Here is a 57420-nt window from a genome sequence, read left to right on the forward strand (position 1 = left end):
AAAAGCCAGAATCCACTGCCAAAACAAAACCATCAACCCCAACCCACCCCAAAAGGCAAGCCAGAACCGACAGGACAAACTAATTCATCGACTATAACACACTGTTGAGTTCTCAAGAATCACACACGCACCGCGCTCGGACACCATGGACCTCGCTGCGGGGCAACCTTCGTAAACTTACCGGCTCTCCGCTTCCCAGTCAACTCGGCGTGATCGCCGAGCCTGGTGCTGCTTCGACCCGTCGCCTCCGCGCATGCGGAAGCGCTGGCTCCTGGCCTCTCGGCCCGATCCGGCGCCCCGACTCGCGGCGACACGGAGAACATTACACACGCGTGACAGGCACACCAAATCGAGATGCACCTCGTCCTCCGGGCCCCGACGACGCTGCGGCGAAGAGGCGGCGAAGAGGCGGCGAAGAGGCGGCGAAGAGGCGGCCGACCTGGACGAGGCCTTGGAGTTCGTCCAGGTCAGCGGCGTAGTCGAGCCGCTGGACGGTAGCGCGAGACGGTCGGATCCTCCGGGATCCAGTAGCGCCATCGCCGTTCCGCCGCGGCGCGGAGCCCGACCCGGGCTCCGGTGAGGTAGGTCTCTTCGTGATCGTCCAGCTCCAGCCGGCCGTCTCCGCGTGCCAGGTCGAGCCCGTTGTCCGCCAACGAGAGCTCCAGCGCGCGACACAGTCGCGCCGGTCCCTGGGCGAGTTGATGGTCGGCTGCACCGGGGCGCCGAGCGCGCGCGGACTCGATGCCGTCCACCACCTCGCCGGCCCTGAGCAGGACCGCGGACGCCTCCCCCGCCGGGCCGGCGACGACGTTGGCGCAGTGGTGCATCCCGTAGGTGAAGTACACATAGAGCCGACCTGCCGGGCCGAACATCACCTGGTTGCGGGGTGTGCGACCACGGTAGGCGTGGGAGCCCGGGTCGTCGGCCCCGCCGTACGCCTCGACCTCGGTGAGCCGAAGGGTCACTCCCCCGTGCCGCAGCAGCGCGCCGAGCAGACGCGGCGCGACCCGATCGACCGGACCCGCGAGGACGTCCTCGAGGCTCGTCACCCGAGCTGGTCCCGGTAGGTCCGCACCCGATCGCCGAGCTCGCCGAGCTGCTCGCGCACCCGCTCCGGGGCCGTCCCACCCCTGCCGTCGCGCGAGGCCACCGATCCTTCGGCACTCAGCACTCCTCGCACCTCGGAGGTGAGGGCCGGCGAGATCGCGGCGAACTCCTCGTCGGTGAGGTCGGCCAGCTCGACCCCGCGCGCCTCGGCGGTACGCACGCAGGCACCGGCCAGCTCGTGCGCGATCCGGAACGGCGTACCTTCCCGCACCAGCCACTCGGCGATGTCGGTGGCCAGGGAGAACCCCTGTGGGGCCAGCTCCGCCATCCGCTCGGTGTGGTAGACCAACGTCGTGACCTGACCGGTGAACGCCGGCAGCAGGACCTCCAGGGTGTCCACCGAGTCGAAGACCGGCTCCTTGTCCTCCTGCAGGTCGCGGTTGTACGCGAGCGGAAGAGCCTTCAGCGTGGTCAGCAGTCCGGTCAGGTTGCCGATCAGCCGACCGGTCTTGCCACGAGCCAGCTCGGCGATGTCCGGATTCTTCTTCTGCGGCATGATCGAGGACCCGGTGGACCAGGAGTCGTGCAGCGTGACGAAGTCGAACTCCTTGGTGGCCCACACGATCACCTCTTCCGCGATCCGGCTGACGTCGACCCCGACCTGCGCGCAGACGAAGGCGAACTCGGCGACGAAGTCGCGCGAGGCGGTGCCGTCGATCGAGTTCGCCGTCGACCCGGTGAAGCCGAGCTCGTGGGCGACCAGCTCCGGATCCAGCCCGAGGCTCTGTCCCGCCAGCGCGCCACTGCCGTACGGCGAGTCGCTCACCACCCGGTCCCGCCAGTCCGCGAACCTGTCGACATCGCGGAGCAGCGCCCAGGCATGGGCGAGCAGGTGGTGGGAGAGCAGGACGGGCTGGGCGTGCTGCAGGTGGGTGCGGCCGGGCATGATCGCGCCGAGGTTCGCCTCGGCCTGACCGGCCAGGGCATCGACCAGGTCCAGCAGCAGCCCGCTGACGACGCGCTCGTGATCGAGCAGGTAGCAGCGGAACAGCGTGGCGATCTGATCGTTCCGCGACCGGCCGGCGCGCAGCTTGCCGCCGATCTCCGGCCCGACCTCCTCGATCAGCAGCCGCTCGAGCGCGCCGTGCACGTCCTCGTCGGACGCCGCCGGGCGCAGTGCGCCGCTGGTGAAGCGCTCGGCGAGCACCGCCAGTCCGCGCTGCAGCTCGAGCTCCTCGGCCGCGGTGAGCAGGCCGACCGCCCGGAGCGCCTTGGCGTGGGCGCGGGACCCGGCGAGGTCGTAGCGAGCCAGTCGCCAGTCGAAGTGGGTCGAACGCGAGAGCGCCTCGAGCTCGGCCGACGGTCCCCCGGCGAACCTGCCGCCCCAGAGCTTCCCCTCCCCGGTGGTGCCGGCCGGGGCGCTCTGGTCCCCGTCCGAGCCGTCAGCGGCGGGAGGCAGCTGCTCAGTCAACGCCGGACTCCATCGCCGCGTGATCGAGGGCCACCTCGACCTCGCCCTCGACCGCGGGATTGTCCGCGATCCGGTCCGCACCGCCGGCGGGCAACTCGCCGAACAGGGTGCCGTGCTCCACCAGCACCTGCCCCTGGTCCAGCGGCTGGTCGGCGTAGAGCTCCAGCTTGGCGCGGGAGTCGGCGATGTCCAGGTTGCGCATGGTGAGCTGGCCGATCCGGTCGGTCGGGCCGAAGGCGGCGTTCTCGGTGCGCTCCATCGAGAGCTTGTCGGGGTGATAGGAGAAGTCCGGCCCGCTCGTGGCCAGCACCGTGTAGTCCTCGCCGCGGCGCAGCCGGAGCCTCACCTCGCCGGTCACCAGGGAGGCGATCCAGCGCTGGATCGACTCGCGCAGCATCAGCGACTGCGGGTCCAGCCACCGGCCCTCGTAGAGCAGCCGGCCGAGCTTGCGCCCCTCACCGTGGTAGTTGGCCAGGGTGTCCTCGTTGTGGATCGCGTTGAGCAGCCGCTCGTACGCCGTCCAGAGCAGCGCCATGCCGGGCGCCTCGTAGATCCCGCGGGACTTGGCCTCGATGATCCGGTTCTCGATCTGGTCGGACATGCCCAGGCCGTGCCGGCCGCCGATCGCGTTGGCCTCGCGCACGAGTGCCACCGCATCCGGGTAGTCGGTGCCGTTGATCGCCACCGGGCGGCCGCGCTCGAAGCGGAGCACGACGTCCTCGGTCTCGATGGCGACGCCCGGGTCCCAGAACTTCACGCCCATGATCGGCTCGACGGTCTCCAGCGACACGTCGAGATGCTCGAGCGTCTTGGCCTCGTGGGTGGCACCCCAGATGTTGGCGTCGGTGGAGTAGGCCTTCTCCTCCGCGTCGCGGTAGGGCAGACCGTGCGCCAGCAGCCACTGACTCATCTCGGCCCGGCCACCGAGCTCGGTGACGAAGTCGGCGTCCAGCCACGGCTTGTAGATCCGCAACGAGGGGTTGGCGAGCAGCCCGTAGCGATAGAACCGCTCGATGTCGTTGCCCTTGAACGTCGAGCCGTCACCCCAGATGTCGACGCCGTCCTCGTGCATCGCCCGCACCAGCATGGTGCCGGTCACGGCGCGACCGAGCGGGGTGGTGTTGAAGTAGGTGCGACCCGCGGACCGGATGTGGAAGGCGCCGCAGGCAAGCGCCGCCAGGCCCTCCTCCACCAGCTGCGGCTTGCAGTCCACCGCCCGAGCGAGCTCGGCGCCGTAGGCGAGCGCGCGGCCGGGGACCCCGGAGATGTCCGGCTCGTCGTACTGGCCGATGTCGGCGGTGTAGGTGCACGGGACGGCGCCCTTGGCGCGCATCCAGGCGACGGCCACGGAGGTGTCGAGCCCACCGGAGAAGGCGATGCCGACCCGCTCTCCGGCCGGCAGTGCGGTCAAGACCTTGCTCACAGTTCTGCTTTCTCCTCATCAAGGGTCGGTTCGCGCGTTGCGTGGTGGTCGGCCAGCGCCAGCAGCCGCCGGACGAGCTCGTCACCGCCGGCCGGGTCACGGCCGATGACCAGCACCGTGTCGTCGCCGGCGATGGTGCCGAGGATGTCAGGGAGCTCGGCCTTGTCGAACGCCGAGGCCAGGAACTGGGCGGCCCCGGGCGGCGTGCGCAGCACCACCAGGTTCGCGCTGGCGTCCGCACTGACCAACAGCTCGCCGCACAGCCGGGCGAGCCGGGTCCGGGCCGCCGACGACTGTTGCGGCGCCACGGCGCGCCGATCGCCGCCCTCACCGGGGATGGCGTACACGAGGGCGCCGCTGTCGGCTCGGACCTTGACCGCGTCCAGCTCCACCAGGTCCCGCGACAGGGTGGCCTGGGTCACGCTCACGCCGCGTTCGCCGAGCAGGTCGGCGAGCTCGGTCTGGGAACGCACCTCGTGGCCGGCCACCAGATCGATGATGAGCCGGTGGCGGGCGCCCTTCGTCGACGGCCGCTGGGCCTGCTCGGTCACGATCGTCGCTCCCAGAGGTAGGCGAGGATCGCCTTCTGCGCGTGTCGCCGGTTCTCCGCCTCGTCCCAGACCAGGCTGCGCGGCCCGTCCAGGACCTCGGCGGCGATCTCCTTGCCACGGTAGGCGGGCAGGCAGTGCAGCACCACCGCCTCCGGCGCGGCGGTGGCGACCAGCGCGCTGGTCAGCGAGTACGGCGTGAAGGTGGCGATCCGGGCCGCCGCCTCGTCCTCCTTGCCCATCGACACCCAGGTGTCGGTGATCAGGACGTCGGCACCGGTGGCGGCGGCCACCGGGTCGGTGAGGACCTGCACGCTGCCCCCGGTCGCGACGCCGATCTCGGCCGCGCGCGCCAGGACACCGGCGTCGGGCGCACAGCCCTCGGGCGCGCCGAACCGCACGTGCAGTCCGGCGCCGACGCCCGCCAGTGCCCAGGAGTTGCCCATGTTGCACGCCGCGTCGCCGAGGAAGGTGGCCACCCGGCCGGCCAGGTCGCCGAGGTGCTCACGCAGGGTCAGCAGGTCCGCGAGCAGCTGACAGGGGTGGAACTCGTCGGTGAGGGCGTTGACCACCGGCACGCCGGCGTAGGCCGCCATCTGTTCCAGATCGCTCTGCGCGAAGGTGCGCCACACGATCGCGCCCGCCTGCCGGCCGAGCACCCGGGCGACGTCGGCGACCGACTCGCGCCGGCCGATCCCGGCGAGGCCGCCGTCGACGAGCATCGGGAAGCCGCCCAGCTCGGCGATCCCGGCGGCGAAGGAGCTCTGCGTGCGCAGGGTCGGCTTGTCATAGATGGTCGCCACCGTGACCGGCCCGGAGAGTGGCTTGGCGGCGACGGGGTCGGCCTTGAGCCGCACGGCCAGGTCGAGCACCTCGGCCTGTTCGGCCGGACTCAGGTCGTCGTCCCGGAGGAAGCTGCGGGTCATGACGCGCCCTCCTCGGCACGGTGCTGGGCCTGTTCGGCCGCGTCCAGGATCCGCGGCCAGGCGCCGAGCAGGGCCGCGACGTCGTCCTCGCCCACCACCAGCGGAGGCACCAGTCGAATCCGGTCGGCGGTGGCGTTGTTGAGGATGAAGCCGGCCGCCAGCGCCGCGGTGGCCACCGCGGCGGTGTCGAGACCCGGCAGCACCACCCCGACGAGGAGACCCTCTCCGGTCACCTCCGCCACCCGGGGATCGGCGGCCAGGCCGTCGCGCAGCTTCTGGCCGAGGACCGTGACGTGCTCGAGCAGATCGCCGTCCTCGATGGCCGCGATCACCGCCAACGCCGCCGCACAGGCCGGCGGGTTGCCACCGAAGGTGGTGCCATGGTTGCCCGGCTCGAACAGGGTCGCGGCCCGGCCGATGCCGAGGCAGGCGCCGATCGGGAAACCGCCACCGAGGCCCTTGGCCAGCGTGACGATGTCCGGCACGACTCCGCTCGACTCGTGTGCGAACCACCGACCGGTCCGTCCCATCCCGGACTGGACCTCGTCGAACCAGAGCAGCGCGCCGTGCTCGTCGGCGAGCCGGCGGGCGTGCGCCAGGAAGCCCTCCGGCGGTACGACGACCCCAGCCTCGCCCTGGATCGGCTCGACCACGATCGCCGCGGTCCGGTCGGTCACCGCGGCGGCCAGGGCCGCCGGATCGCCGTACTCGACGAAGGTGACCTCGCCCGGCAGCGGCTCGAACGGTGCCCGGTAGGCCTGCTTGGAGGTCAGCGCGAGCGCCCCCAGGGTCCGGCCGTGGAAGGAGCCGGTCATCGCGACCAGGTGGCTGCGGCCGGTGCGTCGGGTCAGCTTGAGGGCCGCCTCGTTCGCCTCGGTGCCGGAGTTGGCGAAGAAGGCTCGCACCGGCTCGACCGACTCGGGGTGCGCGGCCGCGAACAGGCCGATGAGCTTCTCGGCCAGCTCGATCTGCGGTCGGCTGGTGAAGAAGTTGGAGATGTGACCGAGGGTGGCGAACTGCTCACTCACCGCGGCGACGAGTGCGGGGTGGGCGTGGCCCAGCGAGTTGACCGCTATCCCACCGAGGAAGTCGACGTACTCCGTGCCGTCCTCGTCCCACACGTGGGCGCCCTCGCCGCGCGCCAGGGTGAGCTTCGGCGGTCCGAAGGTGTTCATCAGGCTCGCGGCGTACCGCTGGCTGGAATCGGATGTCATGACAGCTCCCTGGCCTTTCGGGTCTTGGTCTCGACGCCGGGCAGCACCTGGGTGCCGACGCCCTCGTCGGTGAACAGCTCGAGCAGTACCGCGTGCGGCTCACGGCCGTCGACCACCGTCGCACGCGGCACGCCCCCCGTGACCGCCGCCAGGCACGCACCCATCTTCGGGATCATGCCCGAGGCCAGATCGGGCAGGATCGCCGCCAGCGCCTCGGGGCTGATCTCGCCGATCACCTCCTCGGGATCCGGCCAGTCCAGGTAGAGGCCCTCCACGTCGGTGAGCACCAGCAGCTTCTCCGCGTGCAGTGCCACCGCCAGTGCCGCGGCCGCGCTGTCGGCGTTGACGTTGTAGACCGCGCCGTCGGTGTCCGGCGCGACGCTGGAGACGACCGGGATCCGGCCCGCCTCGATCAGGTCGAGCACCGCCTCGGGTCGCACGTCGACCACCTCGCCGACCAGACCCAGGTCGACCTCCTCGCCGTCCACCACGGTCGTGGCCGGCTCGGCGGTGAACAGACCGGCGTCCTCGCCGGAGAGGCCCACCGCGAGCGGGCCGTGCGAGTTGATCAGTCCGACCAGCTCGCGCTGCACCTGTCCGACCAGCACCATCCGGACCACGTCCATCGCCGCCGGCGTGGTGACCCGCAGGCCGCCGCGGAACTCCGAGGCGATGTCGAGCCGGTCGAGCATCTGGGAGATCTGCGGTCCTCCCCCGTGCACCACCACCGGCTTGAAGCCGGCGAAGCGGAGGAAGGCGATGTCCTCGGCGAAGGCGCGCTTGAGCGTCTCGTCGGTCATCGCGTTGCCGCCGTACTTCACCACCACGATCTTGCCGTGGTACTTCTTCAACCACGGCAGGGCGCCGGCGAGCACCCGGGCCTTGGCCGGATCGGGCTTGCCGGGGTCGTGCCGGGTGGTCGGCAGATCGAGACCGTTCCCCGAGGGGCCGTCGGTGCCGCTGACCGCGCTCATGAGGAGTACGCGCTGTTCTCGTGGACGTAGGCGTGGGTCAGATCGTTGGTCCACACTGTCGCGGTCGACTCGCCGGCCTTGAGGTCGATCGTGACCGAGACCTCGCGTCGTCCCAGATCGATCAGGCTCGGGTCCGCCGCCGGCGTCGAGGACCGGCACACCCAGACGTCGTTCAGGGCGACGTCGAGGTCGGCCGGGTCGAACGCGGCCGACGTGGTGCCGACACCTGCCAGGATGCGTCCCCAGTTCGGGTCCTTGCCGTAGATCGCGGTCTTGAACAGGTTGTTCCGGGCGACGCTGCGACCGACCTCGACCGCGTCCGCCTCGCTGGCCGCACCGCGGACCGTGATCGCGATGCTGTGCTCCGCCCCCTCGGCGTCGTCGAGGAGCTGGAGCGCCAGGTCCGCGCAGGCCTGGGTCAGCGTCTCGGTGAAGTCATCCAGATCGGGCGTGAGGCCGCTCGCGCCGGAGGCGAGCAGCGTGACCGTGTCGTTGGTGGACATGCACCCGTCGGAGTCGAGCCGGTCGAAGGTGACCCGGGTGGCCGTGCGCAGCGCCACCTCGAGGTCCGCCGCCGGCAGGTCGGCGTCGGTGGTGAGGACGACGAGCATGGTCGCCATCGCGGGAGCGAGCATCCCGGCGCCCTTGGCCATTCCACCGATGCTCCAGCCGTCGGCCTCGACCAGCACCTGCTTGGCCCGGGTGTCGGTGGTCATGATCGCGTGCGCGGCCGCGTCACCGCCGTCCTCGGCCAGTGCGGCGTACGCGGCGTCGACACCGGCCAGCAGGTCCTCGCTCTTGTTCAGCAGCCCGATCAGGCCGGTGGAGCAGACCACCACGTCTCCGGCGCCGATGCCGAGATGGGCCGCCGCCCGCTCGGCGGTGGCATGGGTGAGCTGGAACCCGGCCGGGCCGGTGTAGCAGTTCGCGCCGCCGGAGTTGAGCACGACCGCCCGGACCACACCGTCCTTGACCACCTCCTGGCTCCACAGCACCGGGTTCGCCTTGCAGCGGTTGGCGGTGAACACGCTGGCGCTCGCGTACGACGGTCCCTGATTGACCACCAGCGCGACGTCCTTCGCGCCGGTGCTCTTCAGCCCCGCCGGCACACCGGCGGCCAGGAATCCGCGGGGGGTGGTGACCGACATCAGGGAGCCACCCCCACCGTGCCGAGCCCGGTGGTCTCCGGCAGGCCGAGGGCGAGGTTCATGGACTGGACGGCGCCGCCGGCGGTGCCCTTGGTGAGGTTGTCGATCGCGCCGATCACCACGAGGCGGCCGGCGTCCTCGTCGACCGCCACCTGCAGGTGCACGGCGTTCGAGGCCAGCACCGCCTGGGTCTGGGGCAGGAGCCCCTCCGGCAGCAGTCGCACGAACGGCTCCTCCTCGTACGTCTTCGCGTAGGCGGTGCGCACCTGCTCCGCCCCGACGCCCTCGGCGAGTGGGGCGGAGCAGGTCGCCAGGATGCCGCGCGACATCGGCACCAGCACCGGGGTGAAGCTCACCGAGACCTTCGAGCCGGCCAGCATCGTGAGGTTCTGGGCGATCTCCGGGCCGTGCCGGTGCGCGCCGCCGACGCCGTACGCGCTGGCGTTGCCCATCACCTCGGCACCGATCAGGTGCGGCTTGGCGGACTTCCCGGCGCCGCTGGTACCGGTGGCCGCGACGATGACGACGTCCGGGTGGACCAGTCCGCCCGCGACCGCGGGCGCCAACGCCAGCGTGGACACCGTCGGGAAACAGCCGGGTACGGCGATCCTGGTGGCCCGCCGCAGGCGCTCACGCTGGCCGGGCAGCTCCGGTAACCCGTAGGGCCAGGTGCCGGCGTGCGGGGTGCCGTAGAACCGCTGCCATACGGCGGGGTCGGCGAGCCGGAAGTCGGCACCACAGTCGATCACCGTCGTCTCCGGCGGCAACTGAGCGGCCAGCGCCGCGGACTCGCCGTGCGGAAGCGCGAGGAAGACCACGTCGTGGCCGCTCAGCGTCTCCGGGGTGGTCTCCACCACCACCCGGTCGGCGAGCGGCACCAGGTGTGGCTGAAGGGCGCCGAGCTCCCGGCCCGCGCTGCTCGCGGCGGTGAGCGCACCGATCTCCACGTCCGGGTGGCCGAGCAGGATGCGCAGCAGCTCGCCCCCGGCGTATCCGCTGGCGCCGGCGACCGCGACCGCCCACTTCTTCTCGCTCGAACCGCTCATGTGAATAACTATACACAAGAGTGCATGTTTTCCGACACCGGTCCGAGTTCAGCCAGTGGCCCCAGGCTCCGCCGCCGGCCGCTAGCTCTGGTGGTAGCCGCGCTCGCGCAGCAACGGGATGATCCTCTCGCCCATCTGCCGCACACCGTGGTGCGGATCGAGGAACGACAGCGCCACCTGTCCGACACCGGCCCCGTAGAGGTCGATCAGCTGGTCGGCGATCGTCTCGGGCGAGCCGAAGAGCTGGTAGGCCCCCATGCCCATGCCGAGGTCCTCGTACTCCTCCTTGCCGATGCCGAGATAGGGGTCCTGGGCGGCGCCGCTGGTCGACCGGCCTTCACCGAACGCCCCCTCGTCGAAGGTCTGCTGCTCGCTGTTCATGATGTGGCCGCTGCGGGTCAGCCACACCTCGAGCGCATCCCGGTCGATCTCCCGGCGCATCTCCTCGACCACCTCGGCGGCCTTGGCGTCGCTCTCCTCGACCACGACGTAGCACATCGCCGCGACCCTGGCCTCGCGGCCGTGGTCCGCGGCCATCCTGGGCGCCGTAGAACTGGAAGTACTCACCCTCGAAGTCCACCGGCTCGTCCGAGGACCACAGGTGCTTGAGCGCGGTCACCATCTCGTCGGCGATGGCATAGCGGATCTCCTGCGACGGCGGTCCGACCAGGCCGAACTGGGCATAGTCGACCGAGTTCTGACCGGCCACGATGTTGAGCCCGAGCCGACCGCCGGAGACGTGATCGATCGAGGCCAGGATCTTCGCGAAGATCAACGGCGGCACCTGGTAGCCGACGTGCATCGTGGAGATGATGCCGATCCGCTCGGTCACCGCGGCCGAGGTCGCCGCCGCGGTGGCGAAGTCGTAGTGCGCCTCGTTCCAGCCGGTGGCACCGCCGTACCCGCTCCACATGCCGTACTGCAGCTGGCTGTCGAATCCGGCCGCCTCGGTGGCCTGCAGCAGCTTCTTGGCGGAGCTCCACGTCCAGAAGTCCTGGTAGCGGTCGGGATCCTTGAGCACGATCTTGCTCGCCGACAGTCCGTTGCGGACGTTCCAGGCGAAGAGCGAGAGATGCAGGTGATCGGGGCGGTTCAGCTGCGGCTGGCCGGCCGGGTCGTAGGGGCCGCGGAGCACCTTGGCGGGCACGCCCTTGCGCCGGCCCGGTGGCGGGTTGTGCATGGTCATCCTTCCATCGGGGGTAGTACGTCTCACGTGCGAGATGGTCGCGAGGTGGTGAGGAACCGTTCGACGGCCGCGACGGTCTCCTCGAAGGCGGCCCAGAAGACCGAGTGCAGTCCGGGCACCTCGACCACGTCGTCGAGATGGGGCCGATACGCGGTCACCTGCTCGGCGGTCACCAGGCCGAAGGCCGGTGCATAGATCAGCTGGGTCGGCCGGGTGAGGGTCGAGGGAGGCGGGGGCTCGGCGGCGAACTCGCTGAAGATCGACACGATCGCGGCCTGGCTCGTCCGTCGCCGGATCCGTCCGTCCGGCAGCGTGTCGAAGTCGGCGAGCGCCTCCTCCACCGCGCCCTCCGGCATGTCGCCGTCCCGCTCGGCGTGCGCGGCCAGGAACTCCTCCGCCGAGGGCCACAGGTCCCCGGTGAGCTCCTCCTGCGCGCGCCGGTGGGCCAGCTCGGGGCTGATCCGGATCACGGGCTCCAGCAGGATCGAGCTCCCGATCCGCTCCGGATGGCTGACCGCCATGTCGATCAGCAGTCGTCCGCCGAAGGAGTAGCCCAGCCAGTCCGGACGCGCCAGGCCCAGCGCGTCGACCGACTCGATCAGGTCGGCGACGTACGTCGCGTGCGTCCACGGCGGATCCCAGCCGGACCTGTCGTGTCCACGCAGGTCGAAGGCGACCACGCGGAACCGCTCCGCCCACCGCTCGGCCGCCCGGGCGAAGGACCGCCCGTTGGACCCGACCCCATGGATCAGCACCAACGGCGGCGCCTCCGGGTCGCCCCACTCATAGCGCTCCAGGATCATGCGAGCGAGATCTCCTCCCAGCGGAACTGGTTGAAGCCCATGCCGCCGGCGTCCTGGACCAGGCCGGTGAACTTGGTGCTCATCGCGTCGATCACGTTGCGACGTCCCCACACCATCCACGGGCCGTCCTCGTAGACCAGCTTGCCGACGTCCTGCATGGCGGTCTGGTACTCCGCCTCCGGCTTGGCCAGCGCCGCCTTGAACATCGAGTTCAGCTTCGGGTTGTTGTAGCTGGTGTTGTTGGACCAGCTGTCCTTCTGCCAGCAGTAGAGCATGTTGAGGAAGAGCGACTCGGTGAACAGGTAGTCGTTCTTCATCTGCGAGGTGTAGTAGCTCTTGCTGCTGTAGAACTGCGAGAGGTCCGCCACCTTGTCGATGTTGATGGTGATGCCGGCCTTCTTGGCCTCCTGTGCCAGCTCCTGGGCCGCGGCCAGCTGACCGGGCACCACCTCGCCGATGCGCAGGTTGATCGTCATCCCGTCCGTGCCGGCGGCCTTGAGGAGCGACTTGGCGCGGTCGATGTCCTGCTCGCGAGCGGCCACCTCGGCCATCCCCGGGTCCCACTGCGACCAGACGCCCACGTCGTTGCCGGCGGCGCCGAGGCCGCTGTAGGCGGTGGAGATCATCGCCGGGCGGTTGGCGATCAGCTTCATCGCCGTCCGGGTGCGGACATCCTCGAACTGATCGCCCTTGCCGCAGCGCATCGCGATCGGCTCGAACGCGCCGGTGTTGGAGATGACGGTGAGCAGGTCGCTGTGCGAGCGCAGCTGGGAGAGCAGCACCGGATCGACGTTGTTGATGCCATCGATCTGGCCGGTGGCGAGCGCGTTGAAGCGGGCGGTGCCGGCGTCGGCGAAGGTGACCAGCTCGAGCTGGTCGAGATAGACCTCACCGGCGAAGTAGTTCTCGTTGCGGACCCCGACGAAGCGCTGGCCCGGCGTGTTCGACTTGAACTTGAACGGACCGGTGCCGACCGGCTTGGCCGGGTTGAAGTCCGTCGGCACGATCGCCGTGGGAACCTGCCAGAAGATCTGCTTGAGCTGCGAGTTCGGGTAGTTGAGCTTGAACTTCACCGTGCGCTTGTCGACGGCCGTGAGGCCGTGCTTGGCGTCGATGCTGCCCATCAGGCCCGAGGTGAAGCCGGGGCTCGACGGGTCGAGGATGCGGCGGATCGAGTAGATCACGTCCTGCGCGCTCACCGTCTTGCCGTTGTGGAACTCCACGCCCTGCTTGAGCCGCAGCGTCCAGCTGCCCTGGTCCTTCGACTCCGGCTCGAAGACCTCGGCCAGCGAGAGGTGCGGCGACATCTGGTGGTCCAGGATCATCAGGCCGTTGAACATCGCCGAGGCCAGCGCCCAGCTCACCCCGGTCGCGGACTGCGGGTCCATCGTGTCGCCGGAGCTGGCGTCCTGCGGGGCGAAGCGGAAGGTGCCGCCGCGCTTGCGCGTGCCGGTGGGCAGTGCCGTCGGTCCCTGGGCGGCGGTGGATCCGGTGCCGGTGGCACCGCCGCCGGTTCCGCTGCCGCCACACGCCGACAGCGCGGCCAGGCCGGCCAATCCGAGGGTGCCGCCGAACAGGGTGCGACGAGACACACTCGATGTGAACACGTCAGTCATTGCTTCGCTCCTCCGCAGGGAGTGTCGGGGACGCAACCGGCGGCGCCGGCTGCGGTCGGGGTGAGTCCTCGAGCGACTCGAGGGTGGGAAAGCTCGGAGTGTCGCGCAGGAGCTCCCGGGTGTAGGGGTCCTGCGGCGAGTCGAGGACCTGGTCGACCTCGCCCCGCTCGACGATGACGCCGTTCCGAAGCACGGCGACCTCGTCGGCGATCGCCCTGATGACGCCGAGGTTGTGCGTCACGAAGAGCAACGTCAGATCGTTCTCGCGGCGCAGCCGCTGGATCAGTCGCAGGACCGAGGCCTGCACCGAGACGTCCAGCGAGGAGGTGATCTCGTCACAGATCAGCACACTCGGGGTGGTCGCCAGCGCCCGGGCCACCGTGACCCGTTGGCGCTCGCCGCCGCTGAGCTGGGCGGGGTAGCTGTTCGCCATGTCCGGATCGAGGGAGACGTCCGCCAACAACTCCGCCACCCGGTCGCGCCGGGCGGCGGCCGAGGTGACCAGTCCGAAGGCGCGCATCGGCTCGGCGATCGACTCCCCCACGGTGCGGCGCGGGTTGAGCGCCGAGGAGGCGCTCTGGAAGATGTACTGGACCTTGAGCCGCTCCTCGCGGCTGCGCCGGCGGGAGCCGAACGGCAACTGCTCCCCGCCCACGCTGACCTCGCCGGTGGCCTCGGCGTGTAGGCCGCCGAGGCAGCGGGCCAGGGTGCTCTTGCCGCTCCCGGACTCGCCCACGATGCCCATCACGATGCCCTGGGGTACCGACAGGTCGAGCCCCCGCAGGATCGTGTTCCCGCTGTACGACGCGGTCAGCCCGCGCACCTCGACGAAGCCGGACCCGGCCGACCCGGTCGACCCGGCAGGCGCCGGCCGGTGCTCCGGCTCGACGACCTCGACCCGTGCCGTGGCCTCGACCATCCCTACCTCGAGACACGCCACCGCATGCCCCTCGTCGAGCCGGGTCATCGGGATCTCGCCGGCGTGGCACGCGTCCGTGACGAGCTCGCACCGGTTGGAGAACACGCAGCCGGCGGGGCGGGCGTTGAGCGCGGCGACCCGGGAGGGGATCACTCGCAGCTCGTGCCGCGCGCGCGGATCGGGAATGGCGCGGCTCAGGGCACGGGTGTAGGGATGCCCCGCCTTCAGGGTCACCTCGGCGGTGGAGCCCGACTCCACGATGTGGCCGGAGTACATGACCACGATCCGGTCGGCCAGCTCACTGACCGCCGCCAGATCATGGCTGACGAAGACGCCCGCGGTGCCGTGGTGACGGCACATCTCGCGGACCGCCTCGAGCACCCGCGCCTGCGTGGTGACATCGAGCCCCGTGGTGGGCTCGTCGAGAACGGCCACCAGCGGCTCGCAGACGAATGCCATCGCGATCGCGACCCGCTGCTGCTGCCCGCCGGAGAGCTGGTGCGGGTGGCGGCGCAAGAAGGCCCGGTCGGAGGGCAGCTTGACCTCTTCCAGCACCGCCCGGATCCGGTCGAGCTGGGCCGCCTTGTCGCTGACACCGTGCGCCGCCAGCGTCTCCCGCAGCTGGGTCTCCAACCGCAGAGCCGGGTTGAGCGCAGCCGAGGGGTCCTGCGGGACGTAGGCGATCTCGCCACCGCGGTAGTGCCGCAACTCCCTCTCGCTGAGCGCGAGCAGGTCGACACCGCCGACCTCGACCGATCCCGAGGTGATCTCGGCGCCGGCGCGCACGGAGCCGAGCAGGCTGGTCAGCACCGTCGTCTTGCCACAGCCGGACTCGCCGATGACGCCGATGATCTCACCGCGGGCCACCTCGAAGGAGACATCGCGGACGATGTAGATGTCGGTGCCGGCCAGGTCCACGCGCAGGTCCCTGACGGCCAGCGCGGGGCCGGTGAGCGGCTCGGCGGCCGAGTCCGTGGCGACCGTGATGGCGCTCATGCGCGTCCTCGCTTCGTTCCGGGCGGGCACGGGACACGCCCGCTCCGCAGGGAGGGCTCCGTGCGCCGACGCTCACCCATCAGGCGTCCTTCCCCAGGTCGATCCCGGCGGCCCGTCCGAAGGCGTCGGAGAGGAAGTTGACCCCGATGCTGACCAACGCCAGCGCGAGGATCGGCGCCACCACGGGCAGCGGCGCGGAGATGAGGTTGATCTGGTTCTCCTGGATCATGGTCCCCCAGTCGGCGGCCGGCGGCTGGGCACCGAAGCCGAGGTAGGCCAGTGCCCCGATGAATCCGATGGAGTAGGCCGTCCGAATGCCCATCTGCACCATCACCGGAGCGGTGATGTTGACCAGCAGGTCGCGGCTCATGATGCGGCGGCGTGAGACGCCGATCATCTCGGCGTACTCCACGAAGCCGCGCGAGACGAGCGCGAGCACCGCGCTCTCCACCACCCTGGCCACCGGCGGCACGTGGGTGGCGGCGACGCAGATCAGCAGGATCCACCACTTGGGGCCGACCACGCTCATGAACAGCAGCGCGAGCAGCAGCGGGGGGAAGGACAAGACGATGTCGAGGACCCGCATGATGACCTGCCCCACCCAGCCACGCAGGTAGCCGGCGATCAGGCCGAACGCGGTGCCGAGCACGACCCCGGCGAGGGTGGCGCAGAACGAGAGCAGCAGGATCGTGCGTCCGCCCACCAGGAAGCGGCTCAGCGTGTCGCGACCGAGGTTGTCGGTGCCGAGGAGATGGGAGCCGGACGGTCCGGCGAACGGCGTGCCGACGATGGCGGTCGGGTCATCGGGCCGGACCAACGGTCCGAGGAACGCGATGGCCACGATGAGGACCACCAGGATGAGGCCGATCAGGCCTGTCCGCGAGCTCACCGTGCTGCGCAGCAGGCGGCTCATCTGGCCGGCCGGTGTGCGGGTGCGGGCGCGGCGCCTGACAACGGCGATACCGGAGCTCATCGGGCCCTCTTCCTCAGCGTCGGGGTCATCGCCACCGTGCCGATGTCGGCCAGGATGTTGACCAGGATGTAGAAGGCGGCCAGCAGGCACGCGAGCGCCTGGATGACCGGGATGTCACGAGCGGAGACCGCCTGATCGAGCGCCTGGCCCACGCCGGGGTACTGGAACACGGTCTCGATCACCACGATGCTGCCGGCCAGGTAGGCCAGCGACTGGGCGACGACCTGGAAGGTCGGGCCGGCGATGTTGGGCAGGGCGTGACGCAGGATGATCCGGCGCTCGGTCAGGCCCTTGAGCCGCGCCATCCGGACGTGCTCGCTGGCGAGCTCCTCGATCATGCAGGCCCGGACGGTGCGGGCCACGTAGGGCACCACCATCAGCACCAGCGTGAGCACCGGCAGGACCAGCAGCCTCCACTGGCCGAGGATCGAGTCGTTCGGGTCCAGCGCGGAGACCGCGGGCAGGATCTGGAAGACGTTGGTGGCGAGCAGCACCACGACCGCCACCGCCATCACGAACTCGGGCAGCGCGTTGATGACCAGGACGACGAAGGACATCAGGTGGTCGCCGAGACGATCGCGCCGCGAGGCGGTGTAGACGCCGATCCAGACCGCCAGTGGTATCGAGATCACCGCCGAGACGGCCATCAGCACGAGACTGTCGACCACCCGGCTGCTGATCACGGCGCTGACCGAGCTCGACATCGAGAACGAGACGCCGAGGTTCCCGGACAGGACGTGCCTGAGCCAGTCCCAGTACTGCGTGATCAGCGGCGCATCGAGGTCGAAGCGCGCCCGGAAGCTGGCGAGGCCCGCCGGCGTCGCGTTGCGACCCAGCGCCGTGACGGCGGCGTCGCCGGGCAGGGCCTGGGTGGCCAGGAAGACCAGCACGGAGACGGCCCAGAGAGCCAGGACCCCATAGGCCAGGCGGATCAGGATCATGCGCGACACGGTCACTCCTCAGACGTACAAACCGGTCGGTTTGCCGGAGTCTAGGTAGCGCCACAGAACGGTGTCAACAGGTTCCGGTGGCGATTTAACAGAGGCGAAACGCCTCGTGATGGGGCCGTGCGGCCCGTGGCGGCGTCGGGCGGGGATCAGGTCTCGCCGAGGGCGGCCCGGACCTTCGGCAGCACCGCGTCGGCCAACAGCCGCATGGTCCGCTCGACGTACTCGTCCTGCTCGTTGAGCGACGGCGAGAGCAGGAAGTGCCGAACGCCTCGCTTGCTGGCCAGGCGGATCATCCGCTCGGCCACCGAGTCCGGCGAGCCGACCATCAGGTGATCCCGCTCGAGCAACAGGTCGTACGGCTTGGTGGCCGCGATCCGGGGGTCCTCGGGGTCCTCGCCCTCGTCGAGCCACACCTTGATGCCGCGCACCCGGCGGATGAACTCGAAGGACTGCTCGACCTCGGGCTCGACCAGGCGACGAGCCTCCTCGTCGGTGGGGGCCACCAGGGCGCCGCGCAGGATCGCGCAGGTGTCCTGGAGCTCGACGCCGTGGGTGGCCTGAGCGCGCGCGGCCCGGAACGCCTCGTTGAGGCCGTCGAGGATGCCGTGCGTGGGATACCAGGTGATGACGTCGAGTCCCTGTCGAGCCGCGGCCTCGAAGCCGCCGACGGTGTCGGTGACGCTGTAGAGCGGCGGACCGCCCGGCTGCGCGGGGCGCGGCAGCACCGCGAGCCCGGTGGCGTGGCCGTCCTCATCGGTGTACGGCGTGGCCGGCGCGGGCCACGTCGTGTCCGGGTGCGGGATCTGGAAGCGCTCGCTGCTCCAGCTGACCGGGTCGTCGCGCCAGCAGGCCCGCAGCACCTCGAGCCGCTCGGCGAAGATCGCCTTGCTGCGGGCATCGTCCTTGCGGTCGGCCTCGGCGTTGACGTTGATGATCTCCGCCTGGAGGATGCCACGGCTCAGCGCGACGTCGAGCCGGCCGTCGGTCATGTTGTCGAGCATCGCGAGATCCTCGGCCAGGCGGATCGGGTGCCACATCGGCAGGATCACCGCCGCGATGCCGATCCTGATCTGCGTGGTGCGACTGGCCAGGTCGGCGAGGAGCAACACGGGGTTGGGCGACTGGTCGATGCCGAGGTGGTCGAAGTGGTGCTCCCCCACCCAGAAGCCGTCGAGGCCGAGCCGGTCGGCGAGCTCGATCCGGCGGCGGGCCTGTCCCAGGACCTCGCGCCACGGGCGCGCGTTCCCGTCGTTCTCCAGCGCGTGGAGGATGTCGAACCTCACGGGGTCACTCCTGACGATGTCGGGTGGCTGATCTCGGCGTGTGGCGAAAAACATACCAATCAGTCGGTATGCCGTCGAGAGTCGTCGCGAAACTCATCGGAATTTCACGATTCCGCGCCCGCCGGGACACCACGCGTGGCCACCATCTTCTGACGGCGGCCGGTCAGGGGGCGGCCGGGACTGGCCGAACGGCCCGATCAGGCGCGCAGGCCCGAGACCAGCACCTCGCCGAACATCTCGCCGATCTTGCGCGGGGTGTACTGGCCGCTCTGGGACATCCAGGTGTGACTCCAGGCGCACATGCCGATCACCCCGAAGGCGATCAGCCGGGGCGAGCCGACGTCCTTGAAGATCCCGGAGTCGATGCCGCGCCGGATGACCTCCACCACGCAGCCCTCGAACTCGTCGCGCTTGGCTCGGATCTCGGCGAACTGCTTCTCGGAGAAGAAGCGCTGCTCGTGCAGGAAGACCGAGATCTCCGACTTGTACCGGGCCAGCGGCTCCATCAGCGCCTCGGAGACCATCGCGGCCAGCAGGACGTCGGCCGGCTCGTCGCGCGCCAGCACGGCATGGGCCAGCTCGAGCTGATAGTCGATGAAGGTGTCGTGCAGCTCGTGGAGCAGGTCTTCCTTGCTCTCGTAGTAGTGGTAGAAGGCGCCCTTGGTGCGGCCGGCGTCGTCCACGATCTGCTGCACGGAGGTGGCGTCGTACCCCTTCTTCTCGAAGAGGGTCAGCGCACTCTTGAGCAGCGCCGCCTTGGTGGCGTCCGGATCCCGTTTGACCGGTGCGGACGTCGTCGTCTTCTTGCCCCGAGCTTTCGCCATGGCTGCACTCCTCACCTGCGCTCAGCCGGCATCCGCGGACCGGGACCCAGCGTGTCACATTCCTACCAGTCAGCATGGCCGCGGGCCCAGGCGACATGCGCCCGGGCCCCCGGCAGTTCTGCGGCCCTGCATGCACCTGGTCCTGCACCCGGCCCGCACCCGGCCAGCCTCAGCGCGCGCCCTGGTGGTAGCCGCGCTCCCGCAGGATCGGGATGACGTGGTCCTTCATCTGCTGCACGCCCTTGTGTGGGTCGAAGAAGCACAGCGCCACCTGCTCCACCCCGGCCTGGTAGAGCTCGATCAGCTGCTCCGCCACGGTCCGGTAGGACCCGAAGAGCTGGTAGGCGCCCATCCCCATGCCCAGCGCCTCGTACTCCTCCTTGCCGATGCCGAGGTACGGGTCGTCGTCGAGGCTCTGGCCACGGCCGACGCCGACCTTGTCCTCGTCGACGACCTTGCCCTGGCTGTTGAGCACATGGCCCGAGCGGACCAGCCAGTTGCGCAGCGCACCGTCGTCGATCTGCTCGGTCATCCACTCGACCGTCTCCTGCGCCTTGGCGTCGGTCTCGTCCATCACGACGTAGCACATCGCGGCGATCCGGGCGACGCGCCGGTAGTCGGCGAACATGGCGTGGATCTTGGCCGCGCGATCGCGGAACCCCTCCAGCGAGTTGTTCTTGGAGGTGATGAAGACGACGTCGCACTGGCGCGCGGCGTAGTCTAGGCCGATGTCGGACCCGGCGGCGGTGATCAGCACCGGCCGCGGACTGCTGGTCGCGACCGGATCGATCTGGGCGCCGTACATCTGGAAGTAGTCGCCCTCGAAGTCGATCGGCTCCGCCGAGCTCCACAGCAGCTTCAGCGCCGTGGTCACCTCGTCGGCGATGTCGTAGCGCACCTGCGTCGAGGGCGGGCCCACGATCCCGAACTGGGCGTAGTCGAGCGGGCCCTGACCGGCGACGATGTTCACGCCGAGGCGCCCACCGGAGATGTGGTCGATCGAGGAGGTCAGCTTGGCGATCAGCACCGGGTGGAACCCGTAGCCCACGTGGATGGTCGTGTAGACCCCGATCCGCTCGGTCACCGCGGCACACGCCGTGGCGGCGGTCGCGAAGTCGAGCTGTGCCTCGTTCCAGCCGGTCGCCCCGCCGTACCCGCTCCACATGCCGTACTGCAGCTGGCTGTCCATGCCCGCCTCCTCGACCGCCTGCAACAGGTCGGCCGAACCCGGCCAGCGCCACACGTCACGGTGCCGGTCGACGTCGCTGAGCACCGCCTTGGTCGCGGACAGTCCGTTGCTCACGTTCCACGCGAACAGCGAGAGGTGCATGTGGTTCTCCCGCTTGACGCTCGGCTGACCGCCCGGGTCGAACGGGCCGCGGCGGACCGTGGTGGCCACCCCCGGTCGGGCGTTCGCGGGCCGGTTGCTCATCGGCGTACCCGCTTCGTTCCCTGCGCCGATGAGGCACATATGCGCTGCATTGGATTGTTCGCTCGCCGACGCTCGCTCATCTGGGTCCCATCCCTCTCAGATCATGCCCTGGTTGTAGCCGCGCTCGCGCAGCATGGGGATGACGTGGTCCTTCATCTGCTGCACGCCCTTGTGCGGGTCGAAGAAGCACAGCGCCACCTGGTCGACACCCGCTTCGTAGAGGTCGATGAGCTGCTGGGTCACCGTCTGGTAGGAGCCGAAGAGCTGGTACGCCCCCATGCCCATGCCGAGCGACTCGTACCAGTCCTTGCCGATCCCCAGGTACGGGTCCTCGTTCAGGCCCTCGTCACGGCCGACCCCGAAGGAGCCCTCCTTGATGACCGCCTTCTCGCTGTTGAGCACCTGGCCGGCGCGCAGCAGCCACATCTTCAACGCCTCGCGGTCGATCTCCTTCGTCATCCACTCGACCGTCTCCTGTGCCTTGGCGTCGGTCTCGTCCATGACGACGTAGCACATCACCGCGATCCGCACCTGGCGGTGGTGCTCGTCGAACATGCCGCGGATCTTCGCGGCCCGGGCCCGGTAGCCGTCGACGTGGTTGTCCTTGGCGGTGACGAAGACCGCGTCGCACTGGCGCGCGGCATAGTCCAGACCGATATCGGAGCCCGCGGCGGTGATCAGCAGCGGCCGAGGACGGCTGGTGGCCCGCGGGATCACCTGCGCGCCGTACATCTGGAAGTAGTCGCCCTCGAAGTCGATCGGCTCCTGCGCGTTCCACAGCAGCTTCAGCGCGGTGGTGAACTCGTCGGCGACGTCGTAGCGGTACTGCTGCGACGGCGGGCCCTCGAGACCGAACTGGCCGTAGTCGGCCGGGTTCGAACCGGCGACGATGTTGAGGCCGAAGCGGCCCGCCGAGATGTGGTCGATCGATGAGGTCAGCTTCGCGATCAGCAGCGGGTGGAACCCGTAGCCCACGTGCACCGTGGAGTAGATCCCGATCTTCTTGGTGATCGCCGCGGACGCGGTGCCGGCGGTGGCGAAGTCGAGCTGCGCGTCGTTCCAGCCGGTCGCCCCGCCGTAGCCGCTCCACATGCCGTACTGCAGCTGGCTGTCCATGCCGGCACGCTCGACCGCCTGCAGCAGCTGGGACGAGGACGGCCACTTCCACACGTCGCGGTGGCGGTCCACGTCGCTCAGCACCGCCTTGGAGGCCGAGAGGCCGCTGGAGACGTTCCAGGCGAACAGCGAGAGGTGCAGGTGGTTCTTGCGGCGCTCGACGTCGGGCTGGCCGCCCGGATCGAACGGGCCACGGCGCACACCCCGATCGATGCCCGGGCGCGCTCCTGCGGGACGGTCACTCATGGTCACTCCTTGAAACTACGTCGTCGGGTCAGTGGCCGGCCGGGGCCGCCAGCGCGGCGGCCACGTGCTCGGGCAGCCGGCCGCCCAGCAGCTCGCTCGCCCGCCGGGACGCCTGCAGCGCCAGCTGGACGTAGGCATCGATGCCGCCGTTGTCGTCGGGCCGGGAGAAGCCGTACACGGTGAAGGCGAGCGGCGTGCGTCCGGTGGCGTCGAAGACCGGCACCGCGATGACACGCACGTCCCGGCGGGTCTGGTCGTCCAGCTCCACCGGGTCATAGCTCAGCTTCGTGGCGAGGTCGCCGAGACTCGCCGTCTCCTTCGCCTCGGGGTCGGTGGCGATCCGCTGCAGGACGGAGGCGAACTCGCGCTGCGCCTCGTTGATCAGACCGAGCGAGTAGCCCCGGCTGCGCACGGCCGCGAGCCGGTCGCGCTGCTCGGCACGCTGCCCCTCGGGCAACATCGCGAGCCACTCCTCGATCTCCCTCTCACTGCGCCAGGCCGCGAGGGCGTTGCCGTTCGGCGGCACGAAGGGCAGATCGACGCCCACCAACGTCGGCAGGCTGGTCGAGGCGGCACTGCCGGCGCTGGCCAGCACCACCAGGCCGCCGTCCTCGACCGACGTCGCGATGCAGCGCGCGGAGAGGCCGGAGGCGAGGCTCTCCATCTCGCCGCGGACCAGGTCGACCTGACGCAGCCGCTCGGCCGAGACCGTCCGGCTCTCGGCCGCGGCCATCGACAGCGGGGCGAAGCGGCCGTACCCACCCTGGAAGAAGAGCAGCGGCAGCGAACCGTTCTCGACGTTGAGGTCGAGCACCCTGCCGTAGACCGCATAGTGGTCGCCCGCCTCGTGCACATCGTGCAGCTCGCAGTCGATCCAGGCCACCACGCCGTCGACGATCGGCGAGCCGGAACCGGACAGGCGTACCGGAAGACCGCCGAACTTGTCCTGTCCCTTCGACGCGAACTGGCGGCAGACATGCTCCTGCTCGGCGGCGAGGATGTTGACGCAGAACCTGCCCGCGGCCTGGATGCGCGGCCAGCTGGTGGACCCCTTGTCGGGAAAGAAGGCGATCAGCGGCGGGTCGAGCGAGACCGAGGTGAAGGAGCCGACCACGAAGCCGGCACGGCCCCCGTCGGGTTCGGTCGCGGTGACGACGCAGACCCCCGTCGGGTACTGCCCGAGAACCTCCCGGAACCACCGGGGGTCCGAGGGTGAAGGCCTGTCCATGACGTTCTCCTGTCCGTGACGTGATACAAACCGACGGGTTGGTATGTTGTCGCCATGCTATGACCCGGTGCCGCCAGGCGGCAAGGGGTCGGGGTGGGTTTCGCGACGTTCTCCGCGAGACGTGCGTACGCCGGCGAGCCGCAGGCGCGCCTCGCCGACACCCGCCACCGGGTCCACGCACGCTCTCGCCACCCCGCTCAACGCCGATGCCGCCCTCAGACGCCCACGACGGCCGACCACGCGGCGCCGGGCGGCGCGGCCATCACCGCGGCGAGCTGACGGCCGTCCCACTCGTCGCGGGTGCCGTACTCCCGCCGCCAGGCGAGCAACCGGCCGGTGGAGCGGTGCAACGCGTGCTCGGAGGTGTAGCCGATCGCACCGAGCACCTGGTGGGCGTTGCGGCACACCACGCCCGCGGCGTGCGACGCGCACGACTTCGCCACCGTGACCGCTCGTCGCCGTTCGGCCTGGCCGGTGTCGGGATCCGCCATCGCGCGGACGGCGGCCAGCGCGGCGGCTTGTGCCAGTGCGGCCTCGGCCGCAGAATCCGCGAGCAGTGCCTGCACCGCCTGGAACCTCAGCAACGGACGGCCGAACTGGATCCGGACCGACGCGTGCTCGGTGGCCAGCTCGACGCTGCGGTCCAACGCGCCGCAGAGCTGCGTGGCGCGGGCCAGGGCGCCGCGCAGGCCGAGCTCCTCGATCAGGTCGTCGGGGACCGGCGTGCCGGCCGCCGAGGCCGTGCTCGGCTCCGCGCGCAGCAGATCGCGGGGCTCGTGCGCCAGATTCTCGGCCTCCTGCCAGCTCAGGTCGCGACCGTCCAGATCGGTGAGCGTCCAGTCAGCCCCGCGCCTGCTCAGCACCAGCACCCGGTCGGCGTGCCGGCCGTAGGCCACCGTGACCGCGCCGGCCTCCGCCACACCCAGCGAGGTGACCCGGTCGTCGAGCTTCAGGTCGAGCCGCTCCAGCAGCCAGCCGGCCAGCAGGTCGTGCTCGACCAGCGGCAGCGCGACGCCGTGATAGCCGGCGAGCCGGTGCAGCGTGGCCGCCTCGTGCCAGCCCGCGCCGCTACCGCCGGCCGCCTCGGTGCCGGTGAGCCGGACCAGACCGAGCTCGTCGAGCTTGGCCCAATGAGCGCGGTCGAACGCGGCGACCTGACCGGAGCCGAGACCGGCGGTGCAGTCGGCCAGGACGGCGTCGGCCATCGTCGCGTAGTCGCGGTCCACCGGGAAGTCCACCATGACGCCGGCGCCGAGACTGCTCGCGATGATCCCGCGCAGGATCTCGTTGGTGCCGCCGCGCAGGGTGAAGCCCGGCCGGCGTAGCAGGCTCAGGTCGGCCAGCTCGCCCAGCGCCGGGTCGCCCGCCGCCGGACCGGCGACCGCGTGCTCGTCGACCAGGTCGGCGATGTCGCCCTCGTGCAGCGTGCCCAGCGTCTTGACCAGACATGCGGTCACCTCGGCCGGGCCGCCCTGGGCCAGCATCGCGGAGACCTGGCCGGAGAGGGCATGCAGGCCCGCGAGCCGGTTGAGGCTGCGCCCGATCCGCAGGTCGGTGCTGCCGCCGGCCGCCCGGCTCGCCTCGACCAGACGCGCGAGGGCGGGAAAGGTGGACAGGAACCGCTCCGGCCCGCTGCGCTCGAAGCCGAGCTCGGAGGTGACCTGGCGCCAGCCCGCGCCGACCTCGCCGAGCACGTCGGCGTCGGGGACGTGGACGCCGTCGAAGAAGACCTCGTTGAAGTGGCTCTGACCATCCTGTGACTCGATCGGGCGGATCGTCACACCGGGGGCGTCGAGGTGCACGATGAGCTGGGTGAGCCCCTGGTGCCGGCCCGACTCCTCCACCGGCGTGGTGCGCACCAGCGCGATGAAGGCGTGCGCCCGGTGGGCGTTGGAGGTCCACACCTTGCTGCCGTCCAGCCGCCAGCCGCCCTCCACCCTCGTCGCCCTCGTACGCACCGCGGCCAGGTCGGAGCCGGCATCGGGCTCACTCATGCCGATGGCGAAGTAGCACTCCCCGCGCGCGATCCGAGGCAGGAAGCGCTCCTTCTGTTCCTGGCTGCCGTAGCGCAACAGCGAGGGAGCGATCTGTCGATCGGAGATCCAGTGCGCCGAGACCGGTGCGCCGACGGCGAGCAGCTCCTCGGTGACCACGAAGCGCTCCACGAAGGAGCGGCCCCGGCCGCCGAACTCGACCGGGATGGTCATGCCGATCCAGCCGCGCCGGGCCAGCTCCTTGCTGAACTCCTCGTCCCAGCCGGCCAGCCAGCTGTCCGCGGTCACGGTGATCGCGCCGGAGGCGAGGCGCTCGGCCAGGAAGTCGCGTACCTCGTGTCGCAGCGCGACGAGATCGGGAGTCGTGTCGTTCACGTGACCTGCCATCCTGTGATGTACAAACGAACTGGTCGGTATGTTACCAGAACGGGCGCTGCCCCCGCGCGGAACCGTCGGACGGGTGGGGCCGAGGGGTCGTGCGGGCGAGCGGCGCGCGAGACCGTGGCATCAGGTGGCATCAGGCGGCATCGCAGAGCTCCACGATCATGGCGTTCGCCATGCCGCCGGCCTCGCAGATCGCCTGCAACCCGTAGCGGGTGCCCTCGGCCACCATCCGGTGCGCCAGCGTCGTGGTCAGCCGCGCACCGGAGCAGCCGAGCGGATGCCCCAGCGCGATCGCGCCACCATCCGGATTGAGCCGGGCCGGATCGGCCCCGGTCTCGGCCAGCCATGCCATCGTCACCGACGCGAACGCCTCGTTGACCTCGTAGGTGCCGATCTCGTCCAGCGTCAGGCCCGACCTGGCCAGCACCTTCTCGGTCGCCGGGATCGGACCGGTCAGCATGAGCACCGGATCGACGCCGGTGACCGCGAAGCTGTGGAATCGCACCAGCGGCCGCAGTCCCAGCTCGGCCGCGCGCTCGGCGGTGGTGATCATGACCGCGGCGGCGCCGTCGGAGATCTGCGAGGAGTTCCCCGCCGTGACCACGCCGTCGGGGTCGAACGGGGTCTTCAGCCCCGCCATCGTCTCCACCGAGCCGCCGGTGCGGATGCCCTCGTCATGGCGTACGTCGCCGACCGGCACGATCTGGCCGGCGAATCGGCCCTCGTCCCGGGCCGCGGCCGCCCGGGCGTGCGAGGCCAGACCGTGCTCGTCGAGCTGGGTGCGCGACAGGCCCCACTTCCGGGCAATCATCTCGGCGGAGACCCCCTGGGAGAACTCCTCACCGGGGTAGCGGTCCGCGATCCGGGGACCGCGGGCCTGGCCGTGACCGCTGGTCCGCGTCGATCCCATCGGCACCCGCGACATCGACTCGACCCCGCCGGCGACGACGAGGTCGTACTGGCCCGACATCACCCCGGCCGCGGCGAAGGCGATCGCCTGCTGCGAGGAGCCGCAGGCTCGGTCGAGCGTCGTGCCCGGCACCGACTCGGGCCAGCCCGCGGCCAGCGCGGCCCAGCGGCCGAGGTTGGAGGACTGCTCCCCGATCGTGGTGACGCAGCCCCACACCACGTCCTCGACCTGGCCGGGATCCACCCCGGTGCGGCCGGCCAGCTCGGTCAGGACATGCGCGGAGAGGTCCACCGGGTGGATCTGTGACAGGCCGCCGCCGCGCCGGCCCACCGGCGTGCGCACCGCCTCGACGATCACCGCCTCCCGCACCTCAGGCCTCCTCGCCTGCGGCCGCCGCGCGCGAGGAGAGGCGCCGCATCGACCACATCTGAACCGGCCGCTCCACCTGGAGCGCGACGTCCCACGGCATCCCGGTCTGGGCGAGCTCGCGGCGGAAGGTGGCCACCGTGGCGCGCGCCAGCTCGGGGTCGCCGGCGATCCGGCGGGCGAGCGTCATCGCACGATCGAGGATCTCGTCGGCCGGGAGCGCGTCCCAGGCCAGGCCGAGCCGCTTCGCCTCGGTGCCGGAGACCTCCTCGCCGAACAGGCCCATCGCGGCCGCGGCCTCGCGGCCGACCAGTCGCTCGAGCAGCATGAAGTGTCCGCCGCCCGGGTGCAGGCCGCGCTTGAGGAAGCCGCAGATCAGCCGCGCGTTCTCGGCCATGATCCGCACGTCGGTGGCCATCACCAGGTTGAGTCCGGCACCGACGACCGCGCCCTGCACGGCCGCGATGGTGGGCACGCCCACCCTGCCCACCGAGACGAACGACTCATAGATCGTGCCGAGCGCGTCGTACCGCTCCGGCAGCGCCGGGTCCAGACCCGCGTCGGCGAGGGTGTCGAGGTCGCCGCCGGAGCAGAACGCCTTGCCCTCGCCGCGCAGCACGAGACAGGCCACGCTCGGGTCGGCCTCGACCTGCGCCACAGCGGCGGTCAGCTCGCGGGCCATCGGCACCGTGATCGCGTTGTACCGAGCCGGGGCGTTCAGCGTGATGACGGCCAGGCCGTCCTCGATGCTGAGCAGCACCTCGCTCGTGGTCTCCTCAGACATAGATCAATCCCATCTCGGCATACGTCGGCGTGCTGCACACGATCGTCATCTCGCAGGTCTCATCGGTCTCGTTGCGGTCACCGTGCACCATGCCCGGCGGGATGTAGATCGCCATCCCCGGCTTGGCCTCGATCTCCTCCTCGCCGAGGAAGACGGTGCAGGTGCCCTTGGTGACGTAGTAGATCTCGCTGCCATGCGGGTGATAGTGCCGCAGATGGTGCGACCCCGGCGGCACCTTCGCCAGCGCGAAGGTCACCGCGCAGTCCTCGACCGTCCTGCTGCTCAGCAGGGTCTGGGTCACGGTGTCGTCGTCGGGGCGCACCTCGATCGGGCCGTCCGGCACATAGTGCGCCGTGTCGACGAACTCCTCCTCGGTGGCCTGGACGATCAACGGGTGGATCTTGGGCATCTGGTCTCTCCTCTCGGTGGCTGGTGGCTCAGGGCGCACCGACCGCGCGACCTCGGACGAGGTCGGCGGCCTTCTCGCCGATCATCACGGCGGCGGCGTTGGTGTTGCAGGAGACCACCACCGGCATGATCGAGGCGTCCGCGACCCGGAGCCCGTCGATGCCGTGCACCCGCAGGTCGGGGGCGACCACGGCGTCGGCGTCCACCCCGACCCGGCAGGTGCCGGAGAGGTGGAAGTAGCTGCCGACGGCGTCCTTGACCGCCGCCTCGACGTCGGCACGGCTCTGGCTCAGGATGCGGGTGGTGTCGCTGCTGCCGCCCCACTCGGCGAAGGCGCCGTCCTGGACGATCCCCTCGACGATCTCCACGCCACGGATGAGGGCGTCGAGGTCCGCCGACTCACGGACGTACGCCGGGTCGATCAGTGGTGCCACCATCGGGTCCGCCGAGCGCAGCGTGATCGAGCCACGGCTGTGCGGCCGCATGTGGCCGATGCCGAAGGTGACCGGGTGCTCGACCGGGCCGTCCTGCCACGGCATGTGGTAGTCGATGTTCATCGTGTTGAGCAACAGGTCGGGGCCGTGCTCGGCGTCGTCGATGCGGGTGAGCAGCACCGCACCGCCCATGCCCGCGTCGTTCACCGACCGGGCGGCGCGGTAGCGCACGCCGGTGAGCAGCACGTGGTCCTGCAGGTTCGCGCCGACCCCGGACAGGTCGTGGACCACCCTCACGCCGGCCGCCTGCAGTTGGCCGGCGGGCCCGACGCCGGAGAGCATCAGCAGGTGGGGCGAGCCGACGGCACCGGCCGCGAGCACGACCTCGCCGGCCTCGATCACACGCTCCGCGCCGTCGCGCACCATCCGTACGCCACGGCAGGTGGCGCCGTCGAGCACCAGCCCGACCACCCGGGCGTCCGTGTCGACCTCCAGGTTCGGCCGCCCGATGGCGGGCCGGAGATAGGCCGTGGCGGTGCTCTCCCGCTTGCCGTCCCTGATCAGGGACTCGGAGTAGCCCACGCCCTGCATGTCGGCCGCGTTGAAGTCCTCGGTGCGCCGGTGACCCAGTCGCAGCGCGCTGGCGATGAACCGCTCCCCCACCGCCGACGGGTCCTCGGTGATGCGCGGGTGCAGCGGCCCGCCGGTGCCGCGGTAGTGCGGGTCGCCGTCGGGCACGTCCTCGGAGCGCTTGAAGTACGGCAGCACGCCGTCGTACCCCCAGCCGGCGGCGCCCAGCCGCTCCCACTCCTCGTAGTCGAGCCGGTGACCGCGCAGATGGGTCATGCAGTTGATCGAGCCGGAACCACCGAGCACCCGGCCACGCGGCGCGTCGTACGCCCGGCCGGTCTCGGGCTGCGGCACGGTGCGGTACTGCCAGTCGGTCTCGGTGCCGAGGTTCTCCTCCCACCGGTCCGGGACCTCCACCGTCGCCCGACGCTCGTCGCCGCCGGCCTCGATGAGCAGCACCGAGACCGCCGGGTCCTCGCTCAGCCGCGTGGCGAGGACGCATCCGGAGGTGCCGCCACCGACCACCACGACGTCGTAGCGCATCAGGCGATGACCTCGCCCAGCAGGAACCGCTCGATCGCGGTCGTGGTCTCCTGGTAGGCCGAGGTGAAGACCGAGTGCAGGCCGGGCACGCCGACGATCTCGGCGACCTGCGGCTGGTAGGCCGCGATCTGCTCCGGGGTCACCATGCCGAAGGCCGGCGAGTAGAGCAGCATCGTCGGGACGGTGACCGTCTCCGGGGAGGGCGCCGGCGAGGCGAACTCGCTGAAGATCGACACGATCGCGGACTGGCAGGTACGCCGCCGCACGCTGCCGTCCGCGAGCTCCTCGAAGTGCCCGTCGAGGTCGGCGAGATAGCGCTCGCGGTCGATCTCGCCGGTGTTCTCCCGGCTGTCCAAGAAGGCGTCGAAGGACGCCCAGGTGCCGCCCACCCGTTCCTGTTCGGCGCGGTGCATGGCGAGCTCTGGGGTGATCTGGATGACCGGCTCGGTGACCACCGCCTTGCCGACCCGGTCGGGGAAGCGGGCGAGCAGTTCGAGCACCAGGCGGCCACCGAAGGAATGGCCGACCATGTCGACCTTCTCCAGGCCGAGGTCGTCGAGGGTGTCGACGAGGTCGTCGACGTACGTCGCGTGTGTCCACGGCGGCAGGTAGCCGGAGTCGCCATGACCCCGCAGGTCGGGCGCGATCACCCGGAAGCGCCGCCCCCAGCGATCCTCGGCGACGTGGCGCCAGTTCACCCGGGCACCGCCCACCCCGTGGATGCAGAACAGCGGCGGCGCGTCCGGGTTGCCCCATTCCTGGACCACGAGCTTCATCAATCGTCTCCTTCGATCGTCGGGTGTGTTGGTCGGGTGTGGCCGTCAGCCGACGCTGCGGCCACCACAGACGTAGATGACCTGTCCGGTCACGTAGCCGGCGGCCGGAGAGGCCAGCCAGCGCACGGTCTGGGCGATGTCGGTGGGCTGACCGGCACGAGCCAGCGGTACCGAGGCCAGCACGCGCTCGCGCACGGGTTCGGGCATCGCCGCGGTCATGTCGGTGTCGATGAACCCGGGGGCGATCGCGTTGACCCGCACCCGTGGCGCGAGCCGGAGCGCGAGCGCCCGGGTCAGGCCGATGATGCCGCCCTTGGAGACCGAGTAGTTGAACTGACCGACGTTGCCGAGCTGGGCACGCGAGCTCATGTTGACCACCGAGCCACCCTCGGCGACCCGGTCCGCCAGATCGGTGGTCAGCTGATAGCTGCCGCCCAGGTTGACCCGCAGCACGGCACGGAAGTCGGCCGCGGTCATCTTCGCGATGAGCGCGTCACGGGTGATCCCGGCATTGTTGACCACCAGCCGGAGCGGCAGCCCGGCCGTGTCGACGGCCTCGCCGACGCGCGCCCGGCCCTCGGTCTGGGTGATGTCGGCGCGCACCGCGAGCGCCCCGAGCTCGGCGGCGGTCTCCTCGACCTCGTCCGCCAGGTCGACCAGGACGACCTGGGTGCCCTCCGCGATCAGCTCGGCAGCGATCCGGCGGCCGATGCCGCGGGCACCGCCGGTGACGACGGCGAGATCCGTCATGGGGACGGCGCTCACGGAAACATCCCTCCTGCGTGTCCGGTGCCGAGGACCAGCACCTGGCCCAGGGCGGCCCGCGTCGAGGTCGCGAAGCCGACCGCATCGGCCAGGCTCCCGGCCCGCTCACTGCGGTCGCTGGCGATGATGCCGACGTACCGGTCCCTGCGCAGGCCCTCGAAGGCCAGCACCCGGGCGCCGGAGACCAGCCCGGTGGCCACCATCGCGTCCAACACCTCGCCGCGGCCGAGCATCGCCTCGGTCTCCACGACGAAGACCACCGGGGCATCGTGTCCCGACGCCTCCTGGACCAGCCCGAACGCCTCGGACAGCTCGTCCTCGACCGCCTGCCAGTCGGTGAAGCCGCGGGAGGCGACGAAGACGAGGCCGTCGCGCAGACTCCCCTCGGCGTCGCCCAGCATCGCCAGGTCGGCTCGATCGGCGGCGCTCGTCGCCCGGACCCTCATGCGCGCCCTCGCCGTCTCGGGCCAACCGCTCGCCGGCACTCACTCATGCCTTGCTCCTCCGTCTCAGCATCGTCACGAACTCCCCCTCCTGCACGATCTGGTCGCGCTGATTGATCACCTCGACCCGCTCGATCACCAGGCCGCGGTCGGACGCGGAGACCTCGCGCGCCCCGATCACCCGGCAGTGCGCACGGATGGTGTCGCCGATGAGCACCGGCGCCTGGAAGCGCCAGCTGCGGACCTCGGCCAGCGCCACGATGCTCTCGTCGTAGTGCCCACTGCGGCTGCGCAGGCCGGTCACCAGGGAGAGCACCAGCGCGCCATGGGCCAAGCGCTCACCGAAGGGGCTCGCGCGCATCAGCTCGGCGTTCGTGTGCACCTCGTGGTGGTCGCCGGAGATCCCGGCGAAGCCGACCACGTCGGCCTCGGTGACGGTCTGCGCGGCGGTGTCGTAGTGCAGCCCCACCCGGGCGTCGTCGAACCACAACGGGCCGGGCCCGAGGATCTCCTCCGTCACAGCACCCGTCGCAGGAAGTCGCGGGTGCGCTGCTCCCGGGGGTTCTCCAGGACCTCCGCGGGCGAGCCGTGCTCGACGATCACTCCGCCGTCCATGAAGACGACCCGGTCGGCGACGTCGTGGGCGAACGCGATCTCGTGGGTGACCACCAGCATCGTCATGCCGGTCTCGGCGACGCCGCGGATGACCGCCAGCACCTCGCCCACCAGCTCCGGGTCGAGCGCGCTGGTCGGCTCGTCGAAGAGGATCACCTTGGGGTCGATCGCCAGGGCACGGGCGATGGCCACCCGCTGCTGCTCGCCACCGGAGAGCTGTCGGGGGAACTTCTCCTCCTTGCCGGCCAGGCCGACCTGGCTCAGCAGCTCGCGAGCCCGCTGGCGGCACTCGGCCTTCGGCCGCCGGTGCACCTTGATCGGCGCGAAGCTCACGTTCTGCTCCGCCGTCATGTGCGGATAGAGGTTGAAGTGCTGGAAGACCATGCCGATCTTCGAGCGCTGCTTGCCGAGCTCCCGTCCGGCCAGCTCGTGCAGGCTGTTGCCGCGCTGCTTGTAGCCGACCGACTCGCCGTCGACGAGAAGCCGGCCGCCGTTGATCTTCTCCAGGTGGTTCACGCAGCGCAGGAACGTGCTCTTGCCGGCACCCGACGGTCCGAGCAGACAGCACACCTCGCCCTGGGCGACGTCGAGGGTGATGTCCTCCAGCACCCGGATGTTGCCGTAGTGCTTGCTCACCGACTGGGCTGAGATCATCGTGTTCACGCGGTCGCTCCTCTGCGTCCCCTGAGGCCGCGCCGGATCGTGGCGATCAGCGACGGCGGCTGGCTGCGCGTGGTCCCGCGGGCGAACCTCTTCTCCAGGAAGTACTGGCCGGTGCTGAGGATCGTGGTCATGAACAGGTACCAGAGCGCCGCCACCACCAGCAGCGGGATGACCTCGTAGTTGATCGTGTAGATGTCGCTCACGCTGCGCATCAGCTCCTCGTAGGAGACCAGGCTGGCGAGCGAGGTGAACTTCAGCATGCCGATCAGCTCGTTGCCGGTCGGCGGGATGATCACCCGCATGGACTGGGGCAGCACGATGTGACGCAGCGTGCCGAACGGGGTCAGACCGTACGCCGCCGCCGCATCCGACTGGCCCTCGTCGACCGAGAGGATGCCGGCGCGCACCACCTCGGAGTAGTAGGCGCCGAAGTTCAGGCCGAGGCCGAGCAGCGCCGCCACCAGCGAGGTCATCACCTGGTTGGTGCTGACGTCGAAGACCTGCCAGCCGAACAGCGAGAGGTGGAGTCGCGGGAAGATCGTCGACAGGTTGAACCAGAAGGTCAGCTGGACCAGGGTCGGCGTCCCGCGGAAGAACCACTGGTAGAGCCATGCGACGCCGGTGAGCACCGGGTTGGGCGAGAGCCGCATCACCGCGATCAGGGTGCCGATCACCATCCCGATGACCATGCACAAGACGGTCATCACGATGGTGTTCTTGACGCCCACCAAGACGCCGTGGCTGAACAGGTAGTGGCCGACCTGTCCCCACTCCAGCGACTCCGTCGTGGCCAGGGTCCACACCAGCCAGGCCAGCGCGGCGATCACCACCACGGCGCTGATCCAACGTCCGAGGTGGCGTCGCGGTACGACCTTCGGCGGCGGACCGCTCTGGGCGGCCGGTGTCGCCGCGCTGGTCTGGGTCACGTGTGTCATGTCGATCCGGTCGGTGCCTCAGTCGGCGGACTTCAGGTTGATCGTCGGCGGCTCGATCGCCAGGTCTCCGAGACCGTTGTCGGTCATGATCTTCTGCCAGGTGCCGTCGGCGATCAGGCTCTTGATCGCCGCCACGATCGCCTCGGCGAGCTCGGGGTCGTCCTTGTCGACGACCCAGCCCTCGGCGATCGGGGTGTCCCCCATCACGTGGTCGTCGAGCAGCTCCAGCTTGCTGTTCTGCTTCGCGGTGTACGCCGCGAGCGCCGGATCCTGGACGGTGTAGTCGGTGCGACCCGAGGTCACCGCGAGGAAGCTCTCCGACGGGTCGGTGAACGTCAGCACCGTCATCTTCGGCTTGCCCTCGGCGGCGCACTTCTTGGCGTCGGCCTTCAGCAGCTGGAGCTGCTGGCTGCCCGCCGACTCGCCGGCGGTGGTACCGCACAGGTCGTCCGGGTCGATGTTGTCGGGATTGCCCGCGGGCACCAGCATGCGCATCTCGACCTTCAGGGTGTCGATGAAGGTCACCTTCTTGCGTCGCGCGGCGATGTCGGCGAAGGGGCCGATCAGCACGTCGCTGCGCCCGTTGAGCACGGACGGGATCATCGCCTCGAAGGCGAGGTTGTGGAACTCCGCCTTCACGCCGAGCTCCTCGGCGACCGCCGAGATGAGGTCGGGCTCGACGCCACTGACCGAGTTGCCCGACGCGATCGTGTAGGGCGGGTAGTTGAAGAACGCTCCGACGCTGAGCACACCGGAGCTCGCGATCGACGACGGCAGGCTGACCGAGCCGGTCGACGTGGCGGAGTCGGACGAGTCGCCGCTCGAGGTCGAGGTGGTGCCAGACGACGAGCCGCAGGCCTGCACGGTCAGAGCCAGGCTGGCGACCACGGCTCCGACCAGCATGATGTGGCGCTTGCTTCGCACTTGCTTCCTCCGCATCGGATGGGTGATCCCGAATGTCACAAACGTACCGGTTGGTATCTTGAGTATTGGGGAGGCGAACGCTGTCGTCAAGGGTCGATCACCCAGAATTAACCGCATCGCAACGTGGCGAACGAGGCCGTCGCCCGGGACCCCTGGGATGGCGGCCGCCGGGAGTCCCGGAGCACCGCCACGACAGCGCCGGTGTCGCTCGCCGCGTCGATTGACCCGCCTCGCGAACCTCCCTAGCATTCCGACCAGTAGGTTTGTTGCACGTCCGCCTCACGGCGGCCGCCCTCTCCGATCAGCTAGGACACCGCATGAGCACCGAGATCCCCACCGTCGACGCCGGCCCCTTCATCGGCGGCCGCTTCGTCGACTCCACCAGCGCCGAACGGCACACCTGTGTCAGTCCGGCCACCGGCGAGGTCGTCGGCACGTTCGCGCTCGGCACCGCCGAGGACGTCGACCGTGCGGTCGCCGCCGCCACCGCGGCCTTCGAGGACTGGTCCGCGCTCAGCGTCTTCGAGCGCTGCGACTACCTCGAGCGCTTCATCGTCGAGGTCGGCAAGCGCCGCGAGGAGCTCGGCCGGCTGCTCGCGCTCGAACAGGGCAAGCCGTACCGTCACGAGGCGCTGCCCGAGGTCGACGAGACTATCAGCAACGCCCGGATCGCCATCGAGATCGCCAAGCACCTCGACGCCGGCCAGATCCTCCCGCTGGCCACTCCCGGCCGGCGCGCGTTCGCCTTCCGCGCGCCGCGCGGCGTCGTGGCCGCCATCCAGCCCTGGAACTTCCCGCTCGGCACCGCGTCGGGCCAGCTCGCCCCGGCTCTGGTCACCGGCAACACGGTGGTCGCGCTGCCGGCGCCCTCCACGACGCTCATCGAGTACGAGTGGATCAAGTGCTTCCAGGCCGCCGGCTTCCCGGCCGGCGTGGTCAACCTGGTCACCGGGAGCGGTGCCGTCGTCGGCGACGCGATGACCGGCCACCCCGACGTCCAGGTCGTCGCCTTCACCGGCTCGGTCGCGACCGGACAGCGTGTCGCCGCTCGCGCGGCGGGCAAGGCCCAGCTCATCGAACTCGGCGGCAACGGCCCCTTCGTCGTCCTCGAGGACGCCGACCTCGACCTCGCGGTCAGGGACGCGGTCGACTCCGCCTTCGGCGCGGCCGGCCAGTCCTGCATCGCGGCCGGGCGCTTCCTGGTCCATGACGCCGTCTACGACGAGTTCGCCACCCGACTCACGGCGGCGGTCGAGGAGAAGATCCACCTCGGCCTGCCCTTCGACGAGGCCACCGTCATGGGTCCGCTCAACAACGCCGGCCTCGCCGACAAGGTCGACCGACACGTCCGTAGCGCGGTCGCCGACGGTGCCCGGGTCCTGACCGGCGGGGGCCGGGCCGAGGGCTTCCCGACCGATCTCTACTGGCAGGCCACCGTGATCGCCGACGTCGAGGAGTCGATGGCCATCGCCGTCGAGGAGACCTTCGGCCCGATCGCGCCGCTGCAGCGGATCCACTCCGACGCAGAGGCGCTGGACATCATCAAGGCTTCGCCGTACGGACTGGGCTCGGCGGTCTACACCCGCGATCTCGGCCGCGGCCTCCGCTTCGCCGAGAAGGCCCCCACCGGGATGATGAACGTCAACGCGCGTCCCGGCGAGGTCGAGGGTCACATCCCGGTCGGCGGCTTCGCCGGCAAGCTCAGCGGCATCGGCAAGATCCAGGGTCGCCACCCGATGGAGCACGTCTTCACCGAGATCAAGATCGTCACCATCAACGTGGCGTGACCGACGGGCGGAGCGCCCAGACGCGTCCGTCATCGCCAGAGCCGCCTGCGGCGTTCAGGTCGAACGCCGCAGGCGGCTCTCCGCTGTCAGGTGCGTGCGCTGTCGGCGTACTGGGCGCTCGTCCCGCCAGGCCGATCCGGGGCGGCTCAGCCGCGACGGGCCGCGACGGTGTCGATCTGCACGCGGCAGTTGCCAGCCAGACCGAGGACCACCGTGTTGGTCACCGGCAGCTGGCCCGGGAAGGCCTTCGCATACCCGGCGGCGACCTCCTCGACATCGCTCGCCTCGCGGACGTAACAGGTCGTCTTGACGACGTCCTCGAGGCCGAGGCCGGCGGCGGCGAGCCGAGCCGCGACCCGGGAGAGCACCACCTCGATCTCGTGCTCGATGGTGTCCGCCTCCGGGACCAGCTTCATCGTCGCCACGTCGATCGCGAGCGCGGAGGCATAGACGAACGGGCTGCGTTCGGTGGCCGGGGTCGTGGTCATCTTTCATCTCCTCATCCGGGTGCCGGGACGCCGGCGGGTGGTCGCACCAGGCGTGACGCCGGCCGGGATCGACGATCCGGCGAGGCCGGGCGGGATCCTCCTTGACGTACATACCGTTCGGTTTGGTACCGTACACGAAGCGGCGCCCGTCCGCGAGCGGCTGGCCACGATCGGCGATCGACCGATCAGAACCCGGGTACGACCCCGTGCCCCAACGAAACGAGGAGAAGATGGCGACCTTCCTGGGCACCCAGCACGACCGGAGACCCGCGGTGGGCGTGCTGGTCGACGGCTACCTGCTGGCCACCGGTACCGCGCTCGACCCGGCCACCGGTCGTGTCCCCGACGACATCACGAGCCTGACCGACGAGGTCGCACGCTGCTTCGCGGCCCTCGACGTCGCGCTGTCCGAGGCCGGGATGAGCCGGGCCGACCTGGTCAAGACGACCTGTTGGCTGGCCGACGAGGCCGACCGAGCCGAGTTCATCCCGGCCTACCGCGACCAGTGCGCGGCCGGCGTCTACCCCGCCCGCTGCACCATGGTGGCCGGCCTTCCCGGTGGTGCCCGCGTCGCCATCGAGGCCGTGGCCTACCGCGCCTGACGGGGCCCGACCGCGCCCGTCCCGCACCGGCCGATCCAGCCGGGACCTGATCTCCGACGGATCGCGCCGCTCGGCGTGGCTTCAGGAGCCGTTCGATGCCGGTCGGGCCTCCGCGTCGCGGCCGGCGGCCATCTCGGAGAGCCGGAACTTCTGCACCTTGCCGGTCGGCGTCGTCGGCAGGTCCTCGGCCGCGATGAACCTGACCGCCCGCGGCCGCTTGAAGCCGGCCAGTCGCTCTCGGCACAGCGCGAGGACCTCGTCCGCGGTGAGAGACGCACCGGACTCGAGCACCAGCCAGGCACAGCCGACCTCACCCCAGCGCTCGTCCGGTACGCCGACGACGAACGCCTGGCTGATCGCCGGATGGGCGGTCAGGACGTCCTCGACCTCCTTGGGAGCGACGTTCTCGCCGCCGCTGCGGATCAGCTCCTTGGTGCGGCCCGTGAGCACGATCGCGCCATCGGGCCGCACCCGGCCCAGATCGCCGGTGTGGACCCAGCCGTCGCGGAAGGTCCGCGCGGTCTCCGCGGGCAGCTCCCAGTAGCCCACCGCGTTGGTCGGACCGCGCGAGACGAGCTCGCCCTCCTCGCCCTCGGGCAGCGGAGCCCCCGTCCGCGGGTCGACGGTGCGCACCTCGGCAAGGTGGCCGCCGAGCTCGGGTACGCCGGCCGGGCCGCCGTACTTGGGTCGTCCGACGGTGCTGGCGACGAAGGCGATGCCGTCCTCGGGCCGCGACATCACCGGACCGCCGCCGGTCTCGGTCATGCCGTAGCCGGTGGTGCCCTCCCGAGCACCGAGCAGCCGGACGGCGCGCTCCCAGAGCCACACCGGCGCCATCGCGCCGGCACACATCAGGCCGGTCACCGGCGGCCCCTGCCGGTGCCGCGCCGCGGCGGCCTCGCACAGCGCGACCACCATCGTCGGCACCGTCACGAGCTCGTCGGGGCGATGGCGCTCGATGGCGCCCAAGAAGTCGACGGGTGCGAAGCTCGGCCGCAGGATCACCGCGCCGGCGGCGAACATCGTGGCGTTGAGCACCTCGTTGTTGGCGAAGGAATGGAACAGCGGCAGTGCGGACTGCACCCGCCACCCATCGCCGAAGGCGCGGGTGAGCGCGCCGCCGAGGCCCAGCCGGGCATCCTGGTCGTGGGTCCACAGCACGCCCTTGGGAGCACCGGTGGTGCCCGAGGTGTAGAAGATGAGGCTGATGTCGTCGGGGCCGGGCCCCGGGCCCAGCTCGGCTACGCCGGGTGTGGCCTCGACCTCGGCGAGCCGCACCACTCCCGGTCGCGCCGGCGTCTCGGCCGGGAGCTGCACGACCAGTCGCAGGTCGGGCAGCGCCGCCAACCGGCCCCCGGCAGCCCATCCGGGCGCGATCTGGTCGAGGAGGTCGAGGTGGTCCAGCCCGCCGAGCCCCGTCACCGTCAGCAGAGCGCTCGCGCGCGAGTGGCGCAGCACGAAGGCCAGCTCGTCGCGACGGAACCTCACGTTGAGCGGCACCATCACCGCGCCCAACCGCGACAGTGCGTACTTGGCGACGACGTACTCCGGACGATTGCCGAGCAGGACCGCGACATGATCGCCGCGGCGCACTCCGCGCGCGGCCAGGCCGGCCGCCATCCGCCCGACCCGCGCGGCGATCTCGCGATAGCTGAACGCGTGCTCGTCGGTGACGATGAACTCGCGCTCGGGGAACTCCGCCACGACCGCCAGGAGCCACTCGTGGATGGCCCGAGGACGCCATCGCGGGTAGCGCGCCTCGAGCGCGGCGCGGCGCAGCGCCGGGGCCGGCTGGATCTGCGGAGCCTGCTCGGTCGTCGGGACCGACTCGGTCGGCTGGGTCATGGACGAGCCGGCGGAGGGATCAACGCCGTACCGCGATCGCGTCGAGCTCGACGCGACACCCACAGGCGATCCCGACCACCTGGGTGAGCCGCACCTCGTGGGAGTCGACGTCGGCGAAGACCTCGTCGTAGGTCTTCCAGAACTCGGCGCGGTAGGAGTCGTCGGAGAGGTAGCAGTTGATCTTGACGATGTCTTCCAGGCCGCAGCCGGCCTGCCCGAAGAGCTCCTTGAGCTGATCGATGCAGATCCGGGTCTCGTCCTCGACGCTCGCCGCCTCGGCCTGACGCCTCATCGTCTCGCCGTCGAGTGCCATCGCGGCCGCGAAGACGAGGTCGCCGGCGATCGCCCCGGAGGAGAGGCCGTAGGCGGCGATCTCCGAGCCGGGCTCGTTCAGGAACGTGGTCATCGTGCCTTCCTCGTGGTCAGAACGTCACCGGGCGGCGACGGCGTCGAGCAGTACGCGGGCGTCCCCGGCGACACCGCCGACCTGGGTGATCCGGACAGGATACGGCCCCGGGGCCAACACCTCGTCGAAGGCTGTCCAGAACTCCGCCCTGTCCTCGTCGGCGGCCAGGTAGCAGTTCACCTTGACCACGTCGGAGAGCGCGTAGCCCGCCTCGGCGAGCGTCTCGCCCAGCCGGACCAGGCAGACCCGGGTCTCCTCGGCGATCGTGCCCGCCTCGGGGACGCGCCTGCCGGTCGCGCCGTCGATCGCGGAGGCCTCGGCCCACACCAGCCCCAGTGCCGGGACGGCCACGCCGTCGGCGAAGCCGGACTCGGTCGGCGTCGCACCATGCAGGTACTTCTTCATCACGTCTCTCCTCGTCTCCACCATCAGGCCGTACGCCGCGCGGCGATCACGTCGATCTGGACACGGCAGTCGCCGGGCAGACCGATCTGGAAGAGCGCCCGCGACGGATAGGGCCCCGGCGCCAGCAGGTCCCGGTGGGCGTAGGCGTAGTCGAGGCGGTACCTCTCCTCGCTCACCCACGCGGTCACCTTGGTGAGATCCGCCAGGGTCAGCCCGGCCTCGGCAAGCGCGGTCTCGACCTTCGTCAAGATGATGGCGAGCTCGTCCTTGATGGTCACCGCCTCGTCCGGCCGTCTCATGGTGCTCGGGTCGATCGCGGAGGCGGCGGTGAAGACGAACCTCTGCGACAGCCCCGCCGCCGACGGACCGCTCTGCCGGGGTCGGACGAAGCGCTCCCCCAGCTCCTTCGGCTCCTCGGGCTCGCTCCCGTCGGCCCGGTACGCGACCGCCTCCAGCTCCACCCGGCAGTCGCCGGCGATGCCGGCCACCAGGGTGACGACCTTCGGCAGCTCACTGGGGTCGAAGGTCTCGCGCAGCGTCGCCCACATCTCCTCGCGGAAGGACTCGTCGGAGACGTACGCCGTCATCTTGACGATGTCGCTCAGCTCCCGCCCGCCGAGGGCGAGCGCGGCCCGCACCTGCTCGAGGCAGAACCGGGTCTCCGCGGCGATGGTGTCCGCCTCGGCGAGCCGCTTGATCGTGGTGAGGTCGATCGCCATCGCGCCGACGAACTGCAGACCGTGGGCGACGGCGCTGCCGCCCAGGCCCAGCTTCGCCATGGCGGCGCGGTCGCGGCCCTCCGGCACCAGGAACTCGGTGGCCGGCGTGGTGGCCTCGGCGGCCGTCATCGGGCCGCCCCCGCGGCCTCGACGGTGACGTCGCCGACCTCACGACGCACCCGCGGGATGACCTCCTCGGCCATCAGCCGCATGCTGCGCTCGATCGCCTCCGGCGAGGCCTGGCCGAGGGCGAGCATGAAGTGCTCCCAGCCGCGCTCGCGGTGCATCTTGATCATCCGCTCCGCGACCGAGTCGGGCGTGCCGACGAACAGGTAGTCGCGCTCCATCATCAGGTCGAAGCCGTCCATCGCCTGCAACTTCGGGTCCTCCGGATCCTCGTCGATGTCGAGCCAGGCGCCGAGCCCACGGACCCGCTTGATCACCTCGAAGCGGTCGACCACGAAGTGGTAGATGTCCGCCCGGGCCTCGGCCTCGGTCTCGGCGACGGAGAACTCACGCACCGCCGGCCCGACCTTGGCGAAGTGAGCGGGACGGCCGTACGTCGCGGCCTCCTCGTCGTAGGCGGCATTGAGGTTGGCCAGCTTCTTGCCGGTCGGGTGGGAGGAGATCGCGCCCATGCCGTTCTGGGCGGCGTGGCGCCAGCCCGACTCGGTCTGGGAGACCGCGTAGATCGGCGGCATCGGCGACTGGACCGGCTTCGGGATCACCGGTAGGCCGGTGAGGTGGCCGTTCTCGTCCTCGTAGTCGGCCATCGCCTTGCCGCCCCAGCCGACCTTCGGCCACGGCAGCGTGTACCGCTTGCCCCGGTGGCGGAACGGATCCTCGGTCCAGGCCTTCTTCACGATGTCCAGGTTCTCCTGGAAGATCTCGCGGCTCTGCTCCTCGTTGCGGCGATCCGCCTCGGGGTTGAGGTTCATGATCTCCCCGGCGAGGATGCCACGACTGAAGGCGACGTCGACCCGGCCCTTGCTGAAGTGGTCGAGCATGGCCAGATCCTCGGCGAGCCGGACCGGGTGCCACAGCGGCAGGCCGATGGCCGCGATGCCCAGGCGGATCCGCTGGGTGCGGGCCGCGAGGTCCGCATGCATCAGGACCGGGTTGGGGAGCTGGTCGTTGCCCTCGCCGTCGAAGTGGTGCTCGCCCAGCCAGATCCCGTCGAAGCCCAGTTCGTCGGCCAGCTCGACCCGTTCCCGTGTCTCGTCGAGAAGCTCGTCCCACGGCCGCGTGCGACCGCGGTTCACCAGGACGTGCATCAGATCAAATCTCATGTGTGCATTCACCTTTCTCAAGGAGCCGGGTCGCGGTCGGACGACGGTCAGGCATTCGGGGTCACGGCCCGCAGGGCGGTGGAGGAGTCGATCGCACGGGCGAGCTCGACCAGCGCCCGGCCCATCAGACGAGCGCGCTCGTCGTTCTCGGGGGTCAGCGCGCCGTCCACGTAGGCCGCCCCGGTCAGATAGAGCCCCGGGGAGACCACGTGGGCGGCGAAGAAGTCCACCAGCACGTCCCGCATCGAGCCGGGACCGAGCAGGTGGTGGTCGCTGGCGGCGGTGGCCACGGTCAGCACCGCGCGGGCGCTGATCGGAGCGTCGCTCTCGCCGTACATCCCCCGCGGAGTGTGATCCATCAGGTCCTTGAACTGGGCGGTGTACGTCCCGCGGTACATCGGCGAGCCGAACACGAAGGCGTCCGCCGCGCGCATCGCCTCGACCACCTCGGCGACCGGTCTGCCGGCGCCCAGCTCCATCACCGACGTGGTCGCACCCGACTCCGCGGCACCCGCGAGCACGGCGTCGATCGCGGCCAGGGTCTTGCCGCCCAGCGACGGCGAGCAGTTCACCGCCAGCACCGTGCCTCTCTGGTCCACCATCACAGCCTCCGCTCTCGCTCCGCCCGCGCGTTCGCCGCTCACCAGCGGGAGACGACGAGCCTCTCCTCGGTGTAGAACCGCAGCGGTGCGTCGCCGCAGATGTGGATGTCGCCGTAGAACGACGTGCCGAGGCCGCCCATGGTGAAGTTCGCCGGCGGCGCCGGGAAGGTGTTGACCCCCACGTTGCCCGACCGGATGCCCACCTCGAACTGTCGGGCCACGGTGCCCGACCGGGTGAAGATCGTGGCGGCGTTGCCGAACTCGGTCGCGTTGGCACCGGCGATCGCCTCGTCGAGGGAGTCGACCTTGTGCACCACGATGACCGGGCCGAACGTCTCCGCCGCGTCGACCGGATGGTTGAGCGGCAGGTCGGTGAGGATCGTCGGGCCGACGAAGTAGCCCTCCGCGGTCCCGGTCTCGCCCTGGAGCTGCGGAGTGCGGCCGTCGCGCACCGGGGTCGCGCCGCTCTCGACCGCCTGCGTGATGGCGGTGACCAGGCGCTCCTTGCTGGCGGCGCTGACCACCGGGCCGAGCGAGATCCCGGCGTCGATGCCGCTGCCGATCACCATCTTGTCCACGCTCTGCGCGACCTTCTCGACGAGCTCGTCGTAGACCTCGGCGAGCACCAGGATCCGGGTGCCCGCCAGGCAGCGCTGGCCGGCCATGCCGTACGCCGAGGAGACGATGCCCTCGGTGGCCTGGTCGAGGTCGGCGTCCGCGGCGACCACGATCGGGTTCTTCGCGCCGCCGTTCGCCTGGACCCGCTTGCCCTGCTGCGAGGCCCGCTGGTAGATCGCCTTGGCGACCGGCGAGGAGGTGATGCAGGAGACCGCGACGACCTCGGGGGCGTCGATGAGCCGCTGCGCGACCTCGGCGCGGCCATGCACCAGGTTGAGCACGCCGGCGGGCAGGCCCGCCTCCTGGAGCAGCCGGATCACGCTGGTGGTCGCGATCGGGTCCTGCTCGGAGCCCTTGAGCACGAGAGTGTTCCCGGTGACCAGCGCCCATGCGGAGAACTGGCTCGGGTTCATCACCGGGAAGTTGAACGGGGTGATCGCCACGCACACCCCCAGCGGCTCGCGGATGTGCCGGGCGTCGATGCTGCCGGAGACGTTGCCGGCGGTCGAGTGGTAGAGCATCGGCGCCGCGATCGCGGTCTCGATGAACTCCGTCGCCCGCAGTACCTCGCCGCGAGCCTCGTCGAGGGTCTTGCCCTGGTCCAGGGTGATCGCGTGGGCCAGGTCCTCCTTGTGGTCCTCGATGTTGCGGCGCATCCGGTGCAGGAACTGGACGCGACGCTGCAGCGAGAGAGCGCTCCACGCGGGGAAGGCGGCCGCCGCCGCGGCGACGGCCTCGTCGACCTCGGCTGCGGTGGCGGCCGCCACGGTGCCGATCTGCTGGCCGGTGGCCGGGTTGAAGACGGCGATGCTCTCGCCGCCGCCGTCACGCCACTCGCCGTCGATGAGCAGCTGGGCAGAGGTCTCGATCTGTGCGGACATGGAGTTCTGGTCTCCCTATGTTTCGTGATCTGGGTCAGGCGGAGACGACGTCTCCATACTGGATGCCGAGGTCGCCCCCGACGTCATGGGCCTTGAGGTGCGGAAGCACCTCCTCGGCGATCAGCTCGAAGTTGGCGTTGGAGACCGACTGCGGCATGCCGCCGAAGGCCGGCACCAGCAGGATGCCACCGGCGTCGAGACGCTTGACGTACTCCAACAGGCGCTCGGTGACCTGGTCGGGCGTTCCCCAGACCTGCAGGTCGGCGAGGAAGCCCGCGAAGCCGTCGATGCCGTGCTTGGCGATGTTGCGGCTCAGGCCCGCGTAGTACTCGTAGCCCTCGATCTTGGCGAACCCGACGTTGTCGAACTCGTAGTGCTCGACGGTCGACATCGCATAGCGCTGCAGGTAGTTCTCGCGCATCTCCTGCGCGCCCGCCTCGTCCTTGGCGACGCCGGTGAAGACGCAGATGACCGGCTTGGGCGGCTGTACGCCATTGAGCTCGACGAACCGGCGACGGTAGGTCTCCAGCTCCTCCTCGACGGTGTGCCACGGCTTCTGCGCGATCACCATGATGCCGACGCCGAGCTTGGCCATCAGGTCGATCGACTCGGGCGAGACGGCCGAGGCGAAGGTACGGCCGCGGTAGCTCCCGTACGGGTCGGGACGGATGTCGACGCGGGGCTGGTGGTACACCTCGCCGTCGTACTCGAGCGCACCGGTCTCGAGTGCCTCGAGGATCGCCTCGGCGTACTCGCTGAAGAGGCGGCGGGACTTCCCCATCGGCACCTGGAAGCCCTCGAACTCGACCCGGCCCAGGCCACGGCCGATACCGAGCATGCCGCGACCGCCGGAAAGGTGGTCGAGCACCGAGAAGCTCTCGACCGTGCGGATCGGATCCTGCCAGGGAAGCACCGTCACCATCGTGCCGAGCTTGATCCGTGACGTCTTCGCGGCCACATAGGCGAGCAGCTGCGGGACGTTGGGAGTCAGCTCGTAGTTGGTGAAGTGGTGCTCGGGCCACCACAGCGAGTCGAAGCCGAGTTCTTCCGCCCGCAGGGCGTACGGCAGCTCGTCTCGATAGACGTCCGCGTCCGACCGCTGGCGGTCGAGGTTCTGAAAGGTGAGCGTCAATCCGGTGTGCATGCCCGCCTCACCACTCCGATCCGGGTGTCATATGTTCTTCCTTCCGACCGGTTGGTCTGTAGCGACTCTAACCAGTCCCGGGGCGCTCGCGCAACCGCCACCGGGAATCTACATCCCGACCGGTTTGTTTGCGAGCCTCCCTGTCCCCACGTCCGCGGATCCCGGGCCAGATCCGGCAGAGCGCCGTCGTCTCGCCACGACGCCCGCCACCGGAGCCGGACCCGTCGATGATCCGGACGCCGGCGAGCCGCCCGAGACCCGGCGTCAATCGGTGAAACCGGGGTGAAGGTGCGATGAAACCGACGTCCTGCACCGTGGTGGCATGAACGAAATCGCATCCCCGACCGCCGACCTGGCGGTCGTTGCCCAGGGGCTGGTCAAGCGCTTCGGCGACTTCCGGGCGGTCGATGGCGTCGACCTGGAGATCCGCCGCGGCGAGGTCTACGGCGTGTTGGGACCCAACGGCGCCGGCAAGACCACCACCCTCAAGATGCTCGCCACCCTGCTCCCGATCGACGCCGGCTCGGCGTCGATCTTCGGCGTCGACGTGGCCCGGTATCCCCATCAGATCCGTCAGTTGGTCGGCGTGACCGGTCAGTACGCCTCGGTCGATGAGAACCTGACCGGGCGGGAGAACCTGGTGCTCTTCGGCCGTCTGCTCGGCCTCTCGGCACGTCGCGCCCGCCAGACCGCCTACGAGCTGTTGGAGAGCTTCGGCCTCACCGACGCCGCCGATCGGCAGATCCAGAAGTTCTCCGGCGGCATGCGCCGGCGCCTGGACCTGGCCGCGTCGCTGATCGCCCGGCCGCCGCTGATCTTCCTGGACGAGCCGACCACCGGCCTGGACCCGCGCACCCGTGGCCAGATGTGGGACACCATCCGCGACCTGGTGGCCGGCGGTGCCACCGTGCTGCTCACCACGCAGTACCTGGACGAGGCGGACCAGCTGGCCGACCGGATCGCGGTGATCGACCGCGGCCAGAAGGTCGCCGAGGGGACACCGGAGGAGCTCAAGACCAGCGTCGGCGACTCGACCCTGCAGGTCCGCCTCGCCGACCGGGAGCGCGCCGCCGAGGCGGCGGGGCTGGTGGAGAACGTGCTCGGCACGGCTCCCCTGCTCACCCCCGAGGCCGGCGGTCTGAGCATCGCCCTCCCGGACGCCAACCGCGCCGCCGACGTGTTGATCGCGCTGCGCCAGGCGGGCCTGGAGATCACCACCGCCAGCGTGCAGCAGCCGACCCTCGACGAGGTCTTCCTCGCCCTGACCGGCCACGGCACCGAGACCGAGATCGAGGAGGTCGCCTGATGAGCACACTCGTCGAGACCCACCCCATCGCCACCACCTATGCCCCGGAGCGCACCCTCAGCCCGCGCCCCGGAGTCCGCGAGACCGTCGACCAGAGCCTGGCGATGGCGGGACGGTCGCTGAAGAAGATGCGCCGCAACATGGAGCAGTTCTTCGACGTCACCATCCAACCGCTGCTGTTCACCGCGATGTTCGCCTACATCTTCGGCGGCGCGGTCTCCGGCAGCGTCCAGGACTACCTGCCGGTCGTCATCTCCGGTGTCCTGGCCCAGACTGCGCTGACCGCCTGCATGGCCACCGGGACCCAGATGCGCGAGGACATGGACAAGGGCGTCTTCGACCGGTTCAAGTCCCTGCCGATCGCCCGGGTCGCGCCGCTGATCGGCCCCGCGATCGCCGACCTGCTGCGCTACGCCATCGCGGCGACGCTCACCATCGGCGTCGGCATCGCGATGGGCTACCGTCCCAGCCCGTGGGGCACCGTCGCCGCCTGGGTGCTCACCGTCTTCGCCGGCTGGTCGCTGGCCTGGATCTTCACCTGGCTGGGCACCGTGGCCCGCAGCGCCCAGGCCGTGCAGGGCATCGGCATGATGATCATGTTCCCGCTGACCTTCCTCTCCTCGGCCTACGTCCCGGCCTCCACCATGCCCGGGTGGCTGGAGTCCTTCGTGAAGGTCAACCCGGTCAACCTGGTGATCGAGTCGCTGCGCGACCTGATGAACGACGGCCAGGTCACGATGCACGTGCTGTGGGCCGTCGTCGGCTGCCTGGTCGTGATCGCCGTCTTCCTCCCGCTGGCGGTGCGCTCCTACGGCAAGAAGATGTGAGCGGTCACGGCGCGGGCCTCACCGAGCAGGTCCGGCCCGCGCCGGTCGCCGTACTCGGACTCGATCCGGGCCAGGACGCCGGGCGCGACCCGCTCGGCGTCCTGCCTCGCGTCGGCCCACCGCATGCCGAGCGCGAACCGGTTGTAGCCGAACCGGTCCGCCACGACCAGCAACCGCACCGCCGGCTCGGCGTCGAGCACCTCGGCGCGCAGACCCCACAGTCCGAGCGCGAAGAGGATGCCGCCGATGACCGGGAGGTCCAGGAACGGGCGTGACTCGGCGATGGCTGCATTGATCTTCGCCGCCAGGCCGGCATAGAGATCGGCGCCCTCGGGGCTGCCCGGCACATACCTGGCGTAGGTCGCGAGCGCCACCGCCTCCGCGTGCGCGAGCCACGGCATGAGCTCGTCCGACCCCGGGAACAACCGGGACTCGCGCATCGCGGCGATGCCCTCGCGGTAGTACGCCAACGCCTCCTCGACCCGGCCCTGGGCCAGCGCCAGCTGACCGCGGGCGGCATGCTGGGCATGCGAGGCGCCGAACATGCCGCGGCCGGCGAGCCGCCCGATCTCGGCCACCAGCCGCTCGGCCTCGTCGAAGTGTCCGGCATCGATCGCCGCCACGGTGAGGATCGCCATCGACTGCACGCAGTCGTCGTCGGCACCGAGCCGCCGCAGCACCGGCAGCGCCAGCTCGGCGTACTGTGCCGCGGTCGCGACGTCGCCGACCTGGGCATGGAGCCCGGCGAGCTGGGTGTGCAGCGTCGCCCGGGTCCACGGTCCGTCCTGGTCGTCGGCGAGGTCGAGGGCGGCCACGCCGGCCTCGAGTGCCTCCGCGAGGTAGCCGCTGTTCTCCCGCTCGTGACAGAGGAACTGGTAGGCGACCTGGCGGGCCCGGCGGTCCGGATCCGACAGCATGCGCCGACACGCCGCCGGCCACTCCGGGTCGTTGGGTGAGTTGATGGCGATCAGTACCGTCAACAGCGCCCGCAGCTCCGGACACGGGGAGTCCACGCCGAGGCGCACCGCCAGCTCGCGCAGACGGGCCGCGTCGGCGCCCCCGGTCATCGCCGAGGCGAGCAGCGAGAAGCCGACCGCGAAGCGGGTGCGATCCAGCAGCTCCGGCGGCGGCATCCAGTCGTCCAGCACCGGCAGCAGGGCGCTGCGCATGGTGAGCACGCGCGCATGATCACCGCTGATCGCCCAGAACGAGGCCAGCGCGACGAACGTCGAGATCACCGGCTCGCGGTCCAACTCGGCGATCGCGTGACGGAGCACGTCGGCCAGGTTGGCCTCCTCGACACGCAGCGCGTCCATCGCCTCGAACTGCTCGACGCCGTAGAGCCGGTCGGCCTGTCGATCGGCGTACTCCCGTGCCCAGGCGCGCTGTGCCAGCCGGGCCTTGCCCTCCTCGCCGGCGTCGACCAGCTGCATCCGGCCGAACTCGCGGACCATCTCCAGCATCCGGTAGCGGACGCCGTCGTCGGTCTCGGTCACGGTGAGCAGGGACTGGTCCACGAGTTCCGCGACGCTGCGCAGGGCGTCGTAGCCGAGCATCGCCTCGCCGGCCTCGACGGTGAAGCCGTCGTGGAAGATCGAGAGCATCCGCAGCGCCTCGCGCTCGGGCTCCGCCAGCAGGTTCCAGGACCAGTCGATGACCGCCAGCAGCGTCTGATGTCGGTCCGGTGCGCTCCGATCGCCGCCGGTCAGCAGCGCGAACCGGTTGTTGAGCCGTCGGACGATGTCCGGGACCGACATCACCCGCACCTTGACCGCCGCCAGTTCCAGGGCCAGTGGCAGCCCATCCAGTCGCGCCACCAGTTCGGCGACCGCGTCGGCGGGCAGCTCGACGCCGGGACGGGCCGACCGGGCCCGCTCGGCGAACAGGGTGCTCCCGTCCTCCGCACGCAGCTGACCGAGCGGGTAGACCTGCTCGGCGCCGATGGCCAACGGCGCTCGGCTGGTGGTGAGCACCCGCAGGTCGGGCACCGAGGCGACCAGGAACGCCACCAGCGAGGCCGCCGCCTCGATCACGTGCTCGCAGTTGTCGAGTACCAGCAGGGTCGGCGCCTGGGCGAGCTGTCCGGCGATCCGGGCCCGGACGTCGGCCCGTTGGGAGGGGGTGAGCACCCGCCGTCCGCTGACCGAGTCGCGTACGCCGAGCGCCGACCCCACCTCGCCGACCACGTCGTCGGCCGAGCTGACCCCGACCAGCTCGACGAAGTGCACCACCGGCTGCTCGGCGCCCCGCGCGACCACCTGCGCCAGCCGGGTCTTGCCCAGCCCACCCGGACCGAGGATCGTCACCACGCGCGCGGCCCGCAGCGTGGCGGAGACGGCGACGATGTCGTCGTCGCGGCCGATCAACGTGGTCGAGTCGTAGCGCAGACCCGACCTGACCGGCCGGTCGCGGGCGAGCAGCTCGCGATGCAGCTCGCGCAGCGCCGGACTCGGGTCGACCCCGAGCCGGTCGGCGAGACCGCTGCGGTACTCCTCGTAGCGGTCGAGCGCCGCGGGCGTGCCGAGCACGGCCCCGATGGAGCGCAACCACGCCTCGACCACCTCGTCGTCGCCGCGATCACCCTCGCCGACCAGCCGATCCAGCAACGGCAGCGCCGCCGGGTAGTCGCCGGCCGCGGCCAGGCGCAACGCCGAGGGCCGTAGCGACCAGAGGTCGACCTCGTCCGCGCTCAGGGCGAGCCGGTAGCCGGTGGCGGTGCGCTCGATGGCATCCGCACAGGTCGCGCGACGAGCCCGCGAGACCACCACCTGCAGCGCCTTGGCGGGATTGGCCGGCGAGTCCTCGCCCCAGACCTCCTCGACCAGGCCGGCGTCGCTGCGACCGCGGCTGCCCGCCTCGGCGAGGGCACGCAGCAGCGCGTGAGTACGCTCACCCGGAATCGGCTCGCCGTCCCAGGTGACCTCGTCGAGCAACTGCAGCCTCGGCACTCCGGCGGCTCCCTTGCGACTGGTCTCAGTCAAAGTCCTGTGGTCTCGGTCGAGTCCCTGGTCACGTCCCGGTCGACGGTGACCGACTCGGCGGTTCCGAGGACCGACTCGCTGGCTCCCAGGACCGACTCGCCGGTTCCGAGGGCCGACTCGACGGTTCCGAGGACCGACTCGGCATCATCGTTGCACGGCCCCGGTGAGCTCGATCGCCCTGGCCACCGCCGCGTCCCGGGCCGCGTTGGCCTCCTCCGCCCGCAGCGTCCGGTCGGGGGCCCGGAAGCGGAGCGCGAAGGCGAGCGACTTCTTGCCGGCACCGAGCTGCTCACCGGTATAGACGTCGAAGAGTCGCACGGACTCCAGCAACTCTCCGGCACCCTCGACCAAGGCCTGCTGGACCTCGGCCACGCTGACCGAGTCGTCGACCAGCAGGGCAACGTCCTCCTTGGCCACCGGCATGGTGGAGAAGACCGGGCCCGGAGCCACGAAGGGCACCCGCGCCATCAGCGCGTCGAGGTCGATCTCCACGGCCGCCGTACGCTCCGCGAGGCCGAAGGCACGGCACACCGCCGGGTGCAGCTCCCCGGCGTAACCGATCGACTCCCCCGCCACCGAGACCTCGGCGCATCGGCCGGGGTGCCACGGCGCCCGGGACGCCGCGACCGTGGTGACGACCAGCCCCAGCTCGGCGCCCAGCCGGCGTACCACCTCGATGGCGTCCGCCCAGGTGGCGGCCCGCCCCGGACCCCACCAGCCGGGCCGCTCCCGCTCACCGGTGAGCACCACACCCAGGTGGAGCGGCTGGTGCGGGATGGCCGCCATCAGACGGGCGAGCTCGTCCTCGCTGGGACGGGCCGCCACGCCGAGGATCGGCGCCCGCGCGGCACTGGGTACGGCGACCGTCTGGGTCTCGAAGAGCGCGACCCCGTCCTGACCGCGGCCGAGGTTGCGCGCGGCGGCCTTCAGCAGTCCGGGCAGCACCGTCGTGGTGTAGCCCGGCTCCTCGCTGTTCATCGGATTGGCCAGCAGCACCGTCTCACGGCGCTCGTCGTCGGCCGTCAGGCCGAGGTCGTCGAAGGTCTGCTCGCCCACCCACGGGAAGCTGATCACCTCGACCAGGCCGGCGCCGGCCAGGGTGCGGCCGATCCGTCGTCGCAGCGTCTGTGTCCGGGTCAGGCCGCCACCGACCGCGCGCCGGGGCAGCACGCTCGGGATGTCCTCGTAGCCGACGATGCGGGCGACCTCCTCGACCAGGTCGTAGGGGTCGGTGAGGTCGGGCCGCCAGGTCGGCGGGGTGACGCTCAGCGTCCCGTCGGCACCCTCGGCCACCTCGGCGCCGATCGCGCCGAGGTGCGCCACGGTGTCGTCGGCCGAGATCGCCAGGCCGCTGATCCGGGCCGGCAACTCCGGGGCCATCGTGATCGTGTCCGGCCGCGGTGCCGTCCCCACCAGGGTGAAGCCGGGCTCCGCGGTGGCGCCGCCCAGCTCGACGAGCAGCTGCACCACCCGGTCCGCCGCGGCACCGGGCAGCAGCGGGTCGACGCCGCGCTCGTTACGGCGCCCGGCCTCGGAGGTGAGCTTGTGCCGACGACCGGTGCGGAACGTCGAGACCGCGTCCCAGTGCGCCGCCTCGACGAGCACGCGGGTGGACGTCTGGGAGAGCTCCGTGGTCGCCCCGCCCATCACGCCGGCCAGACCGATCGGTCCCGAGTCGTCGACGATGACCAGGTCCTCCGGCGACAGCTCGCGAACCATGTCGTCGAGGGTGCGCAGCTTCTCCCCCGCCTGCGCCCGCCGCACCCGCAGTGCGCCGGCGACCTTGTCGGCGTCGTAGCCGTGGATCGGCTGGCCGAGCTCGAGCATGACGTAGTTGGTCACGTCGACCGGCAGCGAGATCGCCCGGACGCCGCACTGCTCCAGCCGGGTCCGCATCCACGCCGGCGTGGCCGCCTCCGGGTCGAGGCCCGAGACCAGCCGAGCGGCGAAGACCGGGCACCCGGCCGGATCGGCGACCTCCACCGGCCAGGCCGCCTGGTCGACCTCCGGGAGGTCACGGTCGGCCGGATCGGTGAAGGGGGCGTCGAATCCCATCGCCGCCTCGCGCGCCACGCCGCGCAGGCTGAGCGCATAGGCCCGGTCGGGGTTGATCTCGAACTCGATCACCTCCTCGCCGAGGCCGAGCACGTCGAAGGCGCTCTCGCCGGGCTCGCCGGCATCGGACGGGAGCACGATGATCCCGTCGTGATCCTCGCCGATGCCCAGCTCACGGGCCGAGCAGATCATCCCGGCGGAGAGGTGACCGTAGGTCTTGCGCGCGCTGATCTCGACGTCCCCCGGCAGGACGCCACCGGGCAGGATCACCACGACCAGGTCCCCGGGAGCGAAGTTGTGCGCGCCGCAGACGATCCCCTGCGGCTCGCCGGTGCCGTTCGCGGCGCCGACGTCCACCGAGCACCAGTTGATCGTCTTGCCGTTCTTCTGCTGCTCGGGCTGCATGGTCAGCACCCGGCCGATCACCAGCGGCCCGGTGATGCCCTCGGCTGCCGAGGTGATGCCCTCGAGCTTGAGCCCGAGGGCGGTGAGCCGGTCGGTCAGCGCCTCGGTGCTCACCTCGGCCGGCAGGTCGACGTACTCCGTGATCCAGGAGACTGGGGCCTTCATCGTCTAGCTCCCCTTCAGAGTTCCGAGCCGAATGCGGTGGTCAGCCGGACGTCGCCCTCGAAGAGTGCGCGCAGGTCCTCCAGCCCGTGCCGGAACATCAGCGTCCGGTCGATCCCCATCCCGAACGCGAAGCCCGAGTAGCGCTCGGGGTCGATGCCGCAGGCGGTCAACACACGCGGATTGACGATCCCGCAGCCGCCCCACTCGATCCAGCCCTCGCCCTTGCAGGTGCGACACGCGCCGCCGTCCCCCGCCTGGCCGGACTGCCCGCTGCCGTGACAGACGAAGCAGGTCAGGTCGACCTCCGCGGACGGCTCGGTGAACGGGAAGTACGACGGTCGGAACCGGGTCACGATGCCCGCACCGAACATCTGGGTGGCGAAGTGGTCCAGGGTGCCCTTGAGATGGGCCATCGAGATGCCCTCGTCCACGGCGAGTCCCTCGACCTGGTGGAACATCGGGCTGTGGGTGGCGTCGTACTCATCGGTGCGGAAGACGCGGCCCGGCGCGACGACGTAGATGGGTGGTCGGCTGGTGAGCATCGTGCGGATCTGGACCGGGCTGGTCTGGGTGCGCAGCACCACGTGATTCTCGGCCGGGGCGGTCCAGAAGGTGTCCTGCATGGTGCGGGCAGGGTGGTCGGGGCCGAGGTTGAGGGCGTCGAAGTTGAGCCATTCCGCCTCGATCACCGGGCCCTCGGCGACCTCCCACCCGATGGCGGTGAAGATGTCGCCGATCAGCTCGGCACCGGTGGTCAGCGGATGACGTGCCCCCGACGGCAGCCGATCGGTGGGCAGGGTGACGTCGACCGTCTCCTCGACCAGCATCCGCGCCTCGTGCTCGGCCTCGAGGACCTGCTGCCGGGCGGCGAGCGCGCGGTTCACCGCACCGCGGGCCTCGCCGACGCGCCGACCGGCGTCCTTGCGGGCCTGCGGTGGCAGCGCGCCGATCTCCCGGTTGGCCAGTGCGAGCGGCGAACGGTCGCCGGTGTGGTCGATGCGGACCTGCTTGAGCGCGTCGAGGTCGACGGCGCACGCGATCGCGGCCAGCGCGGCCTCGCGCGCCTCCTCGACCTGCTCGGCTTGCAGCGGGGTCACCTCGACGGGGTCGTATTCGGTGTTCGGGCCCGACATGAGTTGTCTCGACACTGCCTTTCGCGCGGAGGTACGCCGACCGGCGTCGCGAGCCGGGTCGTGCCAGGCAAGTCTAGGAACTCCCCGGCCCGGGCGCGAACCGGTTCCCGCGCCCCCGCCGCCCGCCGGTGGTCAGAAGAGGGCCACGCCGAGCACGACCAGCACCGCCACCTTCACCACTTCCAGGCCGACGTACCAGAGGTGGGCATGCGAGCGTGGCGCGTCTTCGGCGGTCTCCCCCGCCAGCACCCGCTCGGAGCGCCGCCCCAGCGCCGGTCGGACCGCGGCCAGCTGGACGACCAGGACGCCGACCGCGGCGAGACCGGCGGCCAGCACCGTCCCGGACGAGTCTCCGACCACCAGGCAGACCACCAGCACCGCCGCGACCAGTGCCTCCACCGCATTGAGCGCCCGGAAGACCAGCCGGCCGATCGCCAGACCGGTGCGCAGGTCGAGACCGGGGGCCCGGAACTTCAGCGGCGCCTCCAGGAACGAGATCGCCAGCACCATGCCCAGCCAGAGCCAGGTGACGGCGAGGGCGACCTGCCCGGAGGTGGACGACACGACAAGCTCCTTGTGCTGGTTGGGGTGGGCGGGATCCGCGACCGGATCGCTCGGCTGCTATCGGACCTATCGGACCTATCGGACCGGCCGGGCGGGATCGGTGGTGACCGGGTGCGCCTGGCTGGGCCAGCGAACGGTGATCCGAGCCCCACCCCCGGACGCATCGTCGATGGTGACGGTGCCGCCGTGGGCGCGGGTCAGCCCGCCGACGATGTAGAGGCCGAGCCCCGAGCCGCCCCGGGCGCCGCCCTTCCAGAACTTGGTGAACACCTGGCGCCGAAGCTCGGCCGGGATCCCGTCGCCCTGGTCTTGGACGGCGAGCCGCACCGCCGGCTCCTCGCCCGCCTCGCCCCGCGGCTCGGCGGCGAGCGTGACGGCGATCTCCCCGTCGCCGTGCCGGACCGCGTTCTCGACCAGGTTGGTCACGACCTGGGTGAACTTGTCCGGGTCGGCCCAGATCTCCAGCCGCTCGTCCGGGGGCTCGAACCGCAGCGAACGGGCGGTGGTGGTGCGCACCGACTCCACCACCCGCCCGACCAGCAGGGTGGGGTCGGCCGGGCGCGGGTACAGCTGCAGCCGGCCGGTGTCGATCCGGGCCACGTCGAGCAGCTCGACGATCAACCGGCTGAGCCGGTCGGCATCGGCGGCCACCGTGGCCAGCATCAGCTTCTTCTGGTCGTCGCTGAGCTTGTCCCAGCGGTTGAGCAGCGCCTGGACGAAGCCCTTGACCCCGGTCAACGGCGACCTCAGCTCGTGCGAGACGGTGGCGACCAGGTCCGAGCGCTCGCGATCGAGCCGGGCCCGGCCCCGGCCGGAGCGCAGTGCCAGCGCCACCCGCTCGACGCCCGCGTCCAGCGCGGGTCGGTGGATCCGCGCCGAGACCAGCACCTCGGTGCCGTCCGGAAGCAGCCAGGACTGCTCCGGAATGCCGGTCACGGTGGGCAAGACGTCGTACGGCCGGTTGCAGGCCAGCCACGCCCGGCCGTCGGTGTCCTGCAGCGCGAGCACGTCGGCCAGCGGCGCCCCCACCGCCGCGGTCGCCTCCACGTCGAGCATCCGCGCGGCGACGGTCGAGACCAGCCTGACCACGCCGTCCCGGTCCGCGACGACGACGCCGTCGGGGAGCAGATCGGCCAGTTCGCGGGCATCCACCCGGCCCACCCTAGTGACGTCGCGGTACGGCCTCCCAGCCCGGGATCTCGCCCGACGCCTCGGCCGGCATCGCGGTGGGCGTCCCGGTGGACGTCTCCACCGGACGCGGCTGCCCGTGCCAGCCGCCGCACCTCCCGCCGATCAGCTGGATCAGCGGACCGACCGCCACCGCATAGAGCAGCGTCGCCACCCCGAGGGTGCCGCCGAGCAGGAACCCGGCCACCACCACCGTCACCTCCAGGCTGGTCCGCACCACCCGAATGGACCACCCGGTGCGCGCGACCAGCCCGGTCATCAGGCCGTCACGCGGTCCCGGGCCGAGGCCGGCCCCGATGTAGAGCACGGTCGCGATCGCGTTGAGCACGATGCCACCCAGCGTCATCACCGACGCCACCGCCGGACCGGGGTCGCTCGGCAGCAGCCGCAGCACCAGGTCCAGCGCCAGACCCACCAGCGCCACGTTGGCCACGGTGCCGAATCCGGGACGCTGACGCAGCGGGATCCACGCCGCCAGCACCACCACCCCACCCGCGATGACGATCGCACCGACCGACGTGCCGAGGCGCTCGGCGACGCCCTGATTGAGCACGTCCCACGGGATGTTGCCGAGGCCGGAGCCGATCAGCAGCGCCTCCGAGGCACCGTAGAGGAACAGGCCGACGAAGAGCCGGATCAGACGCAGGGCGAGCATGGCCCCAGCCTGAGCGGAACTGGCATGACATTCCATATCCAGTTTCGGCATACTGGCCCGATGCCATCCCATCGGCCCACCGCGGTCCTGGCCTCGATCGGCGACGAACCGATCGAGGCCATCGGCGCGATCGGACCCGGCGCGCTGGCTCGCGTCCTCGGCTCGTGGCGCCCGGGCGGCTCCACCCCGACGTACGCCGCGCTCGCCGAGGCGATCCGACTGCTGCTGCTCGACGGGCGGCTGCCGATCGGCACCGCGCTTCCCGCCGAACGGATCCTGGCCGCCGAGCTCGGGGTGAGCAGGACGACGGTGAGCGCCGCCTACGCCCAGCTGCGCGACGCCGGACACCTGCGCTCCCGGCAGGGAGCGCGCAGCGTGCTGGCGCTCCCGGTCGCGCCGGCGGCCGATGCCGGCACCGCCGCCGACGAGGCGATCGCGCTCAACATCGCCGCGCCGTCCGCCCCCGACGGGA

The 57420-nt window shown here is 70.8% G+C and carries 53 protein-coding genes (1 of these 53 only partly in view); 5 read left to right on the plus strand and 48 right to left on the minus strand.

From position 1 onward, the window contains the following. Positions 1-467 precede the first annotated feature (467 nt). The 33 genes from QM638_RS22690 to QM638_RS22850 all read right to left on the minus strand — a co-directional run bounded on the left by QM638_RS22690 (position 468) and on the right by QM638_RS22850 (position 34883). The gene (locus QM638_RS22690) at positions 468-1049 is read right to left on the minus strand and encodes a DNA-3-methyladenine glycosylase (RefSeq protein WP_415145895.1); all 582 of its coding nucleotides are present in this window, start codon (positions 1047-1049) and stop codon (positions 468-470) included. Then, the gene (argH, locus tag QM638_RS22695) at positions 1046-2506 is read right to left on the minus strand and encodes an argininosuccinate lyase (protein ID WP_415145991.1); all 1461 of its coding nucleotides are present in this window, start codon (positions 2504-2506) and stop codon (positions 1046-1048) included. The genes QM638_RS22690 and argH overlap by 4 nt, the downstream gene beginning before the upstream one ends. A gap of 4 nt (positions 2507-2510) precedes the next feature. Continuing rightward, on the minus strand, positions 2511-3941 hold the full coding sequence (gene argG / locus QM638_RS22700) for an argininosuccinate synthase (protein WP_415145897.1): 1431 nt from the start codon (positions 3939-3941) through the stop codon (positions 2511-2513). Continuing rightward, on the minus strand, positions 3938-4492 hold the full coding sequence (locus QM638_RS22705; RefSeq protein WP_415145898.1) for an arginine repressor: 555 nt from the start codon (positions 4490-4492) through the stop codon (positions 3938-3940). The genes argG and QM638_RS22705 overlap by 4 nt, the downstream gene beginning before the upstream one ends. Continuing rightward, a complete protein-coding gene (argF, locus tag QM638_RS22710; protein ID WP_415145900.1) occupies positions 4489-5415 on the minus strand; it encodes an ornithine carbamoyltransferase in 927 nt (308 codons plus the stop codon). The genes QM638_RS22705 and argF overlap by 4 nt, the downstream gene beginning before the upstream one ends. Beyond that, positions 5412-6629 (minus strand): acetylornithine transaminase, encoded by a 1218-nt coding sequence (locus QM638_RS22715; protein WP_415145902.1) that lies wholly within the window; start codon positions 6627-6629, stop codon positions 5412-5414. The genes argF and QM638_RS22715 overlap by 4 nt, the downstream gene beginning before the upstream one ends. Beyond that, the gene (gene argB / locus QM638_RS22720) at positions 6626-7603 is read right to left on the minus strand and encodes an acetylglutamate kinase (RefSeq protein ID WP_415145904.1); all 978 of its coding nucleotides are present in this window, start codon (positions 7601-7603) and stop codon (positions 6626-6628) included. The genes QM638_RS22715 and argB overlap by 4 nt, the downstream gene beginning before the upstream one ends. Continuing rightward, a complete protein-coding gene (argJ, locus tag QM638_RS22725; protein ID WP_415145906.1) occupies positions 7600-8751 on the minus strand; it encodes a bifunctional glutamate N-acetyltransferase/amino-acid acetyltransferase ArgJ in 1152 nt (383 codons plus the stop codon). Before argJ ends, argB begins: the two co-directional genes overlap by 4 nt. Beyond that, the gene (argC, locus tag QM638_RS22730; protein WP_415145908.1) at positions 8751-9797 is read right to left on the minus strand and encodes an N-acetyl-gamma-glutamyl-phosphate reductase; all 1047 of its coding nucleotides are present in this window, start codon (positions 9795-9797) and stop codon (positions 8751-8753) included. Before argC ends, argJ begins: the two co-directional genes overlap by 1 nt. 81 nt (positions 9798-9878) lie before the next feature. Continuing rightward, positions 9879-10178: a hypothetical protein gene (locus QM638_RS22735; protein ID WP_415145910.1), complete on the minus strand. Its 300-nt coding sequence runs from the start codon at positions 10176-10178 to the stop codon at positions 9879-9881. After that, a complete protein-coding gene (locus QM638_RS22740) occupies positions 10135-10983 on the minus strand; it encodes an LLM class flavin-dependent oxidoreductase (protein WP_415145912.1) in 849 nt (282 codons plus the stop codon). Before QM638_RS22740 ends, QM638_RS22735 begins: the two co-directional genes overlap by 44 nt. Positions 10984-11006: 23 nt before the next feature. After that, positions 11007-11786, minus strand: a complete 780-nt coding sequence (locus QM638_RS22745) for an alpha/beta fold hydrolase (protein WP_415145914.1) — start codon at positions 11784-11786, stop codon at positions 11007-11009. Beyond that, complete coding sequence (locus QM638_RS22750) at positions 11783-13402, minus strand: ABC transporter substrate-binding protein (RefSeq protein ID WP_415145916.1); 1620 nt, start codon at positions 13400-13402, stop codon at positions 11783-11785. The genes QM638_RS22745 and QM638_RS22750 overlap by 4 nt, the downstream gene beginning before the upstream one ends. Beyond that, the gene (locus QM638_RS22755) at positions 13395-15317 is read right to left on the minus strand and encodes an ABC transporter ATP-binding protein (protein WP_415145918.1); all 1923 of its coding nucleotides are present in this window, start codon (positions 15315-15317) and stop codon (positions 13395-13397) included. The genes QM638_RS22750 and QM638_RS22755 overlap by 8 nt, the downstream gene beginning before the upstream one ends. A gap of 79 nt (positions 15318-15396) precedes the next feature. Then, entirely contained in the window at positions 15397-16290 is an 894-nt protein-coding gene (locus tag QM638_RS22760; RefSeq protein WP_415145920.1) for an ABC transporter permease, read from the minus strand. After that, positions 16287-17231 (minus strand): ABC transporter permease, encoded by a 945-nt coding sequence (locus QM638_RS22765; RefSeq protein WP_415145993.1) that lies wholly within the window; start codon positions 17229-17231, stop codon positions 16287-16289. The genes QM638_RS22760 and QM638_RS22765 overlap by 4 nt, the downstream gene beginning before the upstream one ends. Positions 17232-17386: 155 nt before the next feature. Continuing rightward, entirely contained in the window at positions 17387-18523 is a 1137-nt protein-coding gene (locus QM638_RS22770) for an LLM class flavin-dependent oxidoreductase (protein WP_415145922.1), read from the minus strand. Positions 18524-18720: 197 nt separating this feature from the next. Next, complete coding sequence (locus QM638_RS22775; RefSeq protein ID WP_415145924.1) at positions 18721-19347, minus strand: TetR/AcrR family transcriptional regulator; 627 nt, start codon at positions 19345-19347, stop codon at positions 18721-18723. A 169-nt stretch (positions 19348-19516) separates the two neighbouring features. Continuing rightward, positions 19517-20779 carry an LLM class flavin-dependent oxidoreductase gene (locus QM638_RS22780; RefSeq protein ID WP_415145926.1) on the minus strand — a complete coding sequence of 421 codons (1263 nt, stop codon included), beginning with the start codon at positions 20777-20779 and terminating at the stop codon, positions 19517-19519. A 96-nt stretch (positions 20780-20875) separates the two neighbouring features. Continuing rightward, on the minus strand, positions 20876-22141 hold the full coding sequence (locus QM638_RS22785) for an LLM class flavin-dependent oxidoreductase (RefSeq protein WP_415145928.1): 1266 nt from the start codon (positions 22139-22141) through the stop codon (positions 20876-20878). Between the two features lie 28 nt (positions 22142-22169). Next, on the minus strand, positions 22170-23369 hold the full coding sequence (locus tag QM638_RS22790) for a flavin reductase (RefSeq protein WP_415145930.1): 1200 nt from the start codon (positions 23367-23369) through the stop codon (positions 22170-22172). Between the two features lie 215 nt (positions 23370-23584). Beyond that, a complete protein-coding gene (locus tag QM638_RS22795) occupies positions 23585-25738 on the minus strand; it encodes an acyl-CoA dehydrogenase family protein (RefSeq protein WP_415145931.1) in 2154 nt (717 codons plus the stop codon). Between the two features lie 142 nt (positions 25739-25880). Further along, entirely contained in the window at positions 25881-27026 is a 1146-nt protein-coding gene (locus tag QM638_RS22800; protein WP_415145933.1) for a thiolase family protein, read from the minus strand. Position 27027: 1 nt separating this feature from the next. Then, on the minus strand, positions 27028-27807 hold the full coding sequence (locus tag QM638_RS22805; RefSeq protein WP_415145935.1) for an enoyl-CoA hydratase-related protein: 780 nt from the start codon (positions 27805-27807) through the stop codon (positions 27028-27030). After that, complete coding sequence (locus QM638_RS22810; RefSeq protein ID WP_415145937.1) at positions 27800-28216, minus strand: cupin domain-containing protein; 417 nt, start codon at positions 28214-28216, stop codon at positions 27800-27802. Before QM638_RS22810 ends, QM638_RS22805 begins: the two co-directional genes overlap by 8 nt. Before the next feature lie 28 nt (positions 28217-28244). Next, positions 28245-29762 (minus strand): GMC family oxidoreductase, encoded by a 1518-nt coding sequence (locus QM638_RS22815; RefSeq protein WP_415145939.1) that lies wholly within the window; start codon positions 29760-29762, stop codon positions 28245-28247. After that, positions 29762-30538, minus strand: a complete 777-nt coding sequence (locus QM638_RS22820) for an alpha/beta fold hydrolase (protein WP_415145941.1) — start codon at positions 30536-30538, stop codon at positions 29762-29764. The genes QM638_RS22815 and QM638_RS22820 overlap by 1 nt, the downstream gene beginning before the upstream one ends. Before the next feature lie 45 nt (positions 30539-30583). Further along, a complete protein-coding gene (locus QM638_RS22825) occupies positions 30584-31303 on the minus strand; it encodes an SDR family oxidoreductase (protein ID WP_415145943.1) in 720 nt (239 codons plus the stop codon). Continuing rightward, positions 31300-31749: a hypothetical protein gene (locus QM638_RS22830; RefSeq protein ID WP_415145945.1), complete on the minus strand. Its 450-nt coding sequence runs from the start codon at positions 31747-31749 to the stop codon at positions 31300-31302. The genes QM638_RS22825 and QM638_RS22830 overlap by 4 nt, the downstream gene beginning before the upstream one ends. A 43-nt stretch (positions 31750-31792) precedes the next feature. Then, positions 31793-32266 carry a MaoC/PaaZ C-terminal domain-containing protein gene (locus QM638_RS22835; RefSeq protein ID WP_415145947.1) on the minus strand — a complete coding sequence of 158 codons (474 nt, stop codon included), beginning with the start codon at positions 32264-32266 and terminating at the stop codon, positions 31793-31795. Beyond that, positions 32263-33015 (minus strand): amino acid ABC transporter ATP-binding protein, encoded by a 753-nt coding sequence (locus QM638_RS22840; RefSeq protein WP_415145995.1) that lies wholly within the window; start codon positions 33013-33015, stop codon positions 32263-32265. The genes QM638_RS22835 and QM638_RS22840 overlap by 4 nt, the downstream gene beginning before the upstream one ends. A gap of 5 nt (positions 33016-33020) precedes the next feature. Next, positions 33021-33959, minus strand: coding sequence for an amino acid ABC transporter permease (locus tag QM638_RS22845; protein WP_415145949.1), 939 nt, complete (start codon positions 33957-33959; stop codon positions 33021-33023). A gap of 18 nt (positions 33960-33977) precedes the next feature. Continuing rightward, entirely contained in the window at positions 33978-34883 is a 906-nt protein-coding gene (locus tag QM638_RS22850) for an ABC transporter substrate-binding protein (RefSeq protein ID WP_415145951.1), read from the minus strand. 317 nt (positions 34884-35200) lie between these two features. Between QM638_RS22850 and QM638_RS22855 the strand changes: the two genes are divergently transcribed. Then, positions 35201-36670 (plus strand): aldehyde dehydrogenase family protein, encoded by a 1470-nt coding sequence (locus QM638_RS22855; RefSeq protein ID WP_415145953.1) that lies wholly within the window; start codon positions 35201-35203, stop codon positions 36668-36670. A 146-nt stretch (positions 36671-36816) separates the two neighbouring features. Here the strand turns inward: QM638_RS22855 and QM638_RS22860 are convergent, their stop codons facing one another. Beyond that, positions 36817-37158: a RidA family protein gene (locus QM638_RS22860; protein ID WP_415145955.1), complete on the minus strand. Its 342-nt coding sequence runs from the start codon at positions 37156-37158 to the stop codon at positions 36817-36819. Between the two features lie 230 nt (positions 37159-37388). On the opposite strand from QM638_RS22860, the gene QM638_RS22865 reads away from it, so the two are divergent. Then, positions 37389-37760 (plus strand): RidA family protein, encoded by a 372-nt coding sequence (locus QM638_RS22865; protein WP_415145957.1) that lies wholly within the window; start codon positions 37389-37391, stop codon positions 37758-37760. Between the two features lie 81 nt (positions 37761-37841). Here the strand turns inward: QM638_RS22865 and QM638_RS22870 are convergent, their stop codons facing one another. Genes QM638_RS22870 through QM638_RS22905 form a run of 8 tightly spaced genes read right to left on the minus strand, consistent with a single transcriptional unit; the run spans position 37842 to position 45669 of the window. Then, complete coding sequence (locus QM638_RS22870; protein WP_415145959.1) at positions 37842-39605, minus strand: class I adenylate-forming enzyme family protein; 1764 nt, start codon at positions 39603-39605, stop codon at positions 37842-37844. Positions 39606-39624: 19 nt separating this feature from the next. Beyond that, on the minus strand, positions 39625-40011 hold the full coding sequence (locus QM638_RS22875) for a RidA family protein (protein ID WP_415145961.1): 387 nt from the start codon (positions 40009-40011) through the stop codon (positions 39625-39627). Between the two features lie 24 nt (positions 40012-40035). Beyond that, positions 40036-40416: a RidA family protein gene (locus QM638_RS22880; protein WP_415145963.1), complete on the minus strand. Its 381-nt coding sequence runs from the start codon at positions 40414-40416 to the stop codon at positions 40036-40038. A gap of 23 nt (positions 40417-40439) precedes the next feature. Next, on the minus strand, positions 40440-41264 hold the full coding sequence (locus QM638_RS22885; protein WP_415145965.1) for a RidA family protein: 825 nt from the start codon (positions 41262-41264) through the stop codon (positions 40440-40442). Beyond that, a complete protein-coding gene (locus tag QM638_RS22890) occupies positions 41261-42424 on the minus strand; it encodes an LLM class flavin-dependent oxidoreductase (RefSeq protein WP_415145967.1) in 1164 nt (387 codons plus the stop codon). The genes QM638_RS22885 and QM638_RS22890 overlap by 4 nt, the downstream gene beginning before the upstream one ends. A gap of 47 nt (positions 42425-42471) precedes the next feature. After that, positions 42472-43026 (minus strand): flavodoxin family protein, encoded by a 555-nt coding sequence (locus QM638_RS22895; RefSeq protein ID WP_415145969.1) that lies wholly within the window; start codon positions 43024-43026, stop codon positions 42472-42474. A gap of 38 nt (positions 43027-43064) precedes the next feature. Continuing rightward, positions 43065-44525 carry a CoA-acylating methylmalonate-semialdehyde dehydrogenase gene (gene mmsA, locus QM638_RS22900; RefSeq protein WP_415145971.1) on the minus strand — a complete coding sequence of 487 codons (1461 nt, stop codon included), beginning with the start codon at positions 44523-44525 and terminating at the stop codon, positions 43065-43067. Positions 44526-44559: 34 nt separating this feature from the next. After that, positions 44560-45669, minus strand: coding sequence for an LLM class flavin-dependent oxidoreductase (locus tag QM638_RS22905; RefSeq protein WP_415145973.1), 1110 nt, complete (start codon positions 45667-45669; stop codon positions 44560-44562). Positions 45670-45991: 322 nt separating this feature from the next. Between QM638_RS22905 and QM638_RS22910 the strand changes: the two genes are divergently transcribed. Together QM638_RS22910 and QM638_RS22915 are read left to right on the plus strand one after the other, a co-directional pair. Continuing rightward, complete coding sequence (locus QM638_RS22910; RefSeq protein WP_415145975.1) at positions 45992-46975, plus strand: ATP-binding cassette domain-containing protein; 984 nt, start codon at positions 45992-45994, stop codon at positions 46973-46975. Continuing rightward, the gene (locus QM638_RS22915; protein WP_415145977.1) at positions 46975-47802 is read left to right on the plus strand and encodes an ABC transporter permease; all 828 of its coding nucleotides are present in this window, start codon (positions 46975-46977) and stop codon (positions 47800-47802) included. Before QM638_RS22910 ends, QM638_RS22915 begins: the two co-directional genes overlap by 1 nt. Here QM638_RS22915 and QM638_RS22920 read toward each other — a convergent pair. The 6 genes from QM638_RS22920 to QM638_RS22945 form a co-directional block, all read right to left on the minus strand. Continuing rightward, positions 47784-50783 (minus strand): ATP-binding protein, encoded by a 3000-nt coding sequence (locus tag QM638_RS22920; protein ID WP_415145979.1) that lies wholly within the window; start codon positions 50781-50783, stop codon positions 47784-47786. The two genes, QM638_RS22915 and QM638_RS22920, sit on opposite strands and share 19 nt — an antisense overlap. 144 nt (positions 50784-50927) lie before the next feature. Next, positions 50928-53408 (minus strand): phenylalanine--tRNA ligase subunit beta, encoded by a 2481-nt coding sequence (gene pheT / locus QM638_RS22925; protein WP_415145980.1) that lies wholly within the window; start codon positions 53406-53408, stop codon positions 50928-50930. A 14-nt stretch (positions 53409-53422) separates the two neighbouring features. After that, the gene (gene pheS, locus QM638_RS22930; protein ID WP_415145982.1) at positions 53423-54541 is read right to left on the minus strand and encodes a phenylalanine--tRNA ligase subunit alpha; all 1119 of its coding nucleotides are present in this window, start codon (positions 54539-54541) and stop codon (positions 53423-53425) included. Positions 54542-54673: 132 nt separating this feature from the next. Next, the gene (locus QM638_RS22935; RefSeq protein ID WP_415145984.1) at positions 54674-55105 is read right to left on the minus strand and encodes a hypothetical protein; all 432 of its coding nucleotides are present in this window, start codon (positions 55103-55105) and stop codon (positions 54674-54676) included. A gap of 75 nt (positions 55106-55180) precedes the next feature. Beyond that, the gene (locus QM638_RS22940) at positions 55181-56257 is read right to left on the minus strand and encodes an ATP-binding protein (protein ID WP_415145986.1); all 1077 of its coding nucleotides are present in this window, start codon (positions 56255-56257) and stop codon (positions 55181-55183) included. A gap of 10 nt (positions 56258-56267) precedes the next feature. After that, positions 56268-56948: a YczE/YyaS/YitT family protein gene (locus tag QM638_RS22945; protein ID WP_415145988.1), complete on the minus strand. Its 681-nt coding sequence runs from the start codon at positions 56946-56948 to the stop codon at positions 56268-56270. Positions 56949-57008: 60 nt separating this feature from the next. Between QM638_RS22945 and QM638_RS22950 the strand changes: the two genes are divergently transcribed. After that, the coding region annotated (locus QM638_RS22950) for a PLP-dependent aminotransferase family protein (protein ID WP_415145990.1) crosses the window boundary (this coding region is incomplete at its 3' end): on the plus strand, positions 57009-57420 show 412 of its 1283 nt. 871 nt of the annotated region lie beyond the right edge of the window.

This window comes from Nocardioides sp., assembly GCF_047606145.1.
GTDB lineage: Bacteria > Actinomycetota > Actinomycetes > Propionibacteriales > Nocardioidaceae > Nocardioides.

Bases quoted from the DNA above. Each gene is read 5' to 3' on its own strand.
- QM638_RS22735 (WP_415145910.1), bottom strand. From the start codon at position 10,178: ATGAACAGCGAGCAGCAGACCTTCGACGAGGGGGCGTTCGGTGAAGGC.
- pheS (WP_415145982.1), bottom strand. From the start codon at position 54,541: ATGTCGGGCCCGAACACCGAATACGACCCCGTCGAGGTGACCCCGCTG.
- QM638_RS22865 (WP_415145957.1), top strand. From the start codon at position 37,389: ATGGCGACCTTCCTGGGCACCCAGCACGACCGGAGACCCGCGGTGGGC.
- QM638_RS22885 (WP_415145965.1), bottom strand. From the start codon at position 41,264: ATGACGGCCGCCGAGGCCACCACGCCGGCCACCGAGTTCCTGGTGCCG.
- QM638_RS22785 (WP_415145928.1), bottom strand. From the start codon at position 22,141: ATGAGTGACCGTCCCGCAGGAGCGCGCCCGGGCATCGATCGGGGTGTG.
- QM638_RS22790 (WP_415145930.1), bottom strand. From the start codon at position 23,369: ATGGACAGGCCTTCACCCTCGGACCCCCGGTGGTTCCGGGAGGTTCTC.
- QM638_RS22780 (WP_415145926.1), bottom strand. From the start codon at position 20,779: ATGAGCAACCGGCCCGCGAACGCCCGACCGGGGGTGGCCACCACGGTC.
- QM638_RS22805 (WP_415145935.1), bottom strand. From the start codon at position 27,807: ATGTCTGAGGAGACCACGAGCGAGGTGCTGCTCAGCATCGAGGACGGC.
- QM638_RS22855 (WP_415145953.1), top strand. From the start codon at position 35,201: ATGAGCACCGAGATCCCCACCGTCGACGCCGGCCCCTTCATCGGCGGC.
- argC (WP_415145908.1), bottom strand. From the start codon at position 9,797: ATGAGCGGTTCGAGCGAGAAGAAGTGGGCGGTCGCGGTCGCCGGCGCC.
- QM638_RS22755 (WP_415145918.1), bottom strand. From the start codon at position 15,317: ATGAGCGCCATCACGGTCGCCACGGACTCGGCCGCCGAGCCGCTCACC.
- QM638_RS22740 (WP_415145912.1), bottom strand. From the start codon at position 10,983: ATGACCATGCACAACCCGCCACCGGGCCGGCGCAAGGGCGTGCCCGCC.
- QM638_RS22775 (WP_415145924.1), bottom strand. From the start codon at position 19,347: ATGGCGAAAGCTCGGGGCAAGAAGACGACGACGTCCGCACCGGTCAAA.
- QM638_RS22945 (WP_415145988.1), bottom strand. From the start codon at position 56,948: ATGCTCGCCCTGCGTCTGATCCGGCTCTTCGTCGGCCTGTTCCTCTAC.
- QM638_RS22810 (WP_415145937.1), bottom strand. From the start codon at position 28,216: ATGCCCAAGATCCACCCGTTGATCGTCCAGGCCACCGAGGAGGAGTTC.
- QM638_RS22910 (WP_415145975.1), top strand. From the start codon at position 45,992: ATGAACGAAATCGCATCCCCGACCGCCGACCTGGCGGTCGTTGCCCAG.
- pheT (WP_415145980.1), bottom strand. From the start codon at position 53,408: ATGAAGGCCCCAGTCTCCTGGATCACGGAGTACGTCGACCTGCCGGCC.
- argF (WP_415145900.1), bottom strand. From the start codon at position 5,415: ATGACCCGCAGCTTCCTCCGGGACGACGACCTGAGTCCGGCCGAACAG.
- QM638_RS22845 (WP_415145949.1), bottom strand. From the start codon at position 33,959: ATGACACACGTGACCCAGACCAGCGCGGCGACACCGGCCGCCCAGAGC.
- QM638_RS22815 (WP_415145939.1), bottom strand. From the start codon at position 29,762: ATGCGCTACGACGTCGTGGTGGTCGGTGGCGGCACCTCCGGATGCGTC.
- QM638_RS22765 (WP_415145993.1), bottom strand. From the start codon at position 17,231: ATGATCCTGATCCGCCTGGCCTATGGGGTCCTGGCTCTCTGGGCCGTC.
- QM638_RS22820 (WP_415145941.1), bottom strand. From the start codon at position 30,538: ATGAAGCTCGTGGTCCAGGAATGGGGCAACCCGGACGCGCCGCCGCTG.
- QM638_RS22895 (WP_415145969.1), bottom strand. From the start codon at position 43,026: ATGGTGGACCAGAGAGGCACGGTGCTGGCGGTGAACTGCTCGCCGTCG.
- QM638_RS22745 (WP_415145914.1), bottom strand. From the start codon at position 11,786: ATGATCCTGGAGCGCTATGAGTGGGGCGACCCGGAGGCGCCGCCGTTG.
- argB (WP_415145904.1), bottom strand. From the start codon at position 7,603: ATGAGCGCGGTCAGCGGCACCGACGGCCCCTCGGGGAACGGTCTCGAT.
- QM638_RS22870 (WP_415145959.1), bottom strand. From the start codon at position 39,605: ATGACCCAGCCGACCGAGTCGGTCCCGACGACCGAGCAGGCTCCGCAG.
- QM638_RS22905 (WP_415145973.1), bottom strand. From the start codon at position 45,669: ATGCACACCGGATTGACGCTCACCTTTCAGAACCTCGACCGCCAGCGG.
- QM638_RS22715 (WP_415145902.1), bottom strand. From the start codon at position 6,629: ATGACATCCGATTCCAGCCAGCGGTACGCCGCGAGCCTGATGAACACC.
- QM638_RS22875 (WP_415145961.1), bottom strand. From the start codon at position 40,011: ATGACCACGTTCCTGAACGAGCCCGGCTCGGAGATCGCCGCCTACGGC.
- QM638_RS22890 (WP_415145967.1), bottom strand. From the start codon at position 42,424: ATGAGATTTGATCTGATGCACGTCCTGGTGAACCGCGGTCGCACGCGG.
- QM638_RS22915 (WP_415145977.1), top strand. From the start codon at position 46,975: ATGAGCACACTCGTCGAGACCCACCCCATCGCCACCACCTATGCCCCG.
- QM638_RS22840 (WP_415145995.1), bottom strand. From the start codon at position 33,015: ATGATCTCAGCCCAGTCGGTGAGCAAGCACTACGGCAACATCCGGGTG.
- mmsA (WP_415145971.1), bottom strand. From the start codon at position 44,525: ATGTCCGCACAGATCGAGACCTCTGCCCAGCTGCTCATCGACGGCGAG.
- QM638_RS22760 (WP_415145920.1), bottom strand. From the start codon at position 16,290: ATGAGCTCCGGTATCGCCGTTGTCAGGCGCCGCGCCCGCACCCGCACA.
- QM638_RS22750 (WP_415145916.1), bottom strand. From the start codon at position 13,402: ATGACTGACGTGTTCACATCGAGTGTGTCTCGTCGCACCCTGTTCGGC.
- argJ (WP_415145906.1), bottom strand. From the start codon at position 8,751: ATGTCGGTCACCACCCCCCGCGGATTCCTGGCCGCCGGTGTGCCGGCG.
- QM638_RS22860 (WP_415145955.1), bottom strand. From the start codon at position 37,158: ATGACCACGACCCCGGCCACCGAACGCAGCCCGTTCGTCTATGCCTCC.
- QM638_RS22830 (WP_415145945.1), bottom strand. From the start codon at position 31,749: ATGAGGGTCCGGGCGACGAGCGCCGCCGATCGAGCCGACCTGGCGATG.
- QM638_RS22880 (WP_415145963.1), bottom strand. From the start codon at position 40,416: ATGAAGAAGTACCTGCATGGTGCGACGCCGACCGAGTCCGGCTTCGCC.